Source organism: Rhizobium sp. SG741 (assembly GCF_012275435.1).
Lineage (GTDB): Bacteria > Pseudomonadota > Alphaproteobacteria > Rhizobiales > Rhizobiaceae > Rhizobium > Rhizobium lusitanum.
The window spans coordinates 1-56,222 of the sequence record NZ_JAAZQP010000023.1; the positions used below are offsets into that span (position 1 = coordinate 1).

53 protein-coding genes, 4 pseudogenes and 1 riboswitch are annotated in these 56,222 nt (G+C 58.2%); of the genes and pseudogenes, 21 read left to right on the plus strand and 36 right to left on the minus strand.

All coding sequences use genetic code 11. The annotated features are described in order from the left end of the window. Both FHT29_RS32780 and FHT29_RS32785 read left to right on the plus strand, forming a co-directional pair. The coding region (locus FHT29_RS32780; protein WP_168601075.1) for a TOBE domain-containing protein at positions 1-267 on the plus strand (267 nt) is incomplete at its 5' end. A gap of 576 nt (positions 268-843) precedes the next feature. Then, positions 844-1,308: a hypothetical protein gene (locus FHT29_RS32785; protein WP_168601076.1), complete on the plus strand. Its 465-nt coding sequence runs from the start codon at positions 844-846 to the stop codon at positions 1,306-1,308. Positions 1,309-1,723: 415 nt separating this feature from the next. Here the strand turns inward: FHT29_RS32785 and FHT29_RS32790 are convergent, their stop codons facing one another. Both FHT29_RS32790 and FHT29_RS35015 read right to left on the minus strand, forming a co-directional pair. Then, the gene (locus FHT29_RS32790; RefSeq protein ID WP_047560310.1) at positions 1,724-2,002 is read right to left on the minus strand and encodes a DUF982 domain-containing protein; all 279 of its coding nucleotides are present in this window, start codon (positions 2,000-2,002) and stop codon (positions 1,724-1,726) included. A gap of 905 nt (positions 2,003-2,907) precedes the next feature. Further along, entirely contained in the window at positions 2,908-3,039 is a 132-nt protein-coding gene (locus FHT29_RS35015) for an MFS transporter (protein WP_136360508.1), read from the minus strand. Positions 3,040-3,147: 108 nt separating this feature from the next. Here FHT29_RS35015 and FHT29_RS32800 point away from each other — a divergent pair, with 108 nt between their 5' ends. After that, positions 3,148-3,591: a host attachment family protein gene (locus tag FHT29_RS32800; RefSeq protein ID WP_047560313.1), complete on the plus strand. Its 444-nt coding sequence runs from the start codon at positions 3,148-3,150 to the stop codon at positions 3,589-3,591. A 456-nt stretch (positions 3,592-4,047) separates the two neighbouring features. Next, positions 4,048-5,196, plus strand: coding sequence for a ceramide glucosyltransferase (locus FHT29_RS32805; protein ID WP_168601077.1), 1,149 nt, complete (start codon positions 4,048-4,050; stop codon positions 5,194-5,196). A gap of 228 nt (positions 5,197-5,424) precedes the next feature. On the opposite strand, the gene FHT29_RS32810 is transcribed toward FHT29_RS32805, so the two are convergent. The 3 genes from FHT29_RS32810 to FHT29_RS32820 all read right to left on the minus strand — a co-directional run bounded on the left by FHT29_RS32810 (position 5,425) and on the right by FHT29_RS32820 (position 7,338). Beyond that, positions 5,425-6,117: a VIT family protein gene (locus FHT29_RS32810; protein WP_047640823.1), complete on the minus strand. Its 693-nt coding sequence runs from the start codon at positions 6,115-6,117 to the stop codon at positions 5,425-5,427. A gap of 48 nt (positions 6,118-6,165) precedes the next feature. Next, the gene (locus FHT29_RS32815; RefSeq protein WP_047560325.1) at positions 6,166-6,663 is read right to left on the minus strand and encodes a cytochrome b; all 498 of its coding nucleotides are present in this window, start codon (positions 6,661-6,663) and stop codon (positions 6,166-6,168) included. A gap of 285 nt (positions 6,664-6,948) precedes the next feature. Next, a complete protein-coding gene (locus FHT29_RS32820; RefSeq protein WP_047560328.1) occupies positions 6,949-7,338 on the minus strand; it encodes a DUF302 domain-containing protein in 390 nt (129 codons plus the stop codon). Positions 7,339-7,625: 287 nt separating this feature from the next. Here FHT29_RS32820 and FHT29_RS32825 point away from each other — a divergent pair, with 287 nt between their 5' ends. After that, on the plus strand, positions 7,626-8,006 hold the full coding sequence (locus FHT29_RS32825; protein WP_047560330.1) for an EF-hand domain-containing protein: 381 nt from the start codon (positions 7,626-7,628) through the stop codon (positions 8,004-8,006). 42 nt (positions 8,007-8,048) lie between these two features. Here the strand turns inward: FHT29_RS32825 and FHT29_RS32830 are convergent. Together FHT29_RS32830 and FHT29_RS32835 are read right to left on the minus strand one after the other, a co-directional pair. Further along, positions 8,049-8,438: pseudogene (locus FHT29_RS32830) on the minus strand (alpha/beta fold hydrolase); the annotation flags it as partial. A gap of 172 nt (positions 8,439-8,610) precedes the next feature. Further along, positions 8,611-9,408 carry an SMP-30/gluconolactonase/LRE family protein gene (locus tag FHT29_RS32835; protein WP_047560492.1) on the minus strand — a complete coding sequence of 266 codons (798 nt, stop codon included), beginning with the start codon at positions 9,406-9,408 and terminating at the stop codon, positions 8,611-8,613. A 721-nt stretch (positions 9,409-10,129) separates the two neighbouring features. Between FHT29_RS32835 and FHT29_RS34835 the strand changes: the two genes are divergently transcribed. Beyond that, positions 10,130-10,348, plus strand: a complete 219-nt coding sequence (locus FHT29_RS34835) for a hypothetical protein (protein ID WP_234903980.1) — start codon at positions 10,130-10,132, stop codon at positions 10,346-10,348. Positions 10,349-10,568: 220 nt separating this feature from the next. Further along, positions 10,569-10,730, plus strand: coding sequence for a zinc-binding dehydrogenase (locus tag FHT29_RS34840; RefSeq protein WP_234903981.1), 162 nt, complete (start codon positions 10,569-10,571; stop codon positions 10,728-10,730). Between the two features lie 36 nt (positions 10,731-10,766). Here the strand turns inward: FHT29_RS34840 and FHT29_RS32845 are convergent, their stop codons facing one another. Next, the gene (locus FHT29_RS32845) at positions 10,767-12,182 is read right to left on the minus strand and encodes an aldehyde dehydrogenase family protein (protein WP_047560336.1); all 1,416 of its coding nucleotides are present in this window, start codon (positions 12,180-12,182) and stop codon (positions 10,767-10,769) included. Positions 12,183-12,278: 96 nt separating this feature from the next. Between FHT29_RS32845 and FHT29_RS32850 the strand changes: the two genes are divergently transcribed. Next, complete coding sequence (locus tag FHT29_RS32850; RefSeq protein WP_037199491.1) at positions 12,279-13,202, plus strand: LysR family transcriptional regulator; 924 nt, start codon at positions 12,279-12,281, stop codon at positions 13,200-13,202. 278 nt (positions 13,203-13,480) lie between these two features. Here FHT29_RS32850 and ribB read toward each other — a convergent pair whose 3' ends face one another. The 7 genes from ribB to FHT29_RS32885 form a co-directional block, all read right to left on the minus strand. Further along, entirely contained in the window at positions 13,481-14,125 is a 645-nt protein-coding gene (gene ribB, locus FHT29_RS32855; RefSeq protein ID WP_047560356.1) for a 3,4-dihydroxy-2-butanone-4-phosphate synthase, read from the minus strand. Between the two features lie 114 nt (positions 14,126-14,239). After that, a riboswitch (FMN riboswitch) is annotated at positions 14,240-14,389 on the minus strand. Between the two features lie 96 nt (positions 14,390-14,485). Continuing rightward, on the minus strand, positions 14,486-15,268 hold the full coding sequence (locus FHT29_RS32860; protein ID WP_047560495.1) for a glucose 1-dehydrogenase: 783 nt from the start codon (positions 15,266-15,268) through the stop codon (positions 14,486-14,488). 76 nt (positions 15,269-15,344) lie between these two features. After that, entirely contained in the window at positions 15,345-16,082 is a 738-nt protein-coding gene (gene tpiA, locus FHT29_RS32865; RefSeq protein ID WP_047560358.1) for a triose-phosphate isomerase, read from the minus strand. A gap of 4 nt (positions 16,083-16,086) precedes the next feature. After that, positions 16,087-16,875: an SDR family oxidoreductase gene (locus FHT29_RS32870; protein ID WP_047560361.1), complete on the minus strand. Its 789-nt coding sequence runs from the start codon at positions 16,873-16,875 to the stop codon at positions 16,087-16,089. Positions 16,876-16,897: 22 nt separating this feature from the next. Beyond that, positions 16,898-18,376, minus strand: coding sequence for a sugar ABC transporter ATP-binding protein (locus tag FHT29_RS32875; RefSeq protein ID WP_037199482.1), 1,479 nt, complete (start codon positions 18,374-18,376; stop codon positions 16,898-16,900). Positions 18,377-18,404: 28 nt separating this feature from the next. Beyond that, positions 18,405-19,334 (minus strand): sugar ABC transporter substrate-binding protein, encoded by a 930-nt coding sequence (locus tag FHT29_RS32880; protein ID WP_037199481.1) that lies wholly within the window; start codon positions 19,332-19,334, stop codon positions 18,405-18,407. 119 nt (positions 19,335-19,453) lie between these two features. Then, positions 19,454-20,437, minus strand: a complete 984-nt coding sequence (locus tag FHT29_RS32885; RefSeq protein ID WP_037199480.1) for an ABC transporter permease — start codon at positions 20,435-20,437, stop codon at positions 19,454-19,456. Positions 20,438-20,647: 210 nt separating this feature from the next. Here FHT29_RS32885 and FHT29_RS32890 point away from each other — a divergent pair, with 210 nt between their 5' ends. The 4 genes from FHT29_RS32890 (at position 20,648) to FHT29_RS32905 (ending at position 24,928) form a co-directional block, all read left to right on the plus strand. Further along, positions 20,648-21,457, plus strand: a complete 810-nt coding sequence (locus tag FHT29_RS32890) for a transketolase (RefSeq protein ID WP_037199479.1) — start codon at positions 20,648-20,650, stop codon at positions 21,455-21,457. After that, positions 21,457-22,413: a transketolase family protein gene (locus tag FHT29_RS32895; protein WP_168601078.1), complete on the plus strand. Its 957-nt coding sequence runs from the start codon at positions 21,457-21,459 to the stop codon at positions 22,411-22,413. The genes FHT29_RS32890 and FHT29_RS32895 overlap by 1 nt, the downstream gene beginning before the upstream one ends. A 65-nt stretch (positions 22,414-22,478) precedes the next feature. Then, positions 22,479-23,945, plus strand: a complete 1,467-nt coding sequence (locus FHT29_RS32900; protein ID WP_168601079.1) for an FGGY-family carbohydrate kinase — start codon at positions 22,479-22,481, stop codon at positions 23,943-23,945. A gap of 20 nt (positions 23,946-23,965) precedes the next feature. Beyond that, positions 23,966-24,928, plus strand: a complete 963-nt coding sequence (locus FHT29_RS32905; protein ID WP_168601080.1) for a sugar-binding transcriptional regulator — start codon at positions 23,966-23,968, stop codon at positions 24,926-24,928. Positions 24,929-25,014: 86 nt separating this feature from the next. Here the strand turns inward: FHT29_RS32905 and FHT29_RS32910 are convergent, their stop codons facing one another. The 13 genes and pseudogenes from FHT29_RS32910 to FHT29_RS32970 all read right to left on the minus strand — a co-directional run bounded on the left by FHT29_RS32910 (position 25,015) and on the right by FHT29_RS32970 (position 40,382). Further along, on the minus strand, positions 25,015-26,196 hold the full coding sequence (locus FHT29_RS32910; RefSeq protein ID WP_168601081.1) for an amino acid aminotransferase: 1,182 nt from the start codon (positions 26,194-26,196) through the stop codon (positions 25,015-25,017). A 61-nt stretch (positions 26,197-26,257) separates the two neighbouring features. Continuing rightward, positions 26,258-27,040 (minus strand): ABC transporter ATP-binding protein, encoded by a 783-nt coding sequence (locus tag FHT29_RS32915; protein ID WP_047560368.1) that lies wholly within the window; start codon positions 27,038-27,040, stop codon positions 26,258-26,260. Position 27,041: 1 nt separating this feature from the next. Next, positions 27,042-27,902 (minus strand): ABC transporter permease, encoded by an 861-nt coding sequence (locus FHT29_RS32920; RefSeq protein ID WP_113102534.1) that lies wholly within the window; start codon positions 27,900-27,902, stop codon positions 27,042-27,044. A 24-nt stretch (positions 27,903-27,926) separates the two neighbouring features. Then, complete coding sequence (locus tag FHT29_RS32925; protein WP_047560374.1) at positions 27,927-28,943, minus strand: ABC transporter substrate-binding protein; 1,017 nt, start codon at positions 28,941-28,943, stop codon at positions 27,927-27,929. 132 nt (positions 28,944-29,075) lie between these two features. After that, positions 29,076-30,221: an alpha-hydroxy acid oxidase gene (locus FHT29_RS32930; RefSeq protein ID WP_047560377.1), complete on the minus strand. Its 1,146-nt coding sequence runs from the start codon at positions 30,219-30,221 to the stop codon at positions 29,076-29,078. A gap of 3 nt (positions 30,222-30,224) precedes the next feature. Continuing rightward, entirely contained in the window at positions 30,225-31,514 is a 1,290-nt protein-coding gene (locus tag FHT29_RS32935; RefSeq protein ID WP_047560380.1) for a phosphotransferase, read from the minus strand. Between the two features lie 35 nt (positions 31,515-31,549). Then, a complete protein-coding gene (gene hutC / locus FHT29_RS32940; RefSeq protein ID WP_037199467.1) occupies positions 31,550-32,281 on the minus strand; it encodes a histidine utilization repressor in 732 nt (243 codons plus the stop codon). Positions 32,282-32,317: 36 nt separating this feature from the next. Beyond that, positions 32,318-33,331, minus strand: a complete 1,014-nt coding sequence (locus tag FHT29_RS32945) for an alcohol dehydrogenase catalytic domain-containing protein (RefSeq protein WP_047560382.1) — start codon at positions 33,329-33,331, stop codon at positions 32,318-32,320. Between the two features lie 4 nt (positions 33,332-33,335). Then, positions 33,336-34,664 (minus strand): histidinol dehydrogenase, encoded by a 1,329-nt coding sequence (hisD, locus tag FHT29_RS32950; protein WP_047560385.1) that lies wholly within the window; start codon positions 34,662-34,664, stop codon positions 33,336-33,338. Between the two features lie 283 nt (positions 34,665-34,947). Continuing rightward, positions 34,948-35,718, minus strand: a complete 771-nt coding sequence (locus tag FHT29_RS32955; protein WP_047560498.1) for a glucose 1-dehydrogenase — start codon at positions 35,716-35,718, stop codon at positions 34,948-34,950. Positions 35,719-36,260: 542 nt separating this feature from the next. After that, the gene (locus FHT29_RS32960; RefSeq protein WP_047560390.1) at positions 36,261-38,255 is read right to left on the minus strand and encodes a glycosyltransferase; all 1,995 of its coding nucleotides are present in this window, start codon (positions 38,253-38,255) and stop codon (positions 36,261-36,263) included. Then, on the minus strand, positions 38,237-39,469 hold the full coding sequence (locus tag FHT29_RS32965) for an HlyD family efflux transporter periplasmic adaptor subunit (RefSeq protein WP_047560393.1): 1,233 nt from the start codon (positions 39,467-39,469) through the stop codon (positions 38,237-38,239). Before FHT29_RS32965 ends, FHT29_RS32960 begins: the two co-directional genes overlap by 19 nt. 709 nt (positions 39,470-40,178) lie before the next feature. Continuing rightward, positions 40,179-40,382: pseudogene (locus tag FHT29_RS32970) on the minus strand (cold shock domain-containing protein). Between the two features lie 783 nt (positions 40,383-41,165). On the opposite strand from FHT29_RS32970, the gene FHT29_RS32975 reads away from it, so the two are divergent. After that, a complete protein-coding gene (locus FHT29_RS32975; protein ID WP_246703205.1) occupies positions 41,166-41,690 on the plus strand; it encodes a hypothetical protein in 525 nt (174 codons plus the stop codon). On the opposite strand, the gene FHT29_RS32980 is transcribed toward FHT29_RS32975, so the two are convergent. The 3 genes from FHT29_RS32980 to FHT29_RS34845 all read right to left on the minus strand — a co-directional run bounded on the left by FHT29_RS32980 (position 41,684) and on the right by FHT29_RS34845 (position 44,215). Then, positions 41,684-42,328, minus strand: a complete 645-nt coding sequence (locus tag FHT29_RS32980) for a response regulator transcription factor (protein WP_047560396.1) — start codon at positions 42,326-42,328, stop codon at positions 41,684-41,686. The genes FHT29_RS32975 and FHT29_RS32980 overlap by 7 nt on opposite strands. After that, on the minus strand, positions 42,325-43,758 hold the full coding sequence (locus FHT29_RS32985) for a sensor histidine kinase (RefSeq protein WP_047560508.1): 1,434 nt from the start codon (positions 43,756-43,758) through the stop codon (positions 42,325-42,327). Before FHT29_RS32985 ends, FHT29_RS32980 begins: the two co-directional genes overlap by 4 nt. A gap of 154 nt (positions 43,759-43,912) precedes the next feature. Continuing rightward, complete coding sequence (locus tag FHT29_RS34845) at positions 43,913-44,215, minus strand: hypothetical protein (RefSeq protein ID WP_246703209.1); 303 nt, start codon at positions 44,213-44,215, stop codon at positions 43,913-43,915. A 210-nt stretch (positions 44,216-44,425) separates the two neighbouring features. On the opposite strand from FHT29_RS34845, the gene FHT29_RS35130 reads away from it, so the two are divergent. Continuing rightward, a complete protein-coding gene (locus FHT29_RS35130; protein WP_348644916.1) occupies positions 44,426-44,704 on the plus strand; it encodes a hypothetical protein in 279 nt (92 codons plus the stop codon). A gap of 602 nt (positions 44,705-45,306) precedes the next feature. Beyond that, positions 45,307-45,789, plus strand: a complete 483-nt coding sequence (locus FHT29_RS32995; protein WP_047560402.1) for an NUDIX hydrolase — start codon at positions 45,307-45,309, stop codon at positions 45,787-45,789. Between the two features lie 47 nt (positions 45,790-45,836). Here FHT29_RS32995 and FHT29_RS33000 read toward each other — a convergent pair whose 3' ends face one another. Beyond that, entirely contained in the window at positions 45,837-46,046 is a 210-nt protein-coding gene (locus FHT29_RS33000) for a hypothetical protein (RefSeq protein WP_245297610.1), read from the minus strand. A gap of 328 nt (positions 46,047-46,374) precedes the next feature. Here FHT29_RS33000 and FHT29_RS34850 point away from each other — a divergent pair. Then, a pseudogene (locus tag FHT29_RS34850) lies at positions 46,375-46,571 on the plus strand (3'-5' exonuclease); the annotation flags it as partial. Here FHT29_RS34850 and FHT29_RS34855 read toward each other — a convergent pair. Together FHT29_RS34855 and FHT29_RS33010 are read right to left on the minus strand one after the other, a co-directional pair. Continuing rightward, a pseudogene (locus tag FHT29_RS34855) lies at positions 46,566-46,705 on the minus strand (integrase); the annotation flags it as partial. The pseudogenes FHT29_RS34850 and FHT29_RS34855 overlap by 6 nt on opposite strands. Further along, complete coding sequence (locus FHT29_RS33010) at positions 46,702-47,637, minus strand: AraC family transcriptional regulator (RefSeq protein ID WP_047560405.1); 936 nt, start codon at positions 47,635-47,637, stop codon at positions 46,702-46,704. The pseudogene FHT29_RS34855 and the gene FHT29_RS33010, both read right to left, overlap by 4 nt. 135 nt (positions 47,638-47,772) lie before the next feature. Between FHT29_RS33010 and FHT29_RS33015 the strand changes: the two genes are divergently transcribed. Continuing rightward, positions 47,773-48,657 carry an NAD(P)H-binding protein gene (locus tag FHT29_RS33015; RefSeq protein ID WP_047560410.1) on the plus strand — a complete coding sequence of 295 codons (885 nt, stop codon included), beginning with the start codon at positions 47,773-47,775 and terminating at the stop codon, positions 48,655-48,657. A gap of 119 nt (positions 48,658-48,776) precedes the next feature. Further along, on the plus strand, positions 48,777-49,034 hold the full coding sequence (locus tag FHT29_RS33020) for a hypothetical protein (RefSeq protein WP_131512176.1): 258 nt from the start codon (positions 48,777-48,779) through the stop codon (positions 49,032-49,034). 133 nt (positions 49,035-49,167) lie between these two features. Here the strand turns inward: FHT29_RS33020 and FHT29_RS33025 are convergent, their stop codons facing one another. Then, a complete protein-coding gene (locus tag FHT29_RS33025) occupies positions 49,168-49,803 on the minus strand; it encodes a TetR/AcrR family transcriptional regulator (RefSeq protein WP_047560414.1) in 636 nt (211 codons plus the stop codon). Positions 49,804-49,891: 88 nt separating this feature from the next. Here FHT29_RS33025 and FHT29_RS33030 point away from each other — a divergent pair, with 88 nt between their 5' ends. From FHT29_RS33030 to FHT29_RS33040, 3 genes are all read left to right on the plus strand, one after another. Continuing rightward, on the plus strand, positions 49,892-50,665 hold the full coding sequence (locus FHT29_RS33030) for an SDR family oxidoreductase (RefSeq protein ID WP_047560417.1): 774 nt from the start codon (positions 49,892-49,894) through the stop codon (positions 50,663-50,665). Positions 50,666-51,366: 701 nt separating this feature from the next. Next, on the plus strand, positions 51,367-53,361 hold the full coding sequence (locus FHT29_RS33035; protein WP_052212540.1) for a LodA/GoxA family CTQ-dependent oxidase: 1,995 nt from the start codon (positions 51,367-51,369) through the stop codon (positions 53,359-53,361). Between the two features lies 1 nt (position 53,362). After that, positions 53,363-54,331, plus strand: a complete 969-nt coding sequence (locus tag FHT29_RS33040; protein WP_047560420.1) for an FAD-dependent monooxygenase — start codon at positions 53,363-53,365, stop codon at positions 54,329-54,331. A gap of 716 nt (positions 54,332-55,047) precedes the next feature. Here the strand turns inward: FHT29_RS33040 and FHT29_RS33045 are convergent. Continuing rightward, complete coding sequence (locus FHT29_RS33045; protein WP_246703206.1) at positions 55,048-55,668, minus strand: diguanylate cyclase; 621 nt, start codon at positions 55,666-55,668, stop codon at positions 55,048-55,050. Positions 55,669-56,222: the final 554 nt, after the last annotated feature.

Here is a 56,222-nt window from a genome sequence, read left to right on the forward strand (position 1 = left end):
GTCACCGCCTACAAGCCTGGTGACACGGTATCGCTGGCTTTGCGCCCGGAGGCAGGCTCACTGGCCGAATCGGCCAAGGGCGACACGGCCCTGACGGGCGAGGTCATATCAGTGCATTTTCTTGGCTCAGTTGTTCGCACCCGCATGAACGTCGCCGGCAACACGATTTCTTTCGACATGTTCAACAACCCACGGCGCACATCGCCCACCGTGGGTGAGCGGGTGACTATCAGCTTCAAAGCGTCCGATTTATTGGTCTTGCCGTGACTGATGGCCGCGAACTCAGTGCCTTTCAGTATCCCCACCGGACGGCTGAGATCGGACCTTTTAGTCATGCGCGGTCAATGCCGCCTGGGGGATCGGGCTCGGCGTCCGCTCTGCAAGTGTTCGCCGCACTCTTCCAGGATGGGATGAGCAGCAGCTGCGACCAGGTGGGAATTGATCCGCTTGAGATCACGCAATAAGTCGAGGTTGTGAAAAAGCATCCAAGGATGACCCTGCTGGTATGAGGCTTAAGTCATTGAAATATATTCCATGCTGTGGAGAAAGTGGCGACCACACCGGCGTTGCGTATGAACCGTTGGTGGTCCGATGTTCCTATCAATTTCAAACCGTTACAGGGGATCTCAACGGGGTCATTGTTCAGAGCCGGTTTACAAACATGACATCGCATCCCTCAATCAATCGTTCCGATTGAGAGAAGCACAAATCAAAACATCGGTCTAACCATACCCAAATAGGTCTCCTAACTTGCGCTAGAGGCCGAGCGAGTGATCTCGTCCCTTCGGCGGACACAACAAACTACTGGGTGGTTGAGCGCAGCAGCGGCGCGCTTCGCTGATCGTGCTCGATCATCGATTTGATCAGCGGGATGCTGAAGATGGTGGCAAGCATCAGAATAACAACGATCAACAAAAGATGATCGATGAGAAACCAGCGTACCCATCGTCCCGCGGAAAAATGAATCATGTCATTGCTCCGATCATGGGTCATGAGCCAATGGCAACCTTTGTTCTACGGCACTTTCCCAATCTTCCACAAAGCCACAGTGTATACCGCGTCAACGAAGCGGCTTTGCGAAGGATCAATTTTCTGCTCACCCGATATCTCGGCGGCTTCGAAGGCGTTATTGCTGCCGAGGAATCCAAGACGATGAAAACCCGCCTCGACATCATGGAGAGCACGCAATTCGAGCGCGGCTATGTTTTCGCTTTATTTCGCAACGGTCGCGAAGAAGATGGGCGCATTTTCGAGGGTGCCCGGATCCCGATTTTCGAGTGGAAAAAGCTTCCACACTCGGCGAGCTGACTGGTCTGATCGAGGAAAATAGCCGAACCCGGCAGACCGCTACTCGTCATCGCCGAAGATGCGCAAAACGAGACACTGTAACCTTGATCGTCAATCAGGTCCGAGGCACCTTTCGCAAATGCGCGATCGGGGTCCACGGCTTCGGCGATCGCCGCAAGGCGATGCCGCGGGATCTGGCAATCCTGACGCGAGCTCAATCTGGCGAGATCGCAGCGTCAGGCTTAACACGGCAACGCTCGGGGACCTCGCGGCAAGGCACGTCCGTCTTTTAGGCGAGCGCGAGGACCACTTTAGGCGGCGGCTTACAGAAATCTCCGGTGAGGTATGCGATGGGCGCAATGTAGGAAGCAACCGTCATCGCTGAACGGCGGCTGCGAGCAATCTGGAGAAGCAAACGCCAGAAATATCGCCGGAATTAGCTCCGTGCTTCCGTATGGGGCGCGCCGATGACCATTCTCGCTTCGGAAGCAGCCTCCACGAAAGCCTCCCGCGCCGTTTCGGGAGAAACCTGCCCGAGTGCCGCAGCAGCACAGATCTCTCTTGCAAAGCTGTGCTTCTTCCGCGAGCCTTTCCACGCGTTGGCGAGGAAATTGAGTGCCTCGGTTGGGTTGTGTATGGTGTCAGGCGCCCGCCTTGACACCTGAACATAGACGGGCTCATTCCAGTCCGATCTTGTCTTTTCCTCTAAAACCATCGTTTCTCTCCATGAATGGGGGTGAACAATTCTCCAGAATAGTCCGTCCCGTGGAAGTGGTCGCGAAATCCTCTGCGTTCGCCGGCGCCGCCGACACCAGCAAGTTCAGATGCCGTTCCGCTTCGTTGAAGCGATAAATCGGTCCAGGTAACCTATTTTAGCAATCGCCTTCTCCTGCGAGGAGGAGTGACCTGAATGGCGCCAACGTTACGGATGCTACAAACGTCTTCAGTATGACCCATTCCCTCCTGTTCGATGATGGCACCATTTTCGCGCTGGCCCGATTTCCGCGCATTGAGCTTGATCAATTAGTCCGTCGAACCGAAGTTACTGCGTTGATGTACAAGAGAGCGGGCTCCGTCTTGGAAGGACATCACATCGTTCGCAACTGGTGGCGGAACAGGTAGTCCGGAGCTCCTTGATGCAGACCGCTCTACAAGTTCGACTTTCTCGGCTACACTTCCCGCCCGAGATGGTGAGCAAGAGGGTCCGGGACATTCCAGTCCCGCTGCCAAACCGACGATGACTAAGGCGTTTCGGGGCACCATCCATAATTGGTCCCCGCACCTTCGCGGTGACAAGGCTCATCGATGATCTGGAGCGGATGTTCAACTCGCACCTCCGCTTATGGTTGGGTCTGTCCTTCAGTTCTCCAACCCCCGGCAACATCGTGCCGCTGATACTGTAAACCTGGCGCAAAATCGCTGTGTCGATCACTCGGTGATCATTCCCTGTCTTCGACCTCTATCGATCCGGGTCGAATTAAGACGGCGTGTCATGTCGCGTTGGCGAGCCGAGTCACTCGAAGCGCTCGCTGATGCTGCTGTCTGCGGGCACAAGTATCAGGAGCGCAACGATGCCGACCACTGCGAAAACTGCTCCATAGATGAACACGGCCTGATGGCCTAGGTGATCCAAAAGCACCAGCCGATGCCGCCGGCGCGCAGTTCCTGGGGCACGAAGTCAGAAGCGAGCGCCTTTCCAGCGGTACGGAAGGTACCCCAATAGGCGCCATAGCAGACGAACACTACGGCCACGATTGGGAATGCTGCAAGGCGCCTCCTGGCTGGGATTGACCAGGGTCAATGCGGCCTCACGGGATGGGGGAATATCTTCGTAGCGATCTAACGAAAGAGGACAATGTCATGAACGATGCTATCATTCCTTATAATGCTTGGATTCTCGTTTCAGATGCCAGCAAGGCACTTTTGCTCCGCAATGTCGGGAACGCGTTCAATCTGATGCTTGAAGTCCAGCAAGTCATCGAGAGCCCGCATAACGCCCCGGCCCGCGAGCAAGGAACGGACAAGCCGGGCCGTGTTGCGATGGGCAGCCATCGCAGTAGCGTCGGGCAGACGAATTTTCATGAGCAGCAAGAAGAGCGATTCTTGTCGATGGTTGCCGAAAAGCTGGAGGCAATTTGCGAGCAAAACGATGTTCACAAGCTTTTCGTGGTTGCTCCCCCGAAGGCGCTTGCTGACCTGCGGCGTGCCATGCCGGAGACGACCAGGAGACGGATCGCAGCGGAATATGATAAGGACCTTGTTAATCTTCCGCTGAACGAGATCGAGAGGCATTTAGCTGCGTGATGCGGCAATCGAGAACCGCTGCTTGGGGGTGGGCAGGCATTCCGGAAAGCCGGAATTTATCGCGCGAGGTGTCCAAGACGGCCCAGCGTGGTCAGATCGAACTTTTGAAGTTCTATAGGCGCCCGCTTCAGTTGTGCGAGGCCTTTTTTGACGACCTTGTGGAGGCATTTGCCGCCTGGACCTGCGCTTGAGAATGACCTGCAATGCATAGGTCGCCCCAATGTGGGGTGTCCATCGGTGAGCGTGCGATTGGAATGCCGATATATCGGCCGAGGGTGCACAATCGTCCGAGGAGACCGAGGTGCGCCGCATGCGAGCTGCTGCAGCCCGGACACCGTGGCGAGTGCATTTTAACGCCGGTGGATGGCCGCCAGCACGGCAGGAACTCGGACAAGGCGGGGAGTGGCTTTTCGCCTAGTTTAGCAAAGCGCGTCTTCGAGCCGCGGCGGAGAGGAAATGAACATCGTACCAGTCATCATCTCGGCAGGCATGATTTTGTTGGTTGCAACGCAATTCGTAAGCGTAGCGCTAGCGGTTTTGCGGAAGTTGCTCTGGAGAAGGTCGGCAAAATGCGGCCCTGACGGAGTTACGATCATAAAGCCGGTCTGCGGATTGGAAAACAACCTGCGCCGCACATTACGAAGCAGTTTTGCCATCGACTATCCTCAGTACGAGTTGATTTTTTGCGTAGCCTCACCCGATGACCCGGCTATACCGCTTGTTCGTGAGCTCATAGCCTCCCACCCTGCCGCGGATGCGCATCTGCTCATTGGCGACGATAAAATATCACAAAATCCGAAGCTGAATAACATTTGGAAAGGCTGGCGCGCCGCGAAATATGATTGGGTTGTCATCTCCGACAGCAATGTTTTGGTCCCTCCCGCTTATATTGATGATCTTCGCGAGCGCTGGTCCTCCGCGACCTCTGTCATTTGCTCGCCACCCGTCGGCAGCGATGCAGAAGGGCTGGCGGCGGCCTTGGAAGCGGCGTTCCTCAACACATATCAAGCGCGTTGGCAGCTGGTGGCCGACTTGCTGAGGTACGGTTATGTGCAAGGCAAGACGATGATGCTCTCTCGGCGGGAGTTGGAGCATTCGGGCGGATTGTCAATACTAGCAAGCGAGGTCGCCGAGGATGCGGCTGCGACCAAGATCGCTCGCCGGACGGGCAAAAAAGTTGCCGTCGTCCGTGAGCCTTTTCAGCAACCACTGGGTCGCAGGACGTGGTCTCAAGTCTGGAGCAGACAATTGCGTTGGGCACAATTGCGGCGCTCCTCTTTTCCGTTGGCTTATTCGGCGGAAATTTTGACAGGCATACTGCCGGTGGCGATTCTGTACTGCATCCTGGCAACGATGGATGTGCTGGCGTGGATTGGACTTCCTCTGCTCATCGTCTGCTGGTATTCGGCGGAAGTCGCCCTCGCGGTTGTCTATCGATGGCCGCTCGGATTAACATTGATACTTGCCTGGATCTGGCGCGATATCTTATCGCCCCTGCTATGGTTACAGGGTTGGCTCCAGCGCGGCTTCACCTGGCACGGCAATAACATGACGTCGCTTAAGCGCTCGAAGCTGAAACGAGGGGTGGTAGGGTCCCAAATGTGATAACCAAACACGATCGACTGTCTCAGAAGCTTCTGCCGATGGCAGCTTCGATAGCCCTGTTGACTTCGGGCGCATCGAGCCGGGGGATGAGGGCTGGAGCGGTTAACTAGGCGCCGAGCTCCCTGAAAGCTCTGTCACCTTGGACCGTCAGGAGGCGCCAAGACATCGTTCGGCATCAATCTATTGACGAAAACAGCCGGGAGCGAACGCGCGTTGCATTCGGGCGTCTCAGATGACGGCTCCAACAAGATGGCCTATGCCTGCCGTCAGCGCCATCGCGAACGCACCCCAAAATGTAACACGCAGCGTTGGCCTCACGACACCAGCCCCGCCAGCCCTCGCCCCAATGGCGCCAAGCAGCGCCAGGAAGGCGAGCGATGCCACAGAGACGGTTATGACAAGCATGGATGCGGGCGATACGATCACCATGAGCAGCGGCATTGCGGCTCCAACCGCGAAGGTTGCGGCAGAGGTCAAGGCAGCCTGGATCGGTCGCGCAGTCATCATTTCGGAAATCCCGAGTTCGTCGCGTGCATGGGCTGAAAGTGCATCTTTCGCCATCAGCTGATCAGCAACCTGCCGAGCAAGAACGGGCTCAACCCCACGATCGACATAGATTTGCGCCAGCTCTTCCCTTTCGAAATCCGGTTGTTTTATAAGCTCCTGCCGTTCGCGGCTGAGGTCTGCCTTCTCCGTGTCGGACTGCGAGCTGACCGAGACGTATTCGCCCGCCGCCATAGACATGGAGCCGGCGACAAGCCCCGCAATACCCGCTACCAGAACTTCCGAGCTTGCCGTTGAGGCCGAGGCGACCCCTACGATAAGGCTTGCCGTCGAGACGATGCCATCATTTGCGCCGAGCACGGCGGCCCGCAGCCAGCCTATTCGGTTTACGAGATGCAATTCTCCGTGGCTTCTCATCGGGACTTCTCCGGTTTCGTCGTGCTTAGCGCGGATGTTCGGAGGATACTACTTCGCCGGCAGCAGCATGCGCTTCAACGTTCCATCTTTGAGAACGAACTGATGAAACAGCGCGGCTACGGCATGAAGTGCAATTAGAGCGATAAAGGCGGGCTTGGCGAGCTTATGAAGATCGCCGAACTCATCTGAGACATAAATTGCCAGCAGACCCGTGGCCGGGACTGCGACAAGGAGGATGTAAAAAAGCCAATGTGACGCCTTTGCAGCGTACGTCATCCACGTTGTATCGCTGGCGGACTCTGGCGCGCCCTGGACGATACGCAGGATGAGCCTAATGGCCACAAGACAGAGGATTGCTATGCCGACCCAATAATGGGCGACACTGAGCGTGAGATCGCTCGGCGAGGCAGTGGTTCCTTCTTCGCCTGCGTCGACGATCGTCGTCATACTCTCTCCAAACAGGAGCTGGAAGAAAATCAGTGCCGCGACTGTCCAGTGCAATGCGATCTGAAGGCTGGAATATCCATTGGTTTTCTGTTCACTCATGGTCGACTCCTCAAAAAAAGGGCGAGATACCCAGTTTGTTAAGCTTTATGCCCTTTCGGCCCACTTATGTGCTCGCAGGGAACCACGGCCATACGGATAGGCAAAGCGCCGCAAGGGCTCTCCACGATTTCGATGAATTACCGTGAAATGAAAATCGGATACGCCGCCAAGTCCGAACTGGCCGTCAAACAAGGGCAGGTCGATCGATAGACCAATCGGGGCGAGGCGAGCAGGATGTCGGGCTCCAACGCATGGAAATTGCTGATCCATAGGATATCACCGATGTCAGATACTCGCTATAACTTGCTCAAGCTTCGCCCGAACATTCCCTGCCACCTGCTTTAGTGCGGCGTTTTCGATTGCTCGCATGGAGGCAACCGGATCGATTGCGCTGATCATTATATCGCCGCCGCCAAGGGATCTGACGATTACATTGCAGGGAAGCATTGCGCCGACTTTTGGCTCCATATTTATCGCTTCGAAGGCCATGCTCGGATTGCAGGCGCCCAGAATGAGGTAGTTGTCAATGTCAGCATTAAGCTTCTTCTTCATCGTCGCCTTGACGTCAATCTCCGTCAGGATGCCGAAGTCTTTGCGCGCAAGTGCTGCTTTCGTCCTTTCGACTGCGGCATCAAACGAGCTCCCGGATAGGGTCTTGTCTAGAGTATAAGTCATGGCTTTGGCTCCGATATAGGTTCTTGGCGCTGACTTCCGAGAGAAGTCGGATGGGACCTCGTTGGCAAATCACTGTCGCCGACCTGGTCAACACTACCTAGCGACGAGTGGCGTGAAGAAAAATGGATGCACGCCTTGATCAAGGGGCCGCGACGAGTTGACCTTGGTCAGCAGTTTTTCCTACCGCGCAATCAAAGACAGAAATTCCCGCAAAAGGATTTGACCTACATCAAGGCGGATACTCGCAGGCAGGCCATTATTCGGGTCTAAACAACAGGAGGCATCCGATGTCACAGCCCAAACTGCCCACCATAGTCGCGCTGGCCGCCTTCCTAACTGTTGGGGGCATTGGCGTCGCTACAGCACAGTCCAGAGCTCCAGATCAGGACCGATGGGGAAGATCGGCGATAATGCCCGATGAAATGGAGCACGCAGATATGATGGATCGAAGTGCTGCGCCCTGCGGCATGGCTGAGGGAATGCCCATGGGGAAAATGCGCGGACATATGATGAGGATCATGTTCGCCATCGCGGATACCAACGGTGACGGCGCACTTTCATTTGATGAAGTAACGGCAATCCATAAGCGGATTTTCGACCTGATTGATGCCAACAAGGATGGCAAAGTGACGCCCGAGGAAATCCAGTCCTTCATGCAGGGTCAATAGTCTCCAGGCTCTACGTCATCAGCTATCAGTAGAGATCTCAGCGGCGCGATCCCAGACGGCCTGGGTAGGGACGATATCTAGAACCGCAAGCTTTGTAATTGTAGCAGGATAATCGAGCGCCATCCGGTGAGCGACACGACCGCCGCGATCATGACCGGCGATCATGAACTCGCAAAAGCCGAGCTTTGCCATAACCTCGACCATCTCGGCGGCCATCGCTCGTTTTGAATAGGGCAGGTGATCTGGAGTCGACGAGGGACAAGCGCTGGCACCGTATCCACGTAGGTCGGCACAGATGACAGTGAACTCGGAGGCAAGCAGAGGAGCGACGCCGCGCCACATAAGATTGGTCTCTGGGAATCCATGCAGCAATCGAACCGGCGGGCCGCTCCCGGCAATGGTGGTGTATATCGACCCACCCGATACGGAGATTGTCTGTGTGCGGCTGAGGTTTGGCACGTTGTTCCCCTGCAAGGCGATCAGACTCACTCTCAATAGAGCGGAGGCGTCGCACCACAGTCGATCGAACGTGATCCAGTGAACTGGCGGATTTGGTTTTCGTCCCGATATTGTTCACCAACGCGGAGCTCCGCAATGTGAGCGTTCAATTGAACGGCCAGCCGGCTCCGGCAACGTTCACTTCGACGGAAACGATTTGACCTGTGCCGGCCATTTGACTCATCTTGTCCATGCCGAACCATTGTGCGGTGGTGACGAAGAGGGTGGATCGATCCTCGCCGCCGAGCATGCAGGCGAATGCGCCGCGATCTACCTTGACCTCGTCAAGCATTTCGCCGCCTTCTCGTACCCGGCGGCAATAGGCATTGGGGACATCGGCATACCAGATGGCTCCCTGACGGTCGAAACATATTCCGTCTGGCGGGCCGGGAAGCTCTGACCAGATCCTCCGGTTGGAAAGGCGGCCGTCAGCGGCCACATCGAAAGCAGTCAGGTGCTTGGCCCAGCTTTCCGCGCAGACCAGAGTGCGGCCATCAGCAGATAATGCCATGCCATTCGGGAACTGAAAGCCCTCGGCCTGCTTTTCAACGCTGCCATCAGGGAGGACCAGCGTAATCGCTGGCCCATTGACATAGATCCTGCCTGCAGCGTCGGCGAGGATTTCGTTCCACGCGCCCGACCCCAGTGCGGCGAATTCCTTCAAGCCCATGCCATCATAACGCATGAGTGATGAAGAACCGGACTGGATCACGAAAAGGTCGTTCTCTGGGCCAAAATCGAATGACAATGGTGGAGCTTTCGCCGGAATCACGAGCCGCGATTGGTTCCCGTCTTCAAGGACCCGTATCTCGCCACTGGTCCAATCGGCAAACCAGAGCTCGCCTCGATGCCAACGGGGACATTCGACAAGTCCTCTTCCCTTCAACAATACATCTGCGCGCACGTTCGTCTCCTTGGTCCTCTGCACCTGCGAAGGACGTGCGACGCCCAATCGCCCCGACAGGTTGAAAGCAGATTTTGGCGTTTCGCTAATTTTTTACTAGCCGCGCCGTGACCCTGGACGGCGAATTTCCCATTTCGGATGCTGTGCTGGGGCAGGAAGACGAGTCGCCCTGCCGGCTGCGGAGGAGTTCGACCTGCAGCATTCTTTCCGGAGCGACGTTGACATTGGCAGAGATGCTCTGGGCCATCCTAACGTCGATGATCGCGGTTGGCGTATGGCGCGGCGATCAGGGTGAGACGCTAGCAACAATCTAGATGAGACTCTTAAAGTCGCGTTCGGATGTTGATTGTCGCTGGCAAGCGTCTCATCGGTTTCTGATTGCCGCTCCGCGACAAACGGGACGGAGCTTTTGATTGTCGCGAACGAGGCGGGCCTTCCACGCTGGCGTTTGGCTTCCATGGCTGATCTGCGCCGCCCGATCCGCAGCCAGGAGCCGGGGAGGTCCGGGTGAGGGTCGTCGCCTCCGGCATCAATCCTTCTGACATCGAGACCAGAAGAGGTTTCGGCGCCAAGGCAATGCCGTTCTCGTGGATTATACCGCATCAGGACGGGGAGGGCGTTCGGTACCGCGGCGGAATTCGTCGTCTTGCCCTCCGTGCAGTCCGTCAGGCTGGCCGACAACGTGTCCTTCGAGGTCGGGGCGTCCCTCAGAGTTCCGGCGATGACCGCGCACCGATGCCTGTTCGCCGACGGCGGCGTTCGCGGCAAGCGAATCCTCGTCCAGGGTGGAAGGGGCGTCGCGGGCAATGCGGCGATCCTTCCTGCGAAGCGGGCGGGGGCGTGGGTGGCGGCGACGGTGAGCCGCGACGAGCAGGCGGACGTCGCGCGAGTGGCCGGGGCCGATCTGGTCATCAACAGGCACGAGGAGGATGTCTCCTGAACGGTGAGATCGGCGGCGGCTGGCCACGGAGTAGATCGCATCGTGGACGTTGACATCTCCGCGAACATCGACGTGGCGATGGCCTGTCTCGCCCGCGACGGATTCGTCTCGGCCTACTCGACGGAGTCGCCGCAGGCCTCTCACGATCCCGTTCTTCCCGGCGCTGCTGGGAGGCTTCTCGTCCCGTTTCGTCTACGTCTACACTATGCCGGAGGCAGCGATGCGGCAGGCGGCCGTGGAGGTCTCGGCCTGCGCCGCCTCCGGGGCACATGCCCCAAAGATCTCGAAGACATTTGCCCTCGATGCAGTGGCCGAAGCACACGAGTTCCAGGAGAGCGGCAAGGCTGTTGGAAAAGTCCTCGTTCGATTGCAGAACCCGTAAGCCGCACACTTCAGACGCTGCCTCACGTATCGGTCGTCACAAGATGACGGCTTTCGGTTCCAGGAACGCCTCCAGTCCGAACACGCCATACTCGCGACCGATCCCCGACTGTTTGAACCCGCCAAATGGAGCGAGCGGCTCATGGGGCGCCCCGTTAACGACCACGCGGCCGCAATCCAGTCGATCCGCAAGCGCCTGCATGCGTGTGACGTCGGTGCCATGAAGATAGGCCTGAAGCCCGTACGGGGTGTCGTTTGCGATGGAGACGGCCTCGTCCTCGTCGCGGTAGGCGATGACCGACAGGACCGGACCAAATATCTCTTCTCGCGCGATACGCATCTGGTTGTCGACGTTGGTGAATATGGTCGGCTTCGTGAACCAGCCGCGATCCAGTCCGGCCGGACGTCCGAGACCGCCCGTCAGGAGACTGGCACCCTCCTGCATCCCTAGTTCGATGTAGGACTGGACGCGATCGTACTGTTTCCGGCTGACCATCGGACCGATCATTGCGTCCGGATCATCGGGGGCGCCGACCTTGAACGTCTCGACCTCCTGCCGCAACCTGGCCAGAATCTCGTCGAGCCGATGGTTCGGTACCAGAATGCGGGTGCCAGCAATGCAAGCCTGGCCGCTGTTGATGAAGCCCATCCTCAAGACGGCGGGGATGGCCACCTCCAGATCGGCGTCGTCGAGAATGATGTTCGGACCCTTGCCGCCAAGCTCCAGCGTGACGCGCTTGAAGGTGTCGGCCGCGCCGCGCAGGATTTCCCTGCCGACTGCGGTTGAACCCGTGAAGGTCACCTTCGCGATGTCCGGATGCCCGCAGAGTTCCGCGCCGACGACATTGCCGAGCCCGTTGACAATGTTGAACACGCCCTTGGGCAAGCCCGCTTCATGCAGGCACTCTGTCAGGGCCTGCGTCTGTACTGCGCTCATCTCGCTCGGTTTGATGACAATGGTCGAGCCGGCAGCGATGGCCGTCGTGAGCTTCGAGGTGATGAAGCCGATGTTGCTATTCCACGGGGTGATGGCTGCGGCTACGCCGATCGGCTGCATGACCACCCGCGCTCGACCCATCCTGCGCTCGAATTCGTATTCCTCCAGAACGCTCGCCATGGTGAGAAAGCTCGAAGCAGCATGGGAAATAGCGAAACGCGTAAAGGTCTGCGGAGCGCCGTATTCGAGCGACATCGCTTCGGTGAGGTCAGAGACGCGCGCAGCGACGGCGGCGTTCAACCGTTTCAGCATGTCGATGCGCTCGCCTTTCGTCGTTCGCGAGAACGCAGGGAAGGCCCGTTTCGCCGCAGCGACGGCGTCGCGCGCGTCCTCGACGCCGCCTAGCCGCACCGTTCCAATTCGTTCTTCCGTGGAAGGATTGTAGAGATCGGCCGTCTCGGTGCCCTTCGGGGTGACGAACTGGCCGTCGATGTAGATTGTGTCGATGTCGCGCATGTCGAACTCCTTTGGATTGCTACGGCATATCTGGCATTTCGGGATTGTCCTGATAAGTTGGTCATATATGCTCAGCCTGATAGGGAATTGCGGACAATGATGCGTGGCTCTCTTGCCGAACTAGAGGCGGTTCTCGCCGTCTCCTCCCACGGTGGGTTTCGAGCTGCGGCTCGCGAGCTAGGAATCTCGTCGTCGTCGCTTAGCCAGCAGATCGCCGCTCTGGAGACCCGCATGGGGGTCAGACTGTTCAATCGCTCCACACGCAGCGTCGTCCTTTCAGCAGCAGGCGAACAGTTTGTGGCAAGTGTCGGTCCGGCGCTGGAGGCGATCCGTAGCGCTGTCGAGCATGTCGACGAGCACCGCGCAGAAGCGACGGGCACCCTGCGCATCAACACATCAGTGGGTGCGACCCGGATGATCCTGACGCCGCTAATCCTGGAATACATGCGCCGGAACCCGCAAATGTCGGTAGAAATCGTCACCGAGGGCGCGCTGGTCGACGTCAACGCCAAGGGCTTCGACGCCGGGATCAGGATTCGGGAAGCCGTTCCCCCTGATATGGTCGTCGTCCCGATCGGCGACACCGTCCGCCCAGCCATCGTCGGTTCGGTCGAATATCTTCAGCGTCATGGGAGGCCGCAGGTCCCGGCAGATCTCCAGAACCACATGTGCATCCGCGCCCGAATGGCAAGCGGCGCGATCTACCGCTGGGAGTTCGAGCGTCGGGGAGAGAGCTTCGCGCTCGACGTTCCGGGCAGGCTCACGCTCGATGACAGCGACCTGATGCTCCGGGCGGTCCGCGACGGAGCCGGGCTCGCCTATCTGAACGAATGGCAGGTCGCAGACGACTTCGCTGCCGGAAGGCTGGAGCAGGTCCTCTTCGATTGGACCCCGCCGTATCCGGGGCTATGTCTCTACTATCCTGGTAGGCGCAATATCCCGGCGAAGCTGCGCCGCTTCGTGGACTTGATCAAGGAACTGCGGCAAAGCAGCGACGTTGAAAGGCAGTCTTCGATTTAAAGGATTCTTCGACGAGCTTGGTACTAAGTTCGAGCCAGGGTCTTGGTGAGGGTTGTCTGCGGGGCATGGTCGCACGCCGGGACCCTGTCCTCTGGATGCACCAACTAGCTTTGGATGAATGCCTGCATATCCGCGTTCAGTGTATCGGGATTGGTGGCGAGCATGCCGTGCAGACAGTCTGCGTCCATTGCCGTGGCAGGTCTCGATGCTCACAAGCATAGACGGCAGCGCAAGCCGCCGTCTTTAGCCAAGGAATAGGGGCCGGGGCCGTGCGACCATCAAGCGACGGACCGTTCCGGGTCGAGCAGATCGCGCTGCTTGTGGCTCAGATAAGACTTCAGGTCCTCGATCGTGACCACAAGCAGACCATGGCGCTCTCCAAAGCGTTCAAGGTCCGGCAGGCGGGCCATCGTCCCGTCGTCGTTTGCCACTTCGCAGATGACGCCCGACGGCGCCCGCCCGGCGAGTCTTGCCAGATCGACCGCGGCCTCTGTGTGTCCGGGACGTCCGAGCACGCCAAGAGGATGGGCGCGCAGAGGGAAGATGTGCCCCGGCCGGGCAAAATCGTCAGGTTGAGTTCCTGGCGTGATAAGAGCGCGAACGGTCGCAGCCCGGTCTGCCGCCGAGATCCCCGTCGTTGTTTCGGGGATATAGTCCACGGACACCGTGAAAGCGGTTTTGAGAATTTCCGTGTTGCGCGGAACCATCAGCGGGATGTCGAGCTCGTCGAGCCTCTCGCCCTGCATGGGAACGCAGATCAGCCCACGGGCATGGTTCATCATGAACGTGATCGCTGCGGGTGTGACTGCGTCCGAAGCAATCACGAGATCGCCTTCGTTTTCTCGGTCCCGATCATCAACGACGATCACGATCTCGCCGCGCGAAATGGCTGCGACTGCATCTTCGATTTTGGCTATTGCCATGTGTCTTGCCTTTCAAGGGTTAGCTGCCGTGGCAGCATCATGACCTCTTTCGAAGCCACCGTTTCCCTTGGGCGAACAAGCATGCGACCCGCCACGGACAGGTGGCGTTTGCAGCATTGCCCTCTTCCATCCGGACTATACCGTCGGCTCCGGCATCTCACCGGATCTGCTGACCCTTCCGTCTTGCGGCGAAAGGCGCTCGCGGGCTCCGGGCTTTCGCCCAATACCGCCGGTGGGGAATTTCACCCCGCCCTGAGAACGTTACCAACATAGGCGATGGGGACCCCGCCCGGCAAGGGGTGCTTTGACGCCGGAGCCATTTGGGGCACTTCTCCTATTGAACAGACTGTTTCCAATTCGTCAGGACATGATCAATCCGCCGTCGACGTTGATCGTCTGACCGGTAATATAGGCCGCGTCGTCGCTCGCAAGGAAGGTGACAAGCCCGGCTACATCTTCGCCAGATCCGGCGCGTTTCATCGGAATTCCGTTCACCCATTCCTTCATGAGTTCGCCGGGCGCGTAATTTCCGAGCAGCTTTCCCCAAGCTTGGTCGTTGTAGGCCCACATGTCGGTTTCGATGATGCCCGGGCAGAATGCATTGACGGTGATCTTTTCGGCCGCAACTTCCTTTGCCAGGCTTTGCGTAATCCCGACAACGCCCATCTTCGACGCCGCATAGTGGGGCGTAAAAATGAACCCGTCGCGCGCCTGACCGGACGCCGTGTTGATGATACGTCCGCCCCGAGCATGCTTGCGCATTCGTGAAATTGCCTCCTGCGCGCACAAGAACACGCCCTTGGTGTTGACGGCCATGACCTTGTCCCATTCGTCCTCGGTCATATCCTCGATCCTGGCAATGGTAATGACGCCGGCGTTCTGGATGGAGACATCGATGCCACCAAACGCCGCCTCGGCCGCGTCGTAGAGTGCCTTGACGCTTGTCTTGTCTGTCACGTCGCCGACGAAGGAAATCGCCTTGCCGCCGTCTTGCTGGATCTGTTCGGCGACAGAGTGCACCAGGTCTTCATTAGCCGAGACGACGAGATTTGCACCCTCCTTGGCGAAACGTTTGGCGATCGCAGCACCTATACCGCGGCTGGCTCCGGTGATGACGACCGTCTTGTTTTGAAAGCGTTGCATTTTCTCTTCCTTTCGCGGCATAAGCCGAGCCGGGTGCCGATCCTAGACGACCCCACGTCTGTCGTTTATTCGGACGTCAATTGGCGACGGATATGATCCCGGCAAACTCCGCAGCGTTGAGCGAGGCACCTCCCACCAAGGCACCATCGACGTTTTGAACTGCAAAAATTGCCGACGCGTTCGATGCCTTCACAGATCCTCCATAGACGATCCTGACACGACGCCCGTCCTCTCCCAGACGTTCTTCGAGCATGTGCCGAATGAAGGAATGGACCTCTTCGATCTGCTCGACGGTCGGAACAAGGCCGGTCCCGATCGCCCAGACCGGTTCGTAGGCGATGGCCGTGTTGGCACTGTTTGCGCTGTGGGGAACAGAGCCTTCGATCTGGGCGCAAACAACATCGATAGCCTTGCCCGTATCACGATCCTCGCGTGTCTCGCCGACGCAAATAATGCTGGTCAATCCTGCCTCATGGGCCATTGCGGCCTTGGCCGCCACCGTTGCATCGGTCTCACGATAGGTCGAGCGACGTTCGGAATGACCTAAGATCACGAAGCGTGCGCCCACCTCGGCAAGCATGAAGGCAGAAACGTCTCCGGTATGGGCACCTGACGCCTGCGCATGGCAATCCTGCGCGCCGATGGCGATCGTCGAGCCCTTGGCGCGCTCAAACGCTTTTTCAACAAGCGTGAGGGGCGGGCACACAACGATATCGCACGCCGTGTTGCCCGTTAGTCCCCTCAGCGCTTCGATCTCAGTCAGGGAGGATGCGAGACCGTTCATTTTCCAGTTGCCTGCAATCAGCTTGCGCATCGTATCACCAGCAGCAAAAGCCGCCGTCGACGAGCAAATCGACGCCTGTGACGAAGCTGGCGGCGTTCGAGAGCAGGAAGACCGCGGGGCCAACCATCTCGTCGACATTGGCCATGCGTTGCATTGGCGTCTGCTCTTCGAAGAGCTTGGTCTGATGGACCATCTCCGGGCGCGTGTTCATCGGCGTTGCGGTGTAGCCCGGCGAGATCGTGTTGACGCGGATGCCGCGGTCAACCCATTCCATCGCCAATGACTTGGACATGTGGATCACGCCCGCCTTGGAGGCGTTATAATGCACCTGGCTCAGACCGCGGTTGACGATGACGCCCGACATGGACGCGATATTGACGATCGAACCGCCACCATTCCTCAGCATGGCTCGTGCCTCTGCCTGGCACGACAGGAAGATGCCCTTCAGGTTGATATCCATCAAGGTCTGATACTGGTCTTCCTCCATCTCTTCCGCTGGTTTGGCGTTCGCAATACCGGCGGCGTTGACCGCTAGGGTCAAGGAACCGAGCTCACTCTCGGTTTGCGCAACAGCGTCAGCCAGCGAAGACTTGGTTGTAACATCCGCGGCGATCTCGATCGCGCGGCGACCGGCATCGCGTATATGCTTGGCCGTCTGCGCCAAGCCGTCGTCGGTTCTCCGGTCAAGCAGGGCAACGTCCGCGCCGCATTGCGCAAGACCGATGGCGATCCGTTGCCCAATTCCGCTGCCAGCGCCCGTGACAATGGCGATCCGGCCACGGAGGTCGAACAGTTTCGGGGCGTTAAGAGTGATGTCCGGCATCGCTCTTCCTTTCTGTGGTTCCTTAAATTGTTGCCAATTCCATGACCGAGACGTCATTTGCCTGGTCACGGTCGAGTATGCCTGTCTGATTGCCTTGGGACAAAACGAGGATCCGGTTCGAGACCCCCAAAACTTCCTCAAGGTCGGAGCTGACGACGATGACCGCAACGCCCTGGCGAGCGAGATTGACGATGATATCGTAGATGCCTGCGCGGGCGCCGACGTCGATGCCTCGCGTCGGTTCGTCAAGCACAACAACCTTGGGGTCGCGCATCAACCACTTCGCGATCACGACTTTCTGCTGGTTGCCGCCCGACAGGTCGGACGCATATTGCTCAGCACGGCCTTTGACCCCGAACTTCGCCACGGCCTTCTCCGCAAAGGCGCGTTTGACGCGCGATGTGATCCAGCGGCCGCCAAGCTTGTCGAGATTGGCGTAGATGATGTTCTCGCTGATGCGATGGCCGACGACCAGGCCCTGTTCCTTGCGATCTTCTGGCACCATGACGATCCCATGAGCGATCGCGTCAGCAGGATTACGAAGCTTCAGTTCCTCGCCGTCCAGCCGGATCGAGCCGGCGCTGATCGGATCGGCGCCGGAAATGGCACGGACAAGTTCCGTGCGCCCGGCCCCAACCAGCCCGGCAATGCCAAGGATTTCTCCGGCCCGCACGCCAAACGTCACGTCACGGAAGGAATCGTCGGGTGAGGTCAGGCCCGAAACCTGAAGAACCGGACGATCGGTCGGCTCTGGGAGGGCCGGAAACATGCGCTCGAGCGAGCGTCCGACCATACTCTCGACGATCGTGCGCACAGGTGTTGCGCTATCGGCGAACTCCTGGACCCGCTCTCCGTCGCGAAGAACGACGATGCGGTCGGTGATCTTTTTGATCTCTTCCATGCGATGGGAAATATAGATGATCCCGACGCCCTCGGATCGGAGCTTTCTTACCTGTTCAAACAGCGCTTCCGTCTCGGCCCCGCCAAGGGCCGCGGTCGGCTCGTCAAGGATAAGAAGCTTAGCATCCAGCGCCAAGGCCTTGGCAATCTCGATCAACTGCTGATTTGCGGTCGACAGACCTGCGACTTTTCGCGTCGCCGGTATGTGTAGATTGAGCCGAGCGAGCTGCTCTTGAGCGCGCCGAACCATCTGGGCGCGATCGACGACGCCGTTTTTCATGGGCCAGCGCCCGATAAAGACGTTTTCCGCGATGGAAAGGTGAGGCAGGAGTTGAAGCTCCTGATGGATGAGCACCACGCCCTTGTCGATCGCCTCTCTTGGAGTGGCTGGGGCATAGGGCTGCCCCAGCCACGTCATTGTACCTTCGGAAGGTGTGCGTGATCCGGCAATAATGCCTGAAAGCGTCGACTTTCCAGCCCCGTTCTCGCCGAGAAGGGCCAGCACTTCGCCCGCATGGACATCCAGGCTGACATTTTTCAGAACCTGGAGCGGTCCATAGCGCTTCGAAATGCCCTTCAAGGACAGAACCGGATCAGTCACAGCACACCTCCGCAAGTCTTGGATGGCATCAAGGATGGTTGGCGATGAAACCGGCCACATTGTCCTTGGTCGTCAACGTCGCATCGAGCAACTGGACAGGGGGCACTTTTTCGCCTGAGGCAAGCTTGATCGCATTGGCGACCGCATCGCGGCCCATCTTCTGCGTCTGCTGGGTCGCCGTCACGTCAAATACGCCCTTGCCGAGGGCTTCAAGGGCTGCCGTATCTCCGTCGAAACCGCCAACTACGATCTTCTGCGAAGGATTTCCGACCTTGATAGCCTGGGCCGCACCCAGCGCCAGCGCGTCGGCCTGGGCAAACACGATCGACACATCCGGGTTTGCCTGCAGCATGTTCTGCATGATCTGGAACCCCTCGTCCTGAGCCCAGATGTTGGAATACTGCTCAGCAACGATCTTCACATCCGGATAGGCCTTCAGAGCTTCAGCGCATCCCTTGCTGCGGTCTACTTCCGGCGTGGTGCCTTTCTGGCCGTGAATGATAACCATCTTGCCTTTGCCGCCGGCAGCCTTGAGGATGTAGTCGCAAACCGCCTTTGCCGACGACACTGAATCCGTGGCGAGGAAGGTATCGCCCGGTGCGCCCTCGGCATTGCGGTCGACGTTGACGACGGGAACGCCGGCGTTCTTGGCGAGTTTGACCGGAACGCTCGCAGCCGCAGCACCCGCCGGGATATAAATCAGCGCATCGATCTTCTGGGTCAGCAGATCCTGGATCTGGTTGACTTGGGTCGGGCCATCGCCCTTGGCATCGACGGTCACGACCTGGATGCCGCGCTTCTTGGCCTCGTCCTCGACGGACTGCTTGATCTGATTGAAGAAGTTCGCCTGAAGGTTTGCAACGGCCAGACCAATTTTCTTGACCTCTGCGGCATGCGCCGATGAAAGGCTTAGGCCGACGAGAGCAGCCGAAGCGAGCAGAGTGCGCGCAAGATTCATTTTAGTTCCTCCTTTGTTGATCACCCATGGGTAAGTCCTCCCCCTTGGGTCATGAGATCCGCTCCAAACCTTTCGGAGAGGAATTCTTTAAAGTCCGGCCGCGCGCGGCCGGGAAAGTCTCAGGCCGCTCGTCGCCTGCGAATGGTCTCGGCGCCGACGGCGAGCACGATGACAACTCCGATGATGACCTGCTGAAGAAAAGGCGAGACGTTGAGCAGATTGAGGCCGTTGCGAAGCACGCCGATGATCAGGACGCCGATGAGCGTGCCGCCGATCCCGCCAGATCCGCCTGAAAGCGACGTGCCGCCAATGACGACGGCGGCAATCGTATCCAACTCATAGCCGAGGCCGCTCGACGGCTGAACGGAATCGAGACGGGCGGCCAACACAATGCCGGCAAGGCCTGCAAGAACCGCACTGGCGATGTAGACCCCGATCGTCACAATCTTCACCTTGATGCCGGCAAGACGGGCAACTTCCGGATTGCCGCCAACTGCGTAAAGCATGCGTCCCTCGGATCGGAAGTGTAGAAATACCCAGGCCGCAAGGACGACCGCGAGCATGAGGAACACGGTTGCCGTCAGAACGCCGAAATGACGATCGATGGCGAGCATCGTGAACCAGTCGGGAAAGCCAACGATCTGCTGTCCGTCGGTGATCATGTTCGCCACGCCGCGTGCCGCCGACATCATGGCAAGTGTCGCGATGAAGGCGGGCACCCTAAACATGGTCACGAGAAGCCCCACGATCAGCCCGCTTGCAGCCGACGCTATGAGCGCGAAAGCAACTCCGAGAGGCAGCGGCAGTCCCGCGACGTTTGCCGTCCAACCCATGACCATGGTGGACAGGGCAAGTACCGAACCGACTGACAGATCAATACCCCCGATCAGGATGACGAAGGTCATGCCGACCGCCATGATCCCGAGGACGGTGATCTGATCGAGAATGTTGAGGCCGTTGCGAAGCGACAGAAAGGCATCGGTGCTGACGCTCAGGAAAACACACAAAGCAAGCAGTCCAACGAGCGGGCCAGTGGCGCCAGCGAGCTTGCGAAGCCATGTCCCGGACGGACGGCTCTGTTCATTGACGTCGATCGCCACCATCGTTCCTCCCTGGAAATAAGGCCGTTGGCCAATATTCCTTCACTAGAGAATAAATATTCACACGTGCCGGAAAATGCATTAACAAGCCGGTGAGGCGCTGTCAACCGGTCTGTGGAGCATCAGCTGCGTTGGACTGGGGTGTGGAGGGCTTGACTAATACGCTTTGTATGCAAAAATATAACTATGTGAATAATTATGCAGGAGACAGTGATGGAGCCATCGGACCTTGAACGGATCGCCCGCCAGATACGTCTGCGCGACCTTCAGGCTGTGTACGAAGCGGGCGCCGGCCATATCGGTGGCGAGATGTCGGTCATCGACCTTTTGACCGCGCTCTACTTTCGCGTTTTGCGTATCTGGCCGGACCAGCCGAAAAATCCCGATCGCGACCGTTTCGTGCTTTCGAAGGGGCACACCGCCTGCGCGCTCTATGTCACACTGGCCAAGCGAGGATTCATCCCGGAGGATGAGATCCATACCTTCCTACAGCCGCACTCCCGGCTGAACGGTCATCCCAACTGCAACAAGGTCCCTGGTGTGGAGACCAATACCGGCCCTCTTGGGCACGGTCTTCCCGTAGCTGTCGGGATGGCGAAAGCGGCGAAATTGTCAGGAGCCGGCTACCATACCTATGTGATCACTGGCGACGGCGAAATGCAGGAAGGGTCGAACTGGGAAGCCATTATGGCAGCACACCAGTTCCGTCTGGACAATCTTACGCTGGTCATCGACCATAACCGGTTTCAGCAGGGGGCTGCGCTATCGGACACCAACGACGTTGCCCCGCTTCGGCCGAAGCTCGAAGCCTTCGGATGGCGCGTCACGGAAATCGACGGCAACAACATGCATGAGATCGTTCCGGCGCTTGAAAGCCGCGGCGACCATCCACACTGCATCGTCGCCCACACTAACAAGGGGCATGGCATCTCCTTCATGCAGGATACCGTCGATTGGCATCACAAGGTTCCGAACAAGGAGCAATACGAAATCGCATTGGCAGAACTGTCGGAGGCACTTTGATGAACGGGCCCGTAAATACACCCAGGTTGCACGACTGCCGCGATGCTTTCGCAGCCACCCTCGAGCGGCTTGCCACGCAGGACGAAACCATCGTCGCCGTTTGCAATGACTCCGTTGGTTCGTCAAAACTTAGCGGCTTCAAGTCGAAGTTTCCCGGTCGCCTTGTCAATGTTGGCATCGCCGAACAGAATATGGTCGGGGTGGCCGCAGGCCTCGCCAATGGCGGCCGATTGCCCTATGTCTGCGCTGCCGCGCCGTTTCTGACCGGCCGATCGCTCGAACAGATCAAGGCCGATATCTCCTACTCGAACGCCAATGTGAAGCTTGTCGGCATTTCGTCGGGAATGGCCTATGGCGAACTTGGCCCAACCCATCATTCGATCGAGGATTTCGCGTGGACGCGGGTTCTGCCGAACCTCCCGGTGATTGCGCCCTGTGACCGAATCGAGACTGCCGCCGCCGTCGAGTGGGCCGCGACCTATAGTGGGCCATGCTTCCTGCGTCTGTCGCGTGTGGGCGTACCCGATCTCTTGCCTGAGGGTCACATATTCGAACTGGGCAGGGCCAACGTTTTGCGCGAGGGCTCCGACGTCACGCTCATCGCAAACGGCACATTGACCCACCGTATCGTCAAAGCGGCGGAGATTCTGAACGAGCGCGGTATCGACGCGCGGGTGCTCAATCTTGCGACCGTCCGACCGATCGACGAAGCGGCAATCATTGCTGCGGCCAGGGAAACCGGCGCGATTGTGACGGCGGAAGAGCATTCGATCTTTGGCGGGCTGGGCTCTGCGGTTGCGGAAGTCGTGGTTGACTACGCGCCTGTGCCAATGAAGAGATTGGGCGTTCCAGGCATTTTTGCCCCGACCGGTTCCGCCGAGTTCCTTCTCGACGAGTTCGGTATGTCTCCAAAGGCGATCGCCGACGCCGCGCAGGCACTGATCAAACGCAAATAATCTGATAGCAGCTTCATGAGCCGGGGCGCGTATCCGCCCCAGCCGTTCGTTTCGAGGAGATGACGATGCGAGCAATTCTGGCCATCGACCAGGGCACCACCAACTCCAAGGCAGTTCTGGTGTCTGAAGGCGGGGATGTGGTGGCCCGAGGCTCCGCAGCGGTGGGTATTTCCTATCCAAAGCCCGGCTGGGTCGAACAGGATCCGAACAGGCTCTTTGCTTCCGTTTGCGAGGCCGTCAATGCCTGTCTGGAAACGATGCCAGGCATTTCCATCGAGGCAGTGGCAATCTCCAATCAGCGCGAGTCGGTGACCGCCTGGGACGCGGACATCGGAGAAGCCCTCGGGCCAGTTTTAAGCTGGCAGTGCAGGCGCACGGCAACTGATTGCGAACGCCTCATCACCGAAGGGCACTTTGATCGCGTCCAAGCCCTGACCGGCCTTCCACTTGACCCGATGTTTCCGGGTCCGAAATTCCGTTGGCTGCTGGATCGCCTGGAGAGCGGCCGCGGGGTACGGCTGGGTACGATCGACAGTTGGCTCATCCACTGCATGACCGGCGGGCGTCGACATGTTTGCGATGCCTCCAACGCTGCGCGAAGCCAGTTGTTCGACCTGAAGACACAGACCTGGAGCGACGAACTGGGCGCGATTTTCGGCGTCGATACGTCGTTCTTGCCGGAGGTTCTGGACAGTTCGGCGGATTTCGGCACCACCCTTGGATTTGCAGGGGTACCCGATGGAACCCCAATACGTTCTGCGATCGGCGACAGTCATGCGGCCCTGTTTGGCCATGGTGCCTTTACGCCAGGCGACGGCAAGATCACGTTTGGAACGGGCTCCTCGGTCATGACCACGCTTCCGGCATTCATAGCGCCGCGCAATGGCATCACCACCACGATCGCCTGGCGCCTTGGCGGCCGGCCGACCTATGCATTCGAAGGCAATATACTGGTGTCGGCCGCGAGCCTGCCGTGGATGGCGAACATCCTGGGTCTTGCGGATGTCGGCGCGCTTGTCGAACTCGCGGCAACCGCAGAGGCTGGTGGACCTGGCTTCGTGCCGGCTTTCGTTGGCCTTGGCGCGCCATATTGGAATTCCGACGCGCGCGCCCTGTTTTCGCACATCAACTTCAGCACCACGCGCGCGCAGATGGCGCGTTCCGTGACCGATTCCATCGCCTTACAGGTACATGACGTGATCGCAGCGATGCGGGCACAAAGTGGTGGCGAACTTGGAGCCCTCTATGTCGACGGCGGCCCGAGCCAGAACCGTTTTTTGATGCAGTGCGTGTCCAATCTTGTCGAGCATGCCGTCATCCAATGCGAGGCCCCCGAGGCATCGGCTCTCGGCGCCGCCTATCTTGCCGGCCTCTCCATTGGTATGTGGCGTGATCTCGGCGTCATTTCCGACTTGCCTCGGAGCACGCACATCATCTCGCCGGAAGCCACCGACCGATCGGCATTGCTGAACACGTGGAATGATGCATTGTCGCGCTCGACGTTGCGGTCCACACCAGTTAAATGTGAATAAAAATTCACACTGGAACCGATATGGCCCGCTTGCACGAACTCCGCCTGATCTCGAGAGTCGCTCAGATGTATCACATTGAGAAGCGGCGGCAGGCAGAGATCGCCGATCACCTTCGTCTGTCACAGGCAACCGTTTCGCGAATGCTGAAACGTGCCGAGGCGGAAGACATCGTTCGAACGAGCGTCATCCCGCCTGCAGGAACCTATAGCGAGCTCGAAAGCGTGCTTCGAGAGAAATACGGCCTGCCTGAAGCCGTGGTCGTCGAATGTACCGAAGACCGCGATGCGGCCATCATGGCCCGGATCGGCGAAGCCGCCGCCCATTTGCTCGAAGTCACGCTCGCACCAGGCGAGATCATCGGCGTGTCGAGCTGGAGCCAGACGATCTTCAAGATGGTCGAAAACATCCATCCGCAGAAAAGTGCCCAGGTCAAATACGTTGTTCAAACGCTAGGGGGAATGGGTGATCCGTCCGTCCAGACCCATGCAACGCAGTTGACGACGAGACTTGCGCGATTGACCGGTGCCGAGCCGAAGCTGCTTCCGGTTCAAGGATTAACGAGTTCGCGTGAGGCCAAGCTTTTGATGCTCGCCGATCCCTTTGTTCGCGAGACCATGGACCTTTTCGGCAGCATTACGCTTGCGATCGTCGGCATCGGTGCAGTTGAACCGTCCGAGTTGCTGGCGCGATCCGGCAACATCTTTTCCTCGCGCGAACTCGCCGATCTTGCCGAGGCAGGGGCCGTCGGTGATATCTCATTGCGTTTCTTCGATGCAAATGGCCGGCCGGTGAAGACCCCCTTGGACGAGCGGGTGATCGGACTTCCGCTTGAGGATCTTAAAAAAGTTGGCCGCGTCATAGCGCTCGCCGGAGGCGCTAAGAAGGCTGCTGCCATTGCTGGCGCTTTACGGGTTGGGGTGATCGACATGCTGGTGACGGACAAGTTCACTGCCCAACGATTGATCGATCAACCCAATCCCTGAGCTCAGGCTTATGCGATGGATCTGTGCCGCGATACACAGAGACGCGCAATTTGCGCGCTCCGGCCTGTCATTTGCTTCAAATTAACTCAGAGCACGGCAACCACGGCCCTGGCGAGGTCGTCGAGCCTATCCTCTCTGAGGCCTGCGACGTTGAAGCGAGAATCGCTGACCATATAAATCCCGAACTCGTCTCGCAGGCGATCGACCTGCGCTTCGGTGAGGCCGAGGCGCGAGAACATACCCCGGTGGTCGGCGATGAAGTCGAAACGCGAGGAGTTGGACTGGCGACGGAGTGCTTCGGCAAAGCCCTTGCGCAGATTGAGCATACGGAGTCGCATGGCTTCGAGTTCGGACTTCCAGTCGGCGCGCAGTTCATCGTCCTCGAGGACAATACGGACGGCGGCGGCGGCATGATCCGGCGGCATGGAATACAGCACGCGAGTGGTCGCTAGCGCCTGGCTGCCGGCGATCTTTACGCTTTCTGTGTCCTTGCCCATCAGGATGACGGCGCCGACGCGGTCGCGGTAGACCGAAAAGTTTTTCGAGCAGGAGGTGGCGACAGCCATTTCCGGCACCCTGCTTGCGAGCAGGCGAACGGCGGCGGCGTCTTCCTCCAGACCGTCGCCGAAGCCTTGATAGGCAAGATCGATGAAGGGGAAAAGGTCGCGTTCGATGAGAAGATCTACGACCGGACCCCACTGCTCGATCGTCAGATTGGCGCCGGTCGGGTTGTGGCAGCAGCCGTGCAGGAGGACGATGTCGCCGGCCTTCGCCTGCTTCAAACCCGCGAGCATGGCATCGGTCTTCAGCGTGCCGCTGGCTGGATCGAAATAGGGATAGGTCGCGGTTTTGAAGCCTGCAGCCTTCAGGATCGGAACATGATTCACCCAGGTTGGGTCGGAGAGCCAGACGATGGCGTCAGGTCGAGCCTTTGCGAGCAGGTCGGCGATCGTTCGGAGTGCGCCCGAGCCGCCCGTTGTCTGGCACGCGAACATGCGCGAGAGATCGGCCTTCTCGCCAAAAACCAGCTTCAACATGGCCTTGTTGAAACCTTCATCGCCCGCCATGCCGACATAGGTCTTGGTCGTCTGGCTTTTATAAAGGCGCTTCTCGGCGTGACGCACGGCCCGCATGATGACGGTCGCACCCTGGGAATCCTTGTAGACGCCGACACCGAGATCCATTTTCGTCGGCCGCTCGTCGTTCTTGTAGAGAATCGAGAGGCTGAGAATTTTGTCCGGCGGGGCGGCTGTGAGGGTTTCGAACATCGTTTTTCCTTTGAATTGAGATCAAATGCAGAGCTGATTCAGCCGCCTCGCATTGGCTGAATCAATGCTCCAACTCAGTTTGCGATCCGGCGCGGATCGCGGCAAGAACCTGCTTTTGAAGGGCAACGAATTCCGACGTGGAAATCATGTCCTGGTTTCGCGGACGGGAAAGCCCGACGTGGAAGGTCGCGTTGATGCGTCCTGGATTGATGCTCATTGCCACGATACGGTCGGATAGATAGACAGCTTCTTCGACGTCATGGGTGACAAAGAGAACCGTTAGCCGATGCTCTTCCCAGATCTGGGTCAGCAGTTCCTGCATCTGGTGACGGGTCAGAGCGTCCAGCGCGCCGAACGGCTCATCCATCAATAGCATTTTCGGGCGGTAAGAAAGGGCACGCGCAATGGCGACGCGCTGCTTCATGCCGCCCGAGAGTTGCGAGGGGAATGCATCAGCGAATTTGGTGAGTTTTACAAGTTCGATGTGATGACGGGCGACATCCCGGCACTCGGCATTCGGCAGCCCGGCCGCCTGCAGGGCGAATTCGACATTCTGCTGTGCGGTTAGCCACGGCAGCAGCGTGTAGGATTGGAAGACAACGCCGCGATCGAGCCCGGGGCCGACGATCGGCGCACCATCCGTCAGAAGAACGCCATTATCGAAGCCCTGAAGTCCGGCGACGATCGACAGCAGCGTACTTTTGCCGCAGCCGGAAGCACCGACCAACGAGACGAACTCGTTGTCGGCGAGTTCCAGGTCGATATTGCTAAGGGCATGGACGGTGCTTTTCCTACCACCGTACCACTTGTTGAGGCCCTCGATCTTGAGTTTGGGTTCGCTCATCTCAATGCCTCGAAGCGTAACGGAAGAAGACACGCTCGAGGGCCTTCATGCTCTGGTCTGTGATCAGACCGAGTAGGCCAAGGAGCAGGATATAACCAATGATCGTCTGCGTCTGGAAATATCGCTGCGAGACAACGATGCGATAGCCGAGGCCTGATGTCGCCGCGACAAGTTCTGCCAGCACAAGCCAGGTCCAGGCCCAGCCAAGGCTGATACGCAGCGTGTCCCAGATGCCGGGGAGGGCTGACGGCAGGACAATGCGGCGCAGGATCTTTGTCTCCGACATGCCGAGCGTGCGGCCTAGTCCTACGAAGTCGGTTGGAACGCGCTTGACGCTGTCCATAACCATCAGCACCTGCTGGAAGAAGGTTCCGATAAAGATGATGACGAATTTTTGGATATCGCTTGTTCCGGCCCACAGAATGGTGAGCGGAACAAAAGCGACGACAGGCATATAGCGGACGAAGTCGACGAAGGGCTCGATGGCCGCTTCCCAGGTCTTGAAACAGCCGATCATGATCCCAATCGGGATCGCCAGCGCCGATGCAATCAGAAAGCCGACGAGCATACGATAGATACTGATGCCGGCATCGGTCCACAGCGTGCCGTCGATCGCCAGTTCCATCATCTTGGCCCACACTGCTCCGGGCGAGGGCAGGAAAATCGGCTTCACCCAACCGGTGATGGTAGCAACCCACCACACGGCAAACAGCAGGGCAAAAACGGCAACTGCAATCAGTAGAAACGACTGGCCGCTGATCGGATCCCCGATCCGAAAGGCACTGGGTGGTCTACCGACGCCCGCGCGCGATTGCGCGCGGGGTCTTTCCTTGGATGTCGACGACAATTCTGAGCTAGACATTACGGTCCCGTTGGTGGCCAAAGGTCACTTGTTCGCTGCATCGACAAAGGATGTGTCGATCATGCTGTCGGCGGAAACGTCCTGGGTCACGAGGCCGGCCTTTTTGGCTGCCTTCAGAACGTCGGCGAAGGTCTTGGTCTTGAAGTCACCGGCAAAGGCCTTGGCGGCTTCGGCAGAGGAATAATACTGAACGCCGTCGAAGGCGGTTTTCAGATCATCCGGGGCGGCGCCCACGGCCTTGGAGATGATGACGCGGTCCTCTTCGGTCTTAGCCTTGTAATCGGCCAGAGCCGCATCCCAGGCCTTGATCATGGCCAGAACCTGCCCTGGCTTCTGCTTCAGCACCTCCTCGCGAACGACGAGGACGTCGGAGACAAGGCCCGGATCCTTGCCGGCTTCAAAAAGCAGCTTGATATTCTTGTCCTGGGCCAGCGCCGTTGAAATATAGGGCTCGTAGGTGACAGCGACGGGGACACGGCCTGCAATCAGTGCCGTTCCCGCATCAGCCGCCGGCATCGGTACGCGGACGACATCGTCGATCGTCATGCCGTTGCTGGCAAGCGCGTAGTTCAGAAGGATGTCGCTTGTCGTTCCTTCCTCGAAGGCAATGTTCTTACCCTTGAGGTCAGCGACGCTCTTAATGTCGCTTCCGGCAAGAATCGCGTCCGCCTTCAGGCTGAAATCAAGAAGCGAGACGATCTTCACCGGCAGGCCGGCGGCGACCATGCCCATGGCGGTGTGCGTGGCGATATTGGCAGCGTCGAGCTGACCGCTGGCAAGTGCTGCGTTGATGTCCTTGTCTTCGCTGAAGTTGACAAGCTCGACATCTTCAAGGCCGGCTTTCTTGAACAGGTCCTTGCTGGCGGCGACGTGCCACTGACCGTAACCGAGCCACGGCTCTATGCCGATCTTAAAGGTGCCCGGTTCCGGCTTGGACGGAATCTGATCCTGAGCGCTAGCCTGCCCTATGGCGAGGACACCGACGATCCCGAGCGCGATCGCTACGCGGGAAAACTGCTTGCTGATGGATTTGTGGTTCATTGGAAACCCCTCTATTTGTTGATTTTAGCGGATCATGCGGCTTTCATCTTGTGAAGTTTGACGCCACCAATCAAAGTCATGGTGGGCGAATATGGAATGGAAGTGTTTGTCTCCTTTCGCCGGCGGTAGCGGTCACTGTTTGAGTATGAGGTGCGAGCCACGCTCCTTTAGGTCGGCGATCGAGCCGACGCCCATCAAAGCCAAGGTAATCGAGATCTCGCGGCGCAACGTCTCGATCGCACGGTCGACCCCGGCCTGGCCGGCGGCTGCGAGACCATAGGTATAGGCTCGACCCAGCATGACACCATCGGCGCCCAATCCGATTGCCTTGACAATATCGCTTCCCCTTCGCACGCCCCCGTCGAGCATCAGCGTAAAATCCGGTCCGACTGCGGACCGGATGTCGGGGAGCGCGGCGATCGTGCTCATGGCGCCATCGAGTTGTCGGCCACCATGGTTCGAAACCACAATGCCGTCGACGCCGACCGCTTGCGCTTTCGTTGCATCCTCAGGCGAAAGAATACCCTTGATGACCAGCTTGCCTTTCCACCGGTCGCGCAATGCCTCGATGTCCTTCCAAGCGAGCTTCTTGTCGATGCGCCTGGAAAGATTGGCCGCCTGTTCGAGCGCTCCCCTCCCGAAATCTGTGCGATGCTCCACCGCTCGAACGGAGGGCATGCCGCCACGACCGACGTCGAACAGCCAGGCGGGCTTTCGGCAGAGACTTGCGAACAGACGCGGCGTGATGTGGGTCAGGGATCGGAAACCGTTGCGCACATCACGTTCGCGGATGGCGGTGATGGCGGTATCGACGGTCACGTACAGTGCCTCGACATCGGCCTCTTCGGCAGCGCTCAGAAACTCCTCGCAGAGCGTGCGGTCATCGAGCACATAGAGCTGAAAGTGCAACGCGCCATCCGTCGCGCTACGGAGGTCTGCCAGCGACGCGATCGAGAAGGTCGAAAGACAGAAGGGCATGCCGGCAGCGTGGGCGGCGATGGCTGCCTTTTGTTCTCCGTTTCTCGTGTAGAGACCAAGGAAGCCGACCGGTCCCAGCATAAAGGGAAGAGGATGTCGTCGTCCGAGATATTCGGTCGACAGATCAGGCTCGGCATAGTCGTTGAGAACATTTTGACGTAGCCGCAAAAGCGAGAAATCATCTCTGTTTCGACGATAGGTTTCCTCCGCAAAGGAGCCGCCGTCGATGTAATCGAAGAAGAGCTTCGGCAATCGCCGGCGCGCGGCCAGCCGGAGGTCGTCGATATTGACAATCGTCACAACCTACCCCTCCGGATCTATCGCTGCGAGGAAGCGAGTTATCAGGTCCTCGCTCTCATCAGGCTCCGAGCCGACCATCATCGCCACTGAAAGACCGATCAGGGACGATGTCGGATTGTGGCTTGTAGCATCGGCCCGCAGGTTCATGACGAGTGTCGGGCAGAGGAAAAGTCCGAGTCGGACGACCTTTCGCCAATCGGAAGGAAGCATGCCCCGCTGCTTGAGGGCGGCAAGCAACGGTTTCCACATTGCTTCGGCCTTCGTTTCTAGAAGCGCGGCTCGAACCGGGCTTAGCGTCCAATCGAAATCCGCAAAGAGACGGCCGTTCTCGTAGCTGGCGGTTGCATTGAATTTCTGTTCGGCAAGAGCCGGATCATAGAGCCAGTAGGGATGCGCGAGGATATTGTGGAAGGTCGTCTTTACCTCTGCGAGAAGCGTCGGGATGTGCTCGCCGGCAAAGGCGGGGTCAAAGAACGAAAGGCTCGCGCCCCCTTGCTGCTTTTCGAACCAGACATTGGCGTTGTGGGCGTCGCCATGTGCCGTCACCCCGCTATTATCCGCCAGATGGGCAGGGTTCAGTCTTTCATGCGCCGCGTCGAACAGCTCCCCAAGCGTGTTGCGGTATTGAATGCCATTGATGACAAAGTGGGCTTTCGAGAGCGCGTCCCAGGAAAGCGTCACGCCGGGAAGTTCGAACGCCTTGCCGACGTAAAAGCTCGCCAGCCGACCACCAGGGTAGGTTCCGTCCGGGGCCGTGACCAACCGGTCGTAGAACAGCCGGTGGACCGGCTCCTTTGCAACCTGCTTAGGCGTGACGGCATGCAGCGTCTTCAGGTAGACGGACAGGACGGTCTCATTGAGCCGGCGCTCCGCATCCACGGCCTGGCGTGCCATTTCCTCATCATGAAGCTCGTCGAGCGCGCGCAGAACATCGGAAAAGCGCGGATCCGTCCTGCGCCTGTAGACGAGGATCTGTTCGCCGGGAAGGGTCGACATCATAAGTGGTTGGTCGACCGGCAAGCCGGCCTTGGCAAGGATATCGGCACGATAGTACTCACCGCTCATCTCCTCCTCATTTTCCTCCTGATGGAATTTGAAGAAGTAGGGCTTTCCGTCGGCCTCGAAGAAGCCATTCAGCGAATTGAGGCTGTATTGGTCGTGGTTGATCGCCAGATCGCGTGCTTCGATCCCAAACAAATCTCGCAACAGGTCCGCAAGCATAGCCTCGGCGCCACCGTCGCGTTTTTGGGCCTTCTCCCGGATGGCTGCGGTCCGACTGTTGGGCTGCCCCATGATTTCTCTCACTCCTGGAATGACACGAAGGCCGTTCATTTCTTCGGCGGCAAGTATCTGCTGCCAAGCGAATAGCGGCTGCCGACATAGGTGAAGGTATTGACCGTTGCGATCGTCTGCCCTGTCCATGTTTTTCGGTTTAGAACCAGACAGCTGTCGCGCTCACGAATATGGAGGAGGCGTGCATGTCTCTCAGTCGCCGGGATGGCACTGATGAGATGCTCGACTTCGGTTAGCGGTGTACTGTGCTGAAGGTAATCGTAGGTGCCGATGGACGTAAAATCCTGATCGAGATAGTTCTTCACGAGTTCCGTATTGACGTAACGCTCCTCGAGTTGAACAGGGACGCCATTCTCGTAGTGAACGACCATCGAATGATCGACGGGGCAAAGCTTTCTGAACTCAAACGCGTCCAACAGCATTTGGTCCGGCCGCTCGATCCGTTCGAGCAAGATTACCTCTGCGCGGTGTTGGCTTCCACGGGCCTTGATCTCCGTGATGATATTGCTGATCTCGATGAGGGTCGACTGTGCCTTGGGAGGCGAGACGAATGTCCCGACGCCCTGGACCCTGCGCAGATAGCCTTCGGCTGTCAGTTCGCGAAGCGCGCGATGGACCGTCATGCGAGAAACGCCGAGCGAAGACGTTAATTCATGCTCGGACGGGAGCTTTTCATTCTGTGGCCAATTGCCGTTTCCGATGTTGTCGAGGACGAAGTCCTTGACCTTTTCGTAGAGCGGTAGCGCGGTGTTTGAAAGACCGGGCAATTTCTATCTCCGTCTCACGCCGAGGCGTTTGCTTGATCAATCGGCTATTCGAACGATCGTTTTTAATTTGGTTGAGCGACCATCGATCAGTCGGTGGTATGCATCGGGAACTTCGTCTAGCGAGCTCAGGACCTCGCTGAATTGCAGAAGTGAGGACTGCAGTTTTGGCAACAGCGCGATGGCGTCGGCGAGTTCGTCTTCAAAGGCGTGGCAGCCAACGAGGGAAATCTCGCGCTCGACCAGGAGGTTGGGATCCAGATACAGCTTTCCGTGGCTGATGCCCACGAGAGCGAATGCGCCGCCCCCGTCCAGAAGTTCGATGGCTTGCGCGATGGCCTTTGTGCTTCCCGTTGCATCCACTGCGTACCGGAGTCGCGCGTCGCCGAGAGCGGTCCTTGCTTGCGATTTGTCCAGCGCGACCACGGAGCCTCCGCAGAGGCGGGCCACCATCTCGGCACGACTACCATTCAAATCCGCAAACAACAGCTTTCCATCGTGGAGATGTGAAAGCAGCAACCCGCAGAGACCGCCTATCGTCCCACAGCCGATGAGAATAATCGCTTCGCCTTGGGGCGGATTGAGCCGTCGTACCGCATGAAGCGCGACGGCCAAAGGTTCGGCCATGGCCGCCACTGCAGGATCAAGGGAGGGGTCGTGCTTGTGAACGAGACGGGCGGGTAGTTGGGTCTGCCCCGCGAACCCTCCGTCGCATACCTCGCCGACGAAACCGAGATGTTCGCAGATATTGGTCCGGCCTGACCCACATGCTTCACATCGGCCACAGTAAAAGCGGGAGTCAGCAGCGACGAGATCACCGATCGCGAGATCTTCGACACCCTCTCCAATTGCGGAAACGCGCCCACAGAATTCGTGGCCCGCCGTCGATGGACGTCTGCTGATCCACTGGCCGGTTCGGTAGTTGTGAATGTCCGAGCCGCAGATTCCCGCGGCGCGAACATCGATCGTCACGTAGCCCCTGGGCGGCGACAGAGGTCTGTCGACTTCCTCGACCCTGAGATCAAACGCGTCGTAAAGCCGGACGGCCTTCATCCTGTCAGCCCCGCTTTGGCAGATAGTTGTCGCGGACCGCCGAGACTGCATGCGCGTGGGATGAGAAGCCTTCATATTCCGCGAGCTTGTGGGCATGCTTTGCAAACTCGGGATAGGCCGACGCTGTGACATAGCCGATCGAACTGCGCTTCACAAAATCGGTCACCGACAGCGGGCCGAACGTGCGCGCCCACCGGCTCGTCGGCAGCACGGCGTTTGGACCGAGGCAGAAGTTGGCGATGCTGACGGGCGTATGCGGACCCATGAGGATTTCCGCGGCCTCGGTGATCTGTCCGAGATGAGCGAAGGGATCCTGCGACAGGAGTTCGAGATGCTCCGGCGCGTAGGCATTGATGAAGTCGTAGCTTTGCTCGACCGAGGAGGTGAGAATGATCCCACCGCATTTGCCTGAAAGGACGGCGCTCGAGAACTGGACGCGCTGTTCCGTCATGCGCGCCCAGTGTTCGGGCAGCGCGGCGAGGGCTTCCTCGGCCACGCGGCGGCTATAGGTCACGAGATAGGCGGAAGAGTCCGGCCCGTGCTCGGCCTCGATCAACAGGTCAAGTGCTGCAAGGCCGCCATGGACAGTGTCATCCGCAAAGATGATGGCTTCGGAAGGGCCAGCGGGCAGGCCCGTATCGATGATGCCTGACAGGCTCCGTTTGGCTGCAACCACCCAAGGGCTTCCCGGCCCGACGATCTTCAGCGCCGGCTTGATCGTTTCTGTCCCGTAGGCGACGGCTGCAACCGCCTGAGCACCGCCGACCTTGTAGACAGTTTCCACGCCGGCCAGACGCGCTGCGACCAGCGTTGCAGCGTCCACGCTACCGTCCGGCGCAGGGGGAGTGACGATCGCCAGGTTCGGAACGCCCGCAACGACGGCGGGGATAGAGGTCATCATCGTGACGGACGGAAACGAACCCTTGCCGCGCGGGACATAGAGCGCAACGGACTTGATCGGAGTGAAGCGGTCGCCGGCGAAGGCGCCCGGCTTTATCTCCTTCAGCCACATGGCTTCTGGTTTCTGTTCCTCATGGAAATGGCGGATATTCCGAATGCCGAAGGTGATGGCTTCGATTACGTCCTCGCTGACAAGCTTGAACGCCGCATCGAACTCGGCATCGGTGACCTTGATTGTTGCTTCTGTGATATCCGCCTTGTCGAGCTCCCGGCCGAAGCGGGCGACGGCCCGGTCGCCTTCCGTGCGCACGGCCTCGAGGATCGGCGCCACTTTCTCGACGAACCCGGAAATGTCCGTTTCGGATCGGCGTAAGAGCATGGCCTTCTCATCCGGTCCAAGATTGGAATATTCGTGAAAGCTGACTTTGGTCATGGCTCATACCCTTGTTGGCGCACGGAGGCGCACACAGCCGCAGTCGTTCGCGCGCTGACGGCACGACGATCCAGGTTGCCTGCAGGTCATGCTGGAACGCACCGCAAATCGGTGGCCGGTGATGCGATACCCTGCAAGCTATTCGTGCGAGAAAGCCGGATTTGGCTATCCGACAAATTCCCAGGAAGTCTGAGACTTCGTTCCCGTTTTTATTGTCTATAGATGTCTATACATTTATAGACAACATCATCATTCCTATGCTGTCAAGCTTGAATTTCCATGCTTAGATCGATGCTAAAAAACCGCCGTCGACAGGGATACATTGGCCAGTAATGTAGGCCGATGCGCCGCTCGCAAGGAAGATAACGGCGCCTCCGATGTCGGAACCATCACCGAACCGCTTTTGTGGAATCTTGTCGAGCATTTTCGCCGACCAACCCTCGTCCTGATAAAAGCCTTCAGTCATCGCCGTGCGGAAATAGCCCGGCGCGACTGCATTCACGCGGATGCCCAGCGGCGCCCATTCGGCCGAAAGCGCGCGTGTCATGCCAAGCAGTCCAGACTTCGAGGAGCCATAGGGCACGGCGGTCGGGATGCCGACATAGGAGGTAAGCGAGCAGAGATTGATGATGCTTCCGCCGCGAGGCTGGCGTGACATCCGGCGCGCCGCCCCCTGCGACCAGAAGAACGCACCCTTGAGGTTGGTGCCGATAATCTTATCCCAGAGCTGTTCGTCGACGTCGAGCGAGGGGGATACCTGTTCATAGCCGGCGTTGTTGACAAGGATATCGACTGCGCCAGTGATGCTTTCGAACTTGCTTAGCGTTTCGTCGATGGACGAGATGTCTGTCACATCCTGGGCGCTCGTGATGCAGGTCCTGCCGAGGGCCTCGATCTTTTCTTTGGTTTCGCTTAGCGAATTTTGATCGCGCGCCGTAACGCAGACATCGGCACCCGCTTCGGCAAGAGCCAGCGTAATCCATTGGCCTATGCCACGGCTCGCGCCGGTCACAACTGCTACTCTACCTGCCAGATCAAACATCGTATTGGCCATGATGATCCCCTTGCTTTTGCAGGATAGAACCACCGTTCAACAATGATGTCTATACATGTATTAACAAAAAGAGACATTCCTATTTGCGTCTAAAAGACGCGCCGTGCCAAAAGTTGCTACAGGACATTGCGCTCAGAAATCCCGATCGACAGCCGCAGAGACAATCATTGGGTTTGAGATTGATTGCCCAGGATCTGCCGATCGGATCGAATGGCTGATTGTCGATGGCTTTCAGCCTCACATCGGTGCGATCAAGATGAAGACGCAGGATTTCAGATAGTGATCGCAGGTTCTGATCGCTTCAAGGCGACGGATATTTCTTTTCTCGGTGGCAACTTTCGATGGCGCTTTGTTGCCGGCGTCAAGTGACGGTCGCATGCCGGCGACGACCGTTTCGTTGCTGCAACTTATCGGTATGAGGCCGAACCGCGTCCACCATAAGCTTTGGTCCAGCTGACGAACTGCGCGCGGATCGAGAGAATTGTTCATGTACAAGCCATTTTGCGGCGGCAGCCCATCGACTCCATCGGGTCAGAATTCGACTATAATGTGCGCGTTCGCCCGAATGATCGCAGCAGAAGATTGACCGAGACGGCGACCTTGTCGATATCGCGAATGTCCTGCGAATATTGTCCGGTATAGAGCTTCACGATCATCCTGTCGCGATCGGCTGCGCTGAGTTCGAAATGCAGGTGAAGATAGTAAGCTTGCGTATCGCCGCCGCGGCTGATGCTCCGTCGCCGTTGGGTCACCCGTTTGAGTTCTGTTTTGAACGGGGCGAAGCCGTTTAGCTTCAGCAGGACGGAGCTGGATTGAAAACGGGCCTCGGGGGACACCGCGACGACTGCCTTGTCCAGTGCCAAACTGACGACCTGGCCAGGGACATCGTCCACTGTGGCGTTCTCCTCGAGTTTGAACGCATGAAACAATCGCCGGGGCTTTTCAAAGCAGATGAGAGAGGCGATCGCCAGGACGACGATGTTGATACCCGCCCATAAGGCTGCGATCGGGGAAAACTGGCCCTGAACATTGGTCGTTTCCGGCACGATATTGATTAGCAGGCCGATGGCGGTGATGGTAATCAGGCCCGCGATCCAGGCAAAGCTATATCTGTCGAAATGGTTGGTTTCGTTGCCGCTGCCCTTCGGCGTCACCCTGAACGGCTTGCCGAATGGCTGTACCAAGCTTGACACGACGGTCGGCAGCATCCGGAATGTTGCAAAGGTTCCGACCGCGCTTGAAATTATGGGCAGGTAACGCGTCGGCGTTATCCACAGCATGAGAAGGAAATAGGCCGCCAGCAGTGGCACCTGGTAAGAGACATAGTCGGCAATGTCGGTGAAATAGAGGGGCAGCAGACCGAACCAGAGATAGGCGATCGGCACGATCAATATCATGAAGCGCACGAGATATTGCACCAGCCATGAGGCCGGCAGGAACATGATCCGCTGGAATAGGGATAGTCCCGGACCGCGTAGCGGGCCGTTGTGCAGATAGAGCGTCTGAATGCCTCCTTGGCACCACCGTTCGCGCTGCACGAAATATCCAGTGAGATTCTCCGCTGCCAGCCCCATCGACAGGCGTTCGTTCAAGTAGCGCGTCTTGTAGCCTTTGTTGAGCATGGACAGCGTGGTCAGCAAATCCTCCGTGATCGATTCCGTCGGAAAGCCGCCGATCGCATCGACAGCCTTGCGGCGGGCGATCGAGCAAGAGCCGCAGCAAAAACTGACGTCCCAGGTATCTCTGCTGGGGGCGATTTCGTCGAAAAACAAGCGCTGCTCATCCGGCCAAATGTTCTCCAGGCCCAGATTCGATTGCACCGGATCGACGTTGAAAAAATGTTGTGGCGTCTGGACGATGCCGATGCTTTCATCGGAAAAGAAGGGCAGGGTTCGGCGCAGAAAATGCCGGTAGGGCACAAAATCCGCGTCGAAGACGGCGACGAATTCGCCGGAACTCACCTTCAACCCGTTGTTCATATTGCCCGCTTTCGCGTGCGAATTATCGCCGCGCGTGACGTGGATTGCTTTCTTTTTTTCGCAAAAGTGCTTGAGCCAGTCGCGGCGCTGGTCGTCGAGAACGTATACCTTCAGCTTGTCGGCGGGATAATCGAGCGATAACGCCCCGACAATTGTTCTTTCGAGCACGTCGAGCGGCTCGTTGTAGGTGGGAATGAAGACATCCACCGTGGGTAGTTCTGCCTCGTCGCGTGCGAAGAAGCTCTTCGCCAGTCTGTCGGCCTCGGCGCTGCGATCGACATAGCGGCTCATCAGAACCAGAAAAAGCAAGACCTCCGTAAAGGCCAGCAACTCGACGATGAAGACAAACCAGACCCAATAGAAATTAAAGCCATCATAGGGGTAGGGAAGAACGGTTTGCGTCAGCCGCCAAAGCATATAGCGCAACGCGATCGTTCCGACGAAAGCGCAGGTGATCGCCCGTGTCCAGGTCTGGTGACGCGACCAATTGAATGGTCCCAGGAGAAAAAGGGCCAAAACAACAAAGGTCGGAGCGAGTGCTAGAAGATACTGAACCACAGGTTTTTAACCCAATTCGACAAGCCGATGCTATGTTTGGGAAACCGGACCTGGACTGTTCGTCCCACCTGGCAGAAATTCGCAAAGTCGCCGTTCATGAAGGACGGCTCCAGGCGGACCCGAATTCGGGCATTTCGCTGCGATGTTTCCGGTAAGCCGGCTGCGAAGGAATCGCTCTCGACACCTGCAGAGCTGCCCTTTACCGAGGTGACTACCCCCTTGAAGACGTCGCTCCGCCCGAACAGGCGCACCTGCGCTGCAAGTCCCGGATAAATCTCGTCATAGTCGACCTCGGGAACAAGAATATCGACAAACAGCTCCCGGCAGTCGAGGAGGCGCACGAGCTCGTTATTGAGCACAATATTGGAGCCGTTGACGATGCTCCTGCCCCAGACAACACCATCGAATGGCGCCGTCGCTGTTGCAGATTCGAGACTGCTGACGCGACTGCCTTCTTCGATCAACTGCTTTTCTACCTCGGCGGCTCGTGTCTCATTTTCCGCTATGCGTGAGTTCAAGTCGCTGATACGGACGACGACCTCGTCTTCACGTTGTCGCGAATAAGGCACATCGTTCTGCCCGTCCCCGGACACAAAGATACCCTGGCGAAGCGCATTGAGCCTCTGTTGCAATTGGTCGACAGTCAAATTGCTGATTTCCACCTCGCCGCCGGTCGCAGCCCCTGCGGCGCGTGCCGCATCAACCATCCTTTGCGTGAGGATACCTTTTGACTCCAGGTCCATCCGGCGGTTCAGGTCGACCTGTGCGGCAAGATCCTGCGCTTGCGAGACCTCGACTTTCTTTCGCAGGATTTCCACCTCGCGTTCCAGATTGGCAATCGTGGTTTGCTTGAAGACCTCCAACCGGTTGGATAGCTGCCCGCGAAGTTGGGAAAGCTCGTCGCGTTCCTTTTTCAGAGCGATTACACGGTCGCTTGCTGTGTTGCGATCCGCTTCCAGCGAAGCAAGGATAGCACGATTGACGCGCTGATTGGTGATTTCTGCGAGCGTCTGGCCCTCTTTAACAGGGGCGCCAACTTTAGCCGGCTCACCCGTAATCATGCCGTCGATAGGGGCATTGATGATAGCGAAGCGAGCATTGACCGTACCATCACGGCTGGTGAAGCCAGTGATTGCCGGCAACGAGACGATAATCGCAATCGCCAGCAAGAGCAGGCCGACAGCGATTCGTGTAATGCGATGGTTCCAGATCATATTGGTAGACAGACATATCGCGTTAACAACTATCGGCGCCTTCGAATCGAGTGCCAAGGATAATAGGTACAACTAAGCCTTTAGTAAATTAGCCTAGTGAAAATTAGCAAGCAAGCAGCTATCGCAAAAGATGGATAACGAAAAATGGGTCCACGGATGTTTTGGTCGCTCTTCTTCGTCCAAAGCAAAGCTTGCCTGCGCTCTAGGAGCGCAGGCATGTTGATCTGCCGAACTGTAAATTAGCCGCAGAGCCGGGGCTTGAACGCGATTATTCATTGAACGAAATTCATGCATCGCGAAATTTTTGGAAACTCGAACGCAAGCAATATGTGCAATCCTTTATTGGGGATGGTGGTCCGGGACACCGTAATGAGGCGGGCAACTATCGTCTTTCAGTTGGCGAGGGAGCCTCATGCCCTGCAATATATGAAATACGGCAGCCCCACGCGATCGGTTCCCAGGTGTTGATTTCTACCGGAGAAGGATCCAACTACGCATTTTGGATAATTATCTATTGTAAATCAATATGTTATATATCTCTCACAGGTCGATACTGAGTTCAAATCTCTTATCAAGAGCAGCCGTTTGTGGCCCTCATCGTTCCAGCGGAATGACGTGAAAGGACGAGTCCGCTCAAGTTGATTGGACTGTTTAGCCGGCATACAAGTGGAAACAGGCGAAATCCGGGCCTGTTGTCCTGTTCGTGCCATCAAAGCAAGCTGAAGTATTCGGTTTTCGGCTTTCCGGTCTTCCGATCGTGACCCAATTCATGGCCGACCTTTTCACCTTCACGGAGCTAACCTCCCTGCGACAAAGCAGAAACGTGGACAAATGCGTCCATTCCACTGTTTGCGGGACAATTAAAACCAACCGTTTTATCTTCATTGAAAAATTTCACAGTGCCCGCTGGGATCGCAATTTCCTCTTTTTGCCTGGATTCCCGTCCTCGTCCCGGTGATCTTTTGATCTATCAATGGTTGCCAACTAAGATAGTTTGGTGGAAATTTCAGGCGACTGGATTGCAGGCGCTTTTCACGCTTCGTGTCGAGCAGTATTCAAGCTCAATCTCAAGTAGCCTCGTTGCCTGGGCAAGTGCATCTTCTGTCTCCGTGAACAGTCGTGATTTATCGCCCATCCTGGTTTCGCTATAATGTCTGGCACGCAGCAAGACGAGTTCGGCCAAGTCGATGCATTCCGGTGTCGGCTGGACGAGCTTGAGGCAATATCGCAAATTGATAGCGACCTCGAGCATGAATTCGGCGACCGAGAAATCCAATATTGCGCCCGGCGGTGCTGACCTGGCTAGAAATACCCTCCAGTTTTGGGTCATTGTGCTACCCCTTTCCATCGGACCCATTGCACGAACATTCGCTTATTGTGCCCTGCAATCTTGCAGAGTCATCGTCGTGATCCGGACCATCGCGTGCGCATCGGCAAAGCCCCCGAATGTTCGCAATTATATCGGCCGGGGGAAATCGCTTTCAATAACGCAAGCCTGTGATTGGGCTTCGGTCCGTCTCCTGCTCCGACGTTGGTCCGATGATCTGCCTGCGAAAGGCCTCACATGCGATTGCTGAAGTCCAAACCGGGGCTTCTCCCGTCGATAAAACTTGACCCCTCGCGGCGTTGCGGCGATCTGATATGAAGGTCAGGAATTTGCCAATCGACGATAGCGGCGGCGCTTTCGTGCCGGGGAATGATGTCCGCTCGTCGCCGGATCTATTCGAAGCCTCAGGAGGCGGTGGTGTTATTGCGTCGAAAGTTAATTGCTGCCTTGCCATGCTTGCTGTTGACCTTGGTCAACACGGCGCTCCCATACACCGTCAAAGTTCGCGGCGTTTCTGCGACGCTTACGCAGCAGGTGGCAGAAGCGAAAGGGGGTAACGGCAATGGTGGTGGAAATGGCAACGGCGGAGGCAACGGAAACGGCGGCGGCAATAGCGGCAATGGAGGTGGAAGCGGCAGCGGAAATGGGAACGGCAATGGTAAGGGAAACGGCAATGGCCAGTCGTCCAGTACCAAGAGCGCAACGCAAAGCCAAGTCGATGCCGATCAGTCTACCGATGACGGTAGTGGCTCGATCACCGTGCACCACAAGGATGGGATGAGCGAAAAAATACAGAGCGGACGCTATATGATGGAGGATTCAAAGGGCCGCACGATCGTCAACCGCAATGCAACGATGGCAGACGAGCAGCGGCTCAAATCCTTCCTTCATTGACGGCGTCTTTCAAGTTCATCGCGGAACGCCATTGCGGCCTCTGTTCTGTTGCTCACTTCCAGCTTGGTGAATATCTGGGTCATATGATGCTTGATGGTCTTTTCATGAAGATCGAGCTTCAGGCCGATATGTTTGTTGCTCAAACCCGCAGAAGCTAGCTCCAGCACCTCCCGTTCACGATCCGTCAACGCATTGAAGGGATTGATCTGAGTGCCCGATCCGCTTTCCGAAATCAGACGAGCCGATAGGGTCGGTGCGACATAGCTGTCACCGGCGGCAATGCTACGAATGATATCGGCCAATGCCCGCGACCCGACGCCTTTGAGAACGTAGCCCTTGGCACCGCTCTTGAGTGCCGCCATCAGGTCATCGCTTGCTTCGGAGACCGTCAGCATGACGATCTTCTGGTCGGGAATCTGCTCGAGTATGAGGGGGATGGCGTCCAATCCTCCGCCTGGCATCGAAATGTCGAGCAGCAAGATGTCTGGACGATGTTCCACGGCAATGCGCAATGCGTCTTGCTTGCTGCTGCCTTCGCCAACAATGTTGAACTCGTCCATTTCGGTTAGGCTTCGAATGACGCCCTCCCTGAAAAGCGGGTGGTCGTCTATCACTGCCAATCTGATTGCACCTGTCATGCCTGTTCCATTTCCTCGATGCTCAGGGACATTCGAACTGTGGTTCCCTGATTCGATGATGAAAGCTGAAAAGTACCGCCGAGGCTTTCGACCCGATCTCTGAGGCCCGCAAGGCCGAGCTTTTGCGGGCCGACATCCTTCGGATCGAACCCCGGCCCTTCATCGACAACTTCGATTACGATCTGCTCATGATCCAACGATTGCATAACCTTCTGACCAATCCCCCCCGCATGACGATAGCCATTGTTCAAAGCTTCCTGGACGAAGCGATAGACGCATATCTTTGCGGAGGTGGGAAGATCTCTCGGCGTCGTGCCCGCCAAGAGCGTAACTGTAACACCGGTGCGCCGTTCGTGCTCGCGGATTGCCCGTCCAATGAGATCGGTCAGGTTGTCCGTCTCGATATGTGGTAACATCAACCCGCTACAGATATTTCTGATTTCTGCCATGGCGTCGCCAAGACTGGTCTTGATGGTGCGCAGCGACGCGTCACGTTCGGCCGACGAGGCTTTGGGGCTCGTCAGGGTCCGGCTGTCCAGACGTAAAGAGGCATAAGCGATCAATTGAGCAGGACCGTCATGCAGGTCAGCGCCAATGCGGCGGAGATAGCTCTCGTTAAGTGCGGCTGCGCGCTGGGTTGCGCGTTGAACGCGTGCCCGCAACGCCTCATTCTGTAGAAGAAGTGTCGACAATTCCCCAATGCGGCCGTTGAGTGCCCTGCGCTGATTGTCGATGGTTCGGCTACCACGCAGAACGATGATCGACAGAAGGGAGAAGAAGGTCAGCGTAAACAAAGCGACCACAAGCCAGCTCAACAGGCGGGCCTGATTGACGCTCCATTCGAGGTCGTTGGCAACCTCGTAAAACTCCGAGACGGCGACGACTTTGCCCGACCAGGGCTGGAGCACCGGATTGTAGATTTCCAGGAGTGGTTTGCCGCTATTGCGCTCAGCAACGCTTTCCACATCATCGATCCGGTTGAACTTAGCGACCATTTGGCCAGAAAAAGCTGTTCGCAGGCTGTCTGAGAGCGGAAACCGTTTGCCGGAGAGGTCCTTGTTGTTGGAATAGAGGATTGTCCCGTCATTGCGCCACAGACGGAATGAAAATAGCCGCGTGCCAAGCGCGCCCTGGCCAAGTGTTTCGTCCAGCGCCCGTGTTACCGTGTCATCGAGGGCCTGAGTGGTTTGCATGTCCGGGAGAAGGGGGGCAATGACGCTATCGACATAAAGGGCCGTCGTTGCCGCGGAATTGCGTGTCACTGCGTTTTCGATGAGGCTGGCAACGAAGGAGCCGACAACGAGCATCGCGCAGGTAGCGACGAAGCCGCCGGCGAGCAGGAACTGCCTGGCCAAGGACTGCGAGTTCCAGCGTTCGACGAGACTTGCCAGAGATAGCTTGTATTTATGAATTACTCGCGGAACTGGCATGGTCAGCACGGATCTCCCAATCCAATATAGCTATCCCAGCAGGACCAGGTGTCAACTGGTGCGACGTCGGTACCGCTCGCGTTGTCGCGCGAAGCATCGCCCCTTGGCTTGTGCGAAGTGGGAGACCATCGGGCGCGATCAATCAGACTATGGTCTAAATGCCCAAGGCATAGGTCCAATGGGTGTAGCAACATGGGATTTCGGCAATATTGTAATGCGCAATGATTTGCCGACACGGCCGCTGTTGCCGCCATAGGCGGTGAAAATTTGTGAAGGAGAAGTGCGCATGAGAATCCGATTCATCATTGGTACCGCGAGCCTCGGCCTGGTACTCGCTGTCGCTCCCTTGGGAGGGACTGCCATCGGCTTTGCGCAGACGGCATTCGCCAAGGGTGGAAACGGTGGCGGCAATGGCAATGGCAATGGCGGAGGCCATGGCGAAGGAAACTCCGGCCATGAAAAGTCCGGCGGCGACGATGCAGGCAGCACATCCGCGAGTACGGCAACAACGCAAGGTGCCTCGTCGTCGTTGCGGGCTCATCATCCTGACAAACACTCCGAAGCGCACAGTGCAAGCACAAAGACACACGTCTCAAAGCCCGATGAAGGCAGGCTTAGCTCGCTCCGGAGAGACTACCATGCCTATTTGAACTCCAAGGACCCCAAGATGGCGGCCCTCTCAGCCTATGTGAAGTCATATGCAGAGTTCGAAATGCAATATGGAACGACAGCTGTGCCTACCGATCCGGCCCTCAGCGACGCCGCCCTGCGTTCGGCGCTGGCGCAACTATCAAACAAACCCGTGACGGATCAGACGCTCGCTGAAGCAAAGAGCATTCTGGGCGTTGGAACAGATAGCGGAAAAATCGCAGAAGTCCGCGATGCGCTCGAAAAGAAGTCTGAAGCCAGCGCTCCGTCTCAGAGCGATACGGTAACTGCCGATTGAAGGCGCTGCCCTAGCGGCGTCCTGGAGTGAGCACATCGATCCAGGGGCGCCTGTGGCGACAACGTTGCGCGATCATCGTTCGCAAGATTGCGCTCACCAGTTTGGCGTCAATGTACGCCAATCCCCAGCCGGTCTGCCCACCGGCTCTATCGCCGGGTCGGGCCTTCCGCCCCAGATGCTGCTCGATCCGGCGATAGGCGAGTTGGTGATATAGGCGAGCATCATAGCACGAAAGCTGTCCGCGGAGTTCATGCGGGGAAACCCAAGGCTTTAAAGAGGGCTGTTCGGCCGAAGGTGGCGTCGCCTTAACCGAACGCGGCTTGAGAAGTGCCCCGGTTCGGCTTTCATTCAGAGATCGACTACACTCCGGTCTGCCCCGATCGGTTAGGGCGACGCCACCCTGCACTCTCCTTGCCCAAAGCCAATCAATCCCAGGTAGATCATGATCAGGCAACATCGATGTTGCTCGGAGGCTACGCCTTCGGGGCGCTGGGGATCAAGCGCAAGGAGAATACGCGTTGGATTGAGATACCAGCGGCATCAATAGGCTCTTGTCGAGACTCAGCATGACCTACATACTGGTTTTCTAATAGGATGTTCTCATGGGCAAAGTCGAAACCCATCTATCAAAGCTAGCCGAACATGCGGAGGCGCTGCTTCGCGGGGAAGTGTTCGATCAATTCGGTGCCCTTTGCTTTCGCACCGACAACCAAGGTGTTCTTGAAATCTTGCTCGTGACAACCCGCGAGACGCGCCGTTGGACTATCCCAAAGGGTTGGCCGATCAAGGGACTGAAGCCGCATGAAGTGGCCGAGCGTGAAGCGTGGGAAGAAGCAGGTGTGAAGGGCAGGGCGAGGAAGAAGGCTGCCGGCTACTATACATATCTGAAGACCTTGCCTGATGGCAGCAAGACGCCCGCCATGGTGGAAGTTCACCTGCTGTCTGTCGACAAGGTCTGCGAAAAATTCCCCGAACACAAAGAGCGTACTCTTGAATGGATGTCCCCGTTGGAGGCCGCGCGACGGGTCAATGAGCCAGAATTAAAGGGCCTGTTGATCACGCTAGAAGCTGGTGGCTTGGCATAGGTGATGCCGATATGGAGGCGTGCTTGTCGCATGAGTTGGAAGACAGGCTAGGTCATTCGCTTCAACAACGCGACCAGGACGTCGGTGCGGTCGTTGGCTTCGAGCGAGAGGACCTGATGATCCACCAGGTCACCGATCGCCAGCAACACCTCGCGTTCCGACCAGCCGACGGAAATCGCCGCGCTTACCAGATCCTGAAAAGCTGCTTGCAGCGCATCCTGGCATCGTATGTGCCTGTCAGGATCGTCGTCAGTCACGAAGGGTCGTACGATATCGCGCATGCTGAAAAGGTGAACTGATTTGCCGGCTTTGGCAATCGAATATCACAAACAGCTAAAAGGCGCCTGGCCTACCACATCCTTGCAATCCGGCTCGATTCGCATCGGAGATCTTCGCCAAGCGCTGTGAAATAGCATCCAAGGATGACCCCGTCGGTATGACGCTTACGTCGTTGAAATATATCATATCTTTGGAGAAAGCGGCGATCATAGCGGCGTCGCCCATGACCCCGTTGATGTTCGGATTTCCAATTTCAAACTGTTGCAGGGAATCTCAACGGGGTCATTGTTCAGAGCCGGTTCACATCTAGAGGTCCTGGCTCGAGAAATGGACGGAGCGGCTTCCACCGCTTTCGCGAACTCTATGAAGCAAGCCAGAGGTCGCGTGTCGGGATCTTTGCCGAGAACAGCCCCTTCGACATGAAGGACCACCTGAAGGCGCGGGGCTATCGCTGGTCCGACGGCAGCGACGGCCGTCCCAAATCCTGGCGGATCGAGATCGGCTGCACGTTTCTCCGGAACCCAAAGGTAATGCGCCACGAATTTGAGCAGCAATGCCTCGGCCGCAGGCCAGGGGGAGTGAATTTCCGGCGGCCGTCATCCCCCAAGGCTTCGAGATAAGCAAGATCCGAGGTCAGGGTAAGGAATGATCTGCGACCTCGTCTCTGCGGTGGCGGCTGAAGTGCCGGGGTGAGAGGCCCATCACCCGTTTAAAAGCCGCGCCGAAGGCGCTCTCGGATTCGTATCCGAGTGCAGAAGCAATGGCGGGGATACTCTCTGATGAGCGTGCCAGCCGCTCGCTGGCGAGCAGCATGCGCCAGCGCGTCAGGTAGTCCATGGGCGTAAGCCCGACTGTTTCCTTGAACCTGAGAGCGAACGTCGTTCTCGACATGCCCACATTCCGGGCCAGTTCCTGCAATGTCCATCGGCGCGCCGGATCGGCATGGATGTGGTTGATCGCTTTGCCCATCTGCTTGTCGGCCAGTGCGAAGAGCCATCCGACACGGCCTTCGACGGCTTCACCCAGGTACAGCCGCAATGCCTGGACCAGCATCAGGTGCGCAAGATGTTCCGCCACCAGACTGCTGCCGGGCTGCGTATCCCGCAACTCCTGGCGCATGCGCTCGAGAAGCCAGCGCAGTGATGCCTGATCCCCCTCGTTCCGAATATGGACAATCGGCGGAAGCAGGCCAAGCAGAATATCCGCGTGATGGCCGATCAACGTGAAGCGGCTGCCGGCAAGAAAGAACTCACCTCCGCCATTGTACCGGGCAATGCCGCCACGCTTTGCCGGCTGAAAGACAAGAGTGGCGTCGACCGGCGGCACGCTCAGATCGCTTGCAAGCCGAAATGGCCGGCCCTTTGTCAGAAGAAAACAGTCACCCGTCTCAAGACGCACGGGGTCGGATACGCCTTCCATCGCCAACCAGCATTGGCCGGAAATCACGGCGTTGCACTTGATGCCCTCGTAGCTCGGAAACTGGACCGACCAGTCACCACCTGCCTCAAAGCCGGCAGAGACGTAACTGAGTGGTTTCAGCAGGGCGAGAATATCGGAAAGCGGGTCCATTCGGGCTTTTGAACGATCGCGACGAAAACACGGACTTTAGAGCATGGATCGTTCATCGTCTATGGGGCATCTCCAGACACCTTGTGGGGAGAGACCCCAAGCAGGAACGCGTTTTGGAAGCACCAGGAGATATAGATGATTGTCATTACCACGCCCACGGGCAATATCGGCAGCCAGGTCCTCGCAAACATTCTCGATAGCGCAGAGCGTATTCGCGTGATTGCGCGAGATCCTTCCAAACTGTCTTCACAGGTGCTGAACCGGGTCGAGGTGGTTGAAGGTTCGCACAGCGACGCCGCCGTCGTTAAAAGGGCTTTCGCGGGCGCCGACCGTGTGTTCTGGCTCGTCCCGGCCGACCCGCGTGCGCCAAGTGCCGAGGCGGCCTATCTGGACTTCTCTCGGCCCGCGTGCGAGGCGCTCAAAACAAGTGGTGTGAAGCAGGTGGTCGGCATCTCCGCGCTTGGGCGCGGATGGCCTAAAGACGCTGGCCACGTGACGGCAACTCTAAAGATGGACGATCTGATAGCAAGCACCGGCGTGAGCTATCGAGCCCTGGCCTGCGCCAGCCTTATGGAGAACTTTCTGCGGCAGGCTGCGCTAATCAGGGATCACGGCGCCTTCTACTGGCCGACAACCGCCGATCGCAAGGAGCCGGCATGCGCCACCCGCGATGTTGCCGCCTTGGCGGCACGCCTGCTGCTTAGCCGGTCTTGGACCGGCGTCGAGAGCATTCCGATGCTCGGCCCGGAGGACATTTCTTTTGACGAAATGATGGCGATCATTTCGGATGTGATCGGAAAGCCTGTGCAGTATCACCTTATGGCGATGGACGATCTGAAAGCGATGATGATCAAGAGGGGCGCTTCGGAAGGCATGGCGAGGGCCATGGTAAACATGATGAGGGCGAAGAACGAGGGCATGGATCATCTGGTGAAGCGCACGCTGTCTTCCTCCTCCGACACGCCGACCAGTTTTCGCCGATGGAGCGAAGAGGTCCTCAAGCCAGCGCTTGTGGCTTAGCAAAGGCGAGCGATGGCGACTGATGAAACAGTGGCAAACGCTCGCACAAGCTTGGCGATCCACCCGCTTGCCCTGCGCTGTTCTCGCCTGCATTGGCGTATCATCAGATCAACGGCAGAGTGATCGACCGTCGTCAGCTCATGCGAGATGTGGCCTCGCAGTTTCGTCGTCGCCTGAATGCGAAATGGCACTATACTCGCGAGCATCTGAAAATTGATCTGGACGAGGCCGCCGAAACCCTTGTGCAGGTGGTCATGGTTGAAATGAGCGCCTTCGGCTTGATCCATCGAACCTGGCAACTCAATCGATGCGCGGTGTACTTCTGGACCAAACTCGGTGGACTGCTGCAGGCCGCGGAGGTAGTGAAGACGAAGTGAACCAACCCTTCAAGAAAGCCATTTGGGCAGGACGTGCAAAAGTTTCCCTTGTCCTATACCCGCCGGACGCGATCGAATTGCTCAATATCGAGTTCTGCGATCCTTGCGGTCAGAATGAGTGGTTGGCTTGTCTTCAATCCGAATTTCCGGTCGGGGTCCGACGCATTCCGGGCCAGGCCGTGAGTGCGATGTCGATCAGGCGCTTCAGCAGAGCATTGCAGGCGCCGTCGCAGGCTTGGGCGGACATGCCTTGGATGATAGCGCCGTAGAAGCGCGCGAGCGTGTCGGTATCGGTTTCCGCCGGCAATTCGCCTTCGGTGATTGCGCGATCGAAGCGGCTCTTGAGAACTTGCATCGACGCCTCGCGCAGCGCCGCCGTCGTCCGGGCGACCGATGCATTTTCTTCCGCATGCTGGAGGACCGCCGTCGAGACCATGCATCCCCGCGGCTTGTCCGGCTGGGTATCGCCATCGGCAATATCGTAGAGGTAGAGGCTCAGGGCTTCGTAAACCGGAAGATTGGATTGCAGTATTTCCGACCGGCGACTGTTTTCACGGGCTATACTGAAGTCGAGCGCCTGACGGTACAATTCTTCCTTGGAGCCGAAAGTCGAATAGAGCGTCGGCGGATTGATCCCCATGGCCTTCGTTAGGTCGGCGGTCGAGGTTCCTTCATAGCCGCGTTCCCAGAACAGGCGTGCCGCGATGTCGAGCCCGACGTCGCGATCGAGCACGCGTGGTCTGCCTCGTTTGCGGACTGGCTCATCCATTAAAATAGTGACCCCTATTAAATTGTTGACAGACTTTCTTTCCTCCTTATTATAGCGGTCACTATTTAATTTAGCAACGGAGTGATCCATGTCCAGAAGACTCGCAGACAAGATAGCCCTAATCACCGGAAGCTCGCGCGGTATCGGCCGAGCCGCAGCCCTTGCTTTCGCGAAAGAAGGTGCCGCGCTGATCGGCGTGCATTACACCGCCAATTCGGATGCGGCCAATGCCACTGTCCGCGACATCGAAAGGCTCGGCGTCAAGGCTGTGGCCGTGAAGGCCGATCTCAGACACGGCAAGGACGCTGCCGACAGCCTCTGGGCGCAATTCAGCGAAGCCGTGCGCACCGAGACGGGTTCGCCCGCTCTCGACATTCTGGTGAACAATGCCGGCATTGCACCCGCGATACCCTTGAAGCAGACGAGCGAAGCCGCGTTCGACGAGGTGATGACGATCAACTACAAGGCGCCGTTCTTCCTGATCCAGGCAGTCGCCGACCACATTCGCGACAATGGCCGCATCATCAATGTCTCGACAGGGTTCACGCGGATCGCGGCCCCGACGCATCCGGCCTATGCAGCCTCGAAGGGGGCGCTGGAGACACTGACACTGGCGCTGGCACCAGAATTTGCGGCTCGGGGGATTACGGTCAATGCCGTGCTGCCGGGTGTGACGGAGACGGATATGAACGCAGAGTGGCTGGCATCGCCGGACGCGCGCGCCGGCGCCGAAGCACTCTCGGTCTTCTCTCGTGTCGGCCGGGCGGAGGACGTCGCAGACGTCATCGCTTTCCTTGCGTCGAACGATGCGCGCTGGACGACCGGCCAGATGATCGATGCAACAGGTGGTGCCCGGATCTGATCTATCCGAGGCTCCGCTATGTTTCCGGCCGATCAAACCAAGCGGCTAGGGCGTATTCTTGACGAAATTGACCGCGCTCGCTGAGCGCGGTCTTGGCTTCGTCCACTCCATCAGAGCCTGCTCGCATGCCTAACGTCAATTACTCATCGCTATTCTAAGACGACCAGGCGCTGCTTCGCATCGAACGACGGTCTTTGTAGTTGTCGGTCGCAAAGGCTAATCAGATTCCAACCGACTGTCTGCGTCTATTTTTGCCTATTCCTAACGACGGAGGGAGAGAGCCGAGTTGGTGCGTGGAAGCTTCAGAGCGCGAAACCTGCGCTCAGACCGGATCTACCAAGATAGCCGGCAAAATATTTCGTCGGATTGTCAAACGTTGCATCCTTTGCCGCAACGCGGTCGCCGCCGCGGCTGTTGAGAACAACATCAGGTCCCGCACCTGACTGTTGTTCTCAACGGTTGAGGCAAGTTGCGCACGTCTGTCGCGCGTTCTTAGCTCGTACATTCTACTTGACGTTTTATAGAGTTACTTCAAACTCGACTAAAGGGAAGACATATTATGAGCTACGCAAGTCGCAATTGGAAAGCTACCCAGACCACCGATCTCGTCGGGTGATCTACCCCACTTCCGCCGCGTTGCGTCATGCCGTCAACGGCATGCCGGAGGCGGAGCCTCATACCCTACGCGCGCAAGGAGCCCCATGACCGGCACGATCAGCCCCTTCGATCCCAAGCGTATCACTGCGCTACGCGTCTACCCGCCGCTCGGCCTCGCACGCGTCGGCAATTGCACCGCGCAGGATGTATTCGCCGACGACTATCTCATCTCAACGGAAGTGATCGGCGGAATGCCGACACGGCTGGACGGCGCACGCGCCGAAACGGTCGACGACTTTCGCGGGCCTGATTCCTCGATCCGGAGACACGCTGCACGGTTCCGGGTTTATGCGACGCTCGACGACGGCACGGTTACCGAAGTCACGCTGGCTGCTGGCGTCCAGATCGAATGGCGGGTCACGCTCGCCAATTTGAAGGCCGGCTGGTATCAGTTCCTGCAGGCGATGGACCTGCCTGCCGGCATTGCCAAGGACGCGCCGCGCCGCAATCCTAACGTGACCGGTGCGAGCGGCGACCGCTCGAGCCTTGACATTCGCCCGCGGTCGAAAGCCATTTCGGGCGCATCGCTCAAGGGACCGCAATTCCAGTTCGCCGATGGCACCTTCAGGAACCAGCCTGTCTATTTAGGTGAGCTGCGCACCGATGCCGAAGGGCGCCTCCTCGTCCTTGGTGGCCGCGGGGTCTCGGCTTGCTATCCACCCAATACCGCGCTCACCACCTTCGCGAACAACGACGACTGGCACGACGACATTGCGGACGGTCCAGTGCGTGCCGCAGTCCGCTTTGCCGACGGTACGACGATCGATGCGGAGCCGGGCTATGTTGCCGTAACGCCGCCCAACTTCGCGCCCGGCGTGTTCGGTGTTGTTACGATGGACGACGCGGTGCGCGAGACGTACATCGCGCAAGGCTGGCTGACGCGGCCCGCCGCAACCTCGTTCAGCAATGACATCTGGCCGATTTTCAAACGCCTCAGTGACCTTCAATGGGTCAATCAGGGCCTCTACATGATCCACGGCCATAGCGGGCCGCTCGATGTTGACGCGACCGAAGTACTTAAGAAGCTGCGCGATGCCTCGCCGCAGGGCTCGGATTGGCGCTCCGCCATCTTCGCGCTGTTTCGACGCGAGCAGGACCTGCTGGCGCCAGACCCGGGATTCTTACCGCAGATTTATGGGGACGCAGAAGGCGAGGTTGTCGATCCGGCGTGCCTCGCGGTCACGCGCACGCAGTTCGAGCATCTCGAGCGCTGGGCTGCCGGCGATTTTGCGGACGACTGGACAGGTCCAACCCCACCGGCCGACTTCGCGTCGCTGAGCGCCGCCGAGCAGCTTGAGCAGCTTGAGCGTGCCGCTCTTCACGATTGCCTTGGAGGGCCGTTCCATCCCGGCATCGAACTCACATGGACGATGCGGATCCCGTATGTCTGGAAGATGCCTTATCGGCTCAATGTCAACCCGTCGGACGCGCCGGCGCGACAGGACTGGGGCGACATGCTCTCGCCGGCCGCCTGTTTGGCAATTGGCGGACCATATGATGGCGTCTCGGCCGGCGCGCTGACGCGCTTCATGGGCGTGCCATGGCAATCTGACGGCGCGTCCTGTAACTCGTCGGCCGACTATAATCCGGGCTATTTTCTGTCAATGCCGACCTTCTGGGGTGCTCGAGTGCCTGACCAGGTGTTGTCGCACGAGAGCGCCGTGCGCGTCACAGCCAATGTCGCTCGCGGCCATCAAACCCAGGCGGCGAAATATTTTGCCAGCCGCTCGGATTGGCTCCGCGACGTTCGCGGTTCGGGCTATTACCAGCGCATCGCGCTTATGGTACGTGAGTGGCACGATCTCGGCATGGTGCTCCCGTTCGGCGAAACGATCGATGGCCTTCCCGATCCCGTTCGGGTTGAGCAGGGTCGTTCGGAGCATTTCGTGCGTGGTGACGTGAAGCCAGCGCTTATGGCGAAGCTCGAAGGCGATCCGCCGCAGATCAAAGAGCTGCTCAGCGCGACTCTGAGTGGCGCTCGCGCGGTGGCGCCGCCTCCTGGACGGCCGCGCCGCCGCTACCGTCAGGGCGAAATCTGAGATGATGAAAGCCGAACGAGGGCTCATCGCAGTGATCGGTGCCGGACCTGCGGGGGCGATGGCCGCCTATCTCCTCGCGGCCAAAGGCAAAGCTGTCCTTATGCTCGACGACGACCGGCCTGCGCCAGACCGCGTGGAGATGCTGCCGCCTCGTGCTTCCATGGCGTTCCGCGCCTGCGGCCTCGGATCTGTGCTTGACGATCCGATCATCGCGGCGCCGTGCCTGGGTATCATTCGCCATGGTGTGGTTGAAGACCGGCACGACTTCATTTCGCAGCCGGGCGGGCACGGCTTTGCGGTCCACCGACCCAGCTTCGACGCTGCAATCAGAACGGCTGCCATCGCATCGGGCGCATGTCATCTGCGCGGCCGCCTTGTGGCAATCGAGGATGATTGCGACGACCTCTTCACGCTGCGGATTGTGGCGACAGATAGGTCCACGCGTGTCGGTGCGCAGACGATAATCGATGCCAGCGGCCGAGCTGCATCCGCCGCCCGCCGGCTTGGCGCCAAGGTCACAACTTTGGAGCGCCTACTCGCCGAGCGATTCATCCATGATGAAGCCCCTGATCCTTGGCTGCACTTCATGGGGGACACCGAGGGCTGGCGCTACACGATGACAGGGCCACAGGGCCGCCGCGATGCTTGGCGCATCGCCGCGCCGCTGCGCGGCCAAGTCAGAGTGGACATGGTCGACGCGTCCGCCCGGCGGCTCACGCCGACGGCAGGCCACCGATGGATTGCAATTGGCGATGCAGCTTGCGCGTTCGACCCTATCTGCTGCCAAGGCTTGGCACACGCGACGAGTAGTGCGCTCGCCGCCGCCGGCATGATCGTCCAGGGTGGCACGGTCTTGGAAAGTGCGGCCTATGCTTACGACGTCGCTTGCCGCGAAACGGCCGCGAGGACGGAGATCGAGCGCCGCGTTGTCTATGCTTATATGCGTCGCGACAGAGAAGCGACCGCATGAGGGCCCCGCTCTTTCCGTTCGAGACATAGGATTAAGTAACGAATGAGTGTCATGGGGCCAGAACGATTGTGCCGTCGGCACCAGCGCTGCTCCCGTTGGTGGACTTCTCGGCACCCGATGCCAGCATCGGTCAGGTATCGTACCAAGGCATGACGAGGTCGGCGGTACTTCCGAACGTTCGGCTGGACGTGCGTATTGCGCCTAAAAGTGCCAGGCAGATGACAGCCAAAGGCGATGGCATCGCCAATTGGGTGTGCAAAAGATTCATGGCACAACTTTATCCCTCGCGGGCGTAGAGGTGCCGCCCGTGTTCTTCGCTATGCCAATGCATCCGACTCAGATCTTTTCCCACTGCTCGACCGTGCCCGGGAGCGAGCATTGATTCTTCGACTTCGCGCAGGCTGACATTGAAGCGGAAATAGAGCCAAATCGCACGCGCGACAATCTCGATCGGCGTAAGGCGCAACCAGAGGCGCCTTAGGAAACGGCCATCGTCGCGATGTGGAAATATGTGACGGCGGGCGTTGAAAGCGAGGTTTCCGTCATGAAGGCTGTTTAACGAGACCCCACACCGACATCTCAATCCTCGAGGCCTGATCGGCCTCGGCGGATCCGGAGGGACAACCGAGATCCTAGCTGGCTTTGACGCCGCATCAAAGACGGGTCTCGCCGTTTGGGCCTAGGCCGCCGCTGCCGCGTCGGTGGGATCGCCAGCCTCATGCGGCCGGCAGCGCTCTGATCGGGATGTCGTCGCTCTCGTCGCCGCGCTCGAAGGCCATTTGGTCGGCGAGTTGGCGGAGTTGGTTGAAGTCGGCCGGGCCGTCGAAGGAGGTGCCGCCGAGGCGGATGGCGACGGATAGCGGCGCGCCGTCGGCGCTGAAGGTGGCGGCGGAGACGCCCGTGCGGATGCGAGCGCCGATGTCGCGGGCGTCCTCGACCTTGGCGCCAGGTAGGAAGATGTTGAGTTCGTTGGTAGCAAGCCGCGCCACGAGATCGCCACGACGAACCGAGGACTGGATGATCGAGGCAAGCGATTGCATCACGGTGTCGGCCCATTGCGGCCCGTAGCGGCGGCCGATATCGTCGAGCGTATCGACGATGACTGCGATGACGATGCCGCCGGCATCGGTGGCGGCATGCTTGCGCCGATCGATAAAGTGCTCGACAGCCGCGGCAAAGGCGGTGCCGTTCAGGGTCCTCGTCACGCTGTCGTAGCGCGCCGCCTGGGTGACGTTTTCCTGCATCTTGCGGACGACGCCGTTGTTGAGCTGCAAGGCAAAAAGCAGCGGAAAGGACACAAATGCGGAAATAAGTGCTGCACCGACAAATCCGACCAAAAATGGTCGATCCGGCATCAATAGGTTTAATATAAGTAAAAGACCAACGGAACCGACTACGGCGAACAGCGCGCCGAACGTGGCCCTCCGCAGGGCTTTGAAAATGGTGGCGGAGGGATGTCTCTGTTGTAGAATCATATCGGAGTTATACCCGTTCTTAGTGCTGTGTCAGCTAAACAGGCGCCCAAAAAAATCGGCTTAAGAAATCCCGTAAAATTTGTTGCTTTGCACAGTTGTTTTCACAAATTAACTATCTTCGAATGAATATCCGGAACCGTTGTTTGAGCTTGGTGCCCGGTTTGCGACAGAACCACAGCGCTTCATCTCGATCCATGGTCCTGGTTCATCTGCAGCGTGTGAATTGGCATGGGGGCCACGATGCCGACAGGCAAAGCAAGCAATTGTTTACTCGGCAGTGTCTGGGGTCATTAGTTGATGCTTACTTACATGCTGGATTGTCTAGAGCAGGTCCTGCGATCGATGAATCGATTGTGAGGTGACGCGGCGCGGCGAAGCTGATTCAACATCCACAGCAAAGAGGTGGATGATGGCAC

Bases quoted from the DNA above. Each gene is read 5' to 3' on its own strand.
- FHT29_RS32975 (WP_246703205.1), top strand. From the start codon at position 41,166: ATGATGTCCGCTCGTCGCCGGATCTATTCGAAGCCTCAGGAGGCGGTG.
- FHT29_RS34840 (WP_234903981.1), top strand. From the start codon at position 10,569: ATGCGGCAGGCGGCCGTGGAGGTCTCGGCCTGCGCCGCCTCCGGGGCA.
- FHT29_RS32885 (WP_037199480.1), bottom strand. From the start codon at position 20,437: ATGGTGGCGATCGACGTCAATGAACAGAGCCGTCCGTCCGGGACATGG.
- FHT29_RS32935 (WP_047560380.1), bottom strand. From the start codon at position 31,514: ATGGGGCAGCCCAACAGTCGGACCGCAGCCATCCGGGAGAAGGCCCAA.
- FHT29_RS34835 (WP_234903980.1), top strand. From the start codon at position 10,130: ATGACCGCGCACCGATGCCTGTTCGCCGACGGCGGCGTTCGCGGCAAG.
- FHT29_RS32860 (WP_047560495.1), bottom strand. From the start codon at position 15,268: ATGCAACGCTTTCAAAACAAGACGGTCGTCATCACCGGAGCCAGCCGC.
- FHT29_RS33015 (WP_047560410.1), top strand. From the start codon at position 47,773: ATGATTGTCATTACCACGCCCACGGGCAATATCGGCAGCCAGGTCCTC.
- FHT29_RS32790 (WP_047560310.1), bottom strand. From the start codon at position 2,002: ATGGTTTTAGAGGAAAAGACAAGATCGGACTGGAATGAGCCCGTCTAT.
- FHT29_RS32870 (WP_047560361.1), bottom strand. From the start codon at position 16,875: ATGCCGGACATCACTCTTAACGCCCCGAAACTGTTCGACCTCCGTGGC.
- FHT29_RS33030 (WP_047560417.1), top strand. From the start codon at position 49,892: ATGTCCAGAAGACTCGCAGACAAGATAGCCCTAATCACCGGAAGCTCG.
- FHT29_RS32955 (WP_047560498.1), bottom strand. From the start codon at position 35,718: ATGGCCAATACGATGTTTGATCTGGCAGGTAGAGTAGCAGTTGTGACC.
- FHT29_RS32880 (WP_037199481.1), bottom strand. From the start codon at position 19,334: ATGAATCTTGCGCGCACTCTGCTCGCTTCGGCTGCTCTCGTCGGCCTA.
- tpiA (WP_047560358.1), bottom strand. From the start codon at position 16,082: ATGCGCAAGCTGATTGCAGGCAACTGGAAAATGAACGGTCTCGCATCC.
- FHT29_RS32825 (WP_047560330.1), top strand. From the start codon at position 7,626: ATGTCACAGCCCAAACTGCCCACCATAGTCGCGCTGGCCGCCTTCCTA.
- FHT29_RS33035 (WP_052212540.1), top strand. From the start codon at position 51,367: ATGACCGGCACGATCAGCCCCTTCGATCCCAAGCGTATCACTGCGCTA.
- FHT29_RS32810 (WP_047640823.1), bottom strand. From the start codon at position 6,117: ATGAGAAGCCACGGAGAATTGCATCTCGTAAACCGAATAGGCTGGCTG.
- FHT29_RS32920 (WP_113102534.1), bottom strand. From the start codon at position 27,902: ATGTCTAGCTCAGAATTGTCGTCGACATCCAAGGAAAGACCCCGCGCG.
- FHT29_RS33040 (WP_047560420.1), top strand. From the start codon at position 53,363: ATGATGAAAGCCGAACGAGGGCTCATCGCAGTGATCGGTGCCGGACCT.
- FHT29_RS32925 (WP_047560374.1), bottom strand. From the start codon at position 28,943: ATGAACCACAAATCCATCAGCAAGCAGTTTTCCCGCGTAGCGATCGCG.
- FHT29_RS32910 (WP_168601081.1), bottom strand. From the start codon at position 26,196: ATGTTCGAAACCCTCACAGCCGCCCCGCCGGACAAAATTCTCAGCCTC.
- FHT29_RS32815 (WP_047560325.1), bottom strand. From the start codon at position 6,663: ATGAGTGAACAGAAAACCAATGGATATTCCAGCCTTCAGATCGCATTG.
- hisD (WP_047560385.1), bottom strand. From the start codon at position 34,664: ATGACCAAAGTCAGCTTTCACGAATATTCCAATCTTGGACCGGATGAG.
- FHT29_RS32980 (WP_047560396.1), bottom strand. From the start codon at position 42,328: ATGACAGGTGCAATCAGATTGGCAGTGATAGACGACCACCCGCTTTTC.
- FHT29_RS32895 (WP_168601078.1), top strand. From the start codon at position 21,457: ATGAACGGGCCCGTAAATACACCCAGGTTGCACGACTGCCGCGATGCT.
- FHT29_RS32800 (WP_047560313.1), top strand. From the start codon at position 3,148: ATGAACGATGCTATCATTCCTTATAATGCTTGGATTCTCGTTTCAGAT.
- FHT29_RS33025 (WP_047560414.1), bottom strand. From the start codon at position 49,803: ATGGATGAGCCAGTCCGCAAACGAGGCAGACCACGCGTGCTCGATCGC.
- FHT29_RS32900 (WP_168601079.1), top strand. From the start codon at position 22,479: ATGCGAGCAATTCTGGCCATCGACCAGGGCACCACCAACTCCAAGGCA.
- FHT29_RS32890 (WP_037199479.1), top strand. From the start codon at position 20,648: ATGGAGCCATCGGACCTTGAACGGATCGCCCGCCAGATACGTCTGCGC.
- FHT29_RS32850 (WP_037199491.1), top strand. From the start codon at position 12,279: ATGATGCGTGGCTCTCTTGCCGAACTAGAGGCGGTTCTCGCCGTCTCC.
- FHT29_RS32845 (WP_047560336.1), bottom strand. From the start codon at position 12,182: ATGCGCGACATCGACACAATCTACATCGACGGCCAGTTCGTCACCCCG.
- FHT29_RS32985 (WP_047560508.1), bottom strand. From the start codon at position 43,758: ATGCCAGTTCCGCGAGTAATTCATAAATACAAGCTATCTCTGGCAAGT.
- FHT29_RS32915 (WP_047560368.1), bottom strand. From the start codon at position 27,040: ATGAGCGAACCCAAACTCAAGATCGAGGGCCTCAACAAGTGGTACGGT.
- FHT29_RS32805 (WP_168601077.1), top strand. From the start codon at position 4,048: ATGAACATCGTACCAGTCATCATCTCGGCAGGCATGATTTTGTTGGTT.
- FHT29_RS32820 (WP_047560328.1), bottom strand. From the start codon at position 7,338: ATGACTTATACTCTAGACAAGACCCTATCCGGGAGCTCGTTTGATGCC.
- FHT29_RS34845 (WP_246703209.1), bottom strand. From the start codon at position 44,215: ATGGCCGGAGTTTCCTTCGCCATGGCCTCCGCCATTGCCATTGCCATT.
- FHT29_RS32965 (WP_047560393.1), bottom strand. From the start codon at position 39,469: ATGATCTGGAACCATCGCATTACACGAATCGCTGTCGGCCTGCTCTTG.
- FHT29_RS35130 (WP_348644916.1), top strand. From the start codon at position 44,426: ATGGCGGCCCTCTCAGCCTATGTGAAGTCATATGCAGAGTTCGAAATG.
- ribB (WP_047560356.1), bottom strand. From the start codon at position 14,125: ATGGCAATAGCCAAAATCGAAGATGCAGTCGCAGCCATTTCGCGCGGC.
- FHT29_RS32995 (WP_047560402.1), top strand. From the start codon at position 45,307: ATGGGCAAAGTCGAAACCCATCTATCAAAGCTAGCCGAACATGCGGAG.
- FHT29_RS32905 (WP_168601080.1), top strand. From the start codon at position 23,966: ATGGCCCGCTTGCACGAACTCCGCCTGATCTCGAGAGTCGCTCAGATG.
- FHT29_RS33010 (WP_047560405.1), bottom strand. From the start codon at position 47,637: ATGGACCCGCTTTCCGATATTCTCGCCCTGCTGAAACCACTCAGTTAC.
- FHT29_RS32945 (WP_047560382.1), bottom strand. From the start codon at position 33,331: ATGAAGGCCGTCCGGCTTTACGACGCGTTTGATCTCAGGGTCGAGGAA.